Origin of the sequence: Streptomyces sp. NPDC005808 (assembly GCF_042871385.1) — a bacterium.
Classification (GTDB): domain Bacteria; phylum Actinomycetota; class Actinomycetes; order Streptomycetales; family Streptomycetaceae; genus Streptomyces.
Map to the genome: position 1 here is coordinate 1 of NZ_JBIAIK010000029.1, position 41,305 is coordinate 41,305.

Genomic DNA, 41,305 nt, shown 5'->3' on the forward strand with positions numbered 1-41,305 from the left:
GCCGTCGACTGGACGGCCGTCTTCCACGGCACCGGCGCCACCCGGACCGAACTCCCCACCTACGCCTTCCAGCGCACCCGCTACTGGCCCGAGCTGTCGGCCGATTCGGCCGCGGCCGGCACGGCCGCCCTCGACGCCCGGTTCTGGGAGGCCGTCGAGCGGAGGGACCTGGACGCGCTGTCGCAGGCGCTGGGCGGTGCCGACACCGAGCCGTTGCGGGCGGCCCTGCCGGCCCTCTTTGGCTGGCGGCAGCTCCAGCGCGAGCAGTCCGCCCTGGACACCTGGACCTACCGCGCCACCTGGAAGCCCGCCGAGTCCGCGGGAAGCGGCTCGCCGCTCCTGCCGGGCCGCTGGCTGCTTGCCGTCCCGGAGAGCTTCTCCGTCGACGACAAGCTCGTCGACGCGCTCGCCGCCGCACTGGCCGAACATGGCGCTGACGTCGCCCGGGTCGCGGTGGCCGAGCGTTCGGCGCTCGCCGCCACCCTCGCCGGCCTGGACCCCGAGGGCATCGACGGCGTCGTGTCGCTGCTTGCGCTCGCCGAGACCGCCGAGCCGGCGGGCCTGCTGGGCACGGTCGTGCTCCTCCAGGCCCTCGGCGACGCCGGTCTCCAGGCCCCCTTGTGGTGCCTGACCCGGGGTGCGGTCTCGGTCGGCGCCGCCGACCGCCTGGTCAGCCCCGCGCAGGCCGCCGTATGGGGTCTGGGCCGGGTCGCCGGGCTCGAACTGCCGCAGCGCTGGGGCGGTCTCCTCGACCTGCCGGCCGAACTCGACGAGCGGGCCACCGCCCGGCTGTGCGAGGTGCTGGCCACGGGCGACAAGGCCGAGGACCAGCTCGCACTGCGCGACCAGGGCGTGTTCGTACGGCGCCTCGTGCGCGCCCGCCTCGACGGCGGGCCGGGAGACTGGCAGCCCACCGGCACGGTCCTCGTCATCGGCGGTACCGGAGCCCTCGGCGGGTATGTCGCCCGCCTGCTGGCCGGACGGGGTGCCGAGCATCTCGTCCTGACCGGCCGCCGCGGCCTCGACGCCCCCGGCGCACCGGAGTTGCGCGACGAACTGCTCGCCCTGGGCACCCGGGTGACCGTGGAAGCCTGCGACGTCGCCGACCGCGACGCCCTGCGGGCGCTGTTCGACGGCCTGGACTCGGCCGGCATGCCCGTCACGGCGGTGGTGCACGCGGCCGGCGCCGCGGACGACGGCCTCATCGACACGCTGACCCCGGACCGGATCGCCGAGGCGCTGCGCGCCAAGGTGACCGGCGCCGCGTACCTGCACGAGCTCACCGAGGACCGGGAGCTGGACGCCTTCGTCCTGTTCTCCGCGTTCGCCGGCACCGTCGGCGGCGTGGGCCAGGGCGTCTACGCCGCGGCCAACGCCCATCTCGACGCCCTGGCGGGCCACCGCCGGGCGCTGGGCCTGACGGGTACGTCGATCGCATGGGGCCCGTGGGCCGACGGCGGCACGGCGCGCAACGACCCGGGCTTCGCCGACCGTATGCGTGACCGGGGCCTGCCCGTGCTGCCGACCGAGGCGGCCCTGGCCGCTCTCGGACGCGCCGTGGCGGGCACCGGAGCGGACGACCCGGCGGCCGTGCTGGTCGCCGACGTGGACTGGAGCTCCTTCCTGACCGCTTTCCTCGCCGCCCGCCCGGCGGCCTGGCTGGGGGACATCCCGGAGGTCCGGAAGTACATCGCGGACTCCGCGGCCGGCGACGGCGAGGCGCAGGGCGGTTCCGCCGCCTTCAAGGCATCTCTCGCCGGGCTGTCGGACGCCGAGGCGGCACGGAAGCTGCTGGAGCTGGTACGGACCGAGGCGGCAGCGGTACTGGGCTACGAATCGGCGGAGCCGATCGGCGCCAAACGGCCGTTCCGCGACCTCGGATTCGAGTCGCTCACCGCCGTCAACCTGCGGAACCAGCTGAGCACGAGGACGGGTCTAAGACTGCCCGTCACCCTGGTGTTCGACCACCCGACGCCCACCGCGCTGGCGGAATTCCTGCGCGGCGAGCTGGGGGGCGCGCAGGAGACGCCGGAAGTGGCGGTGCTGTCGGAGCTGGACCGGCTGGAGTCGGGCCTGTCCGTCCTCGACGGCGACGAGGGGGCCCGCCAGCGGGTCACCTCGCGCCTGCGGGCCCTGGTGTCCCGGCTGGACGGGGAGCAGGCGCCCGCGGAGGCGGGCGGCAGCGTCGTGGACCAGCTGGACGCGGCCAGTGCCGAAGAAGTCTTGGCCTTCATCGACAACGAGTTCGGAGAGGCCTGAAAAGCGTGTTTGCCGAGTGTGCGGAATTTTTGGAGGGGTTGGCGGGCCATGGCGAATGACAAGAAGGTCCTTGATTACCTGAAGCGGATGACCGCCGATCTCCACCAGACCCGGCAGCGCGTGCGCGAGCTGGAGGCAGGGGAACACGAGCCGATCGCCATCGTGTCGATGAGCTGCCGGTTCCCCGGAGGCGTGAGTTCGCCGGAAGACCTGTGGCGACTGGTGGCGGAGGGGAGGGACGCGATATCCGCGTTCCCCGAGGACCGCGGCTGGGACCTGGAGAAGCTGTACGACGCGGACCCCGACAAGCGGGGTTCCTCGTACGCCAGCTCGGGCGGATTCCTCGACGGGGTGGGCGACTTCGACCCCGCGCTGTTCGACATCAGCCCGCGTGAGGCGCTGGCGATGGACCCGCAGCAGCGGCTCCTGCTGGAGAGCACCTGGGAGCTGTTCGAGCGCGCGGGCATGGCCCCGTCCTCGGTGCGCGGCCGCCAGGTCGGTGTGTTCGCCGGCGCGTCCGGCGAGGACTACTCGACGATGCTGCAGTTCACCGAGGGCATCGAGGGTTACTACCTCACCGGCACGTCCGGCAGCGTGGTGTCCGGCCGTATCGCCTATGCCTTCGGTCTCGAAGGGCCCGCGGTCTCGGTCGACACGGCGTGCTCCTCCGCGCTCGTCTCCATCCACCTGGCCGCCCAGTCCCTGCGCCAGCGCGAGTGCACCCTCGCCGTCGCCGGCGGTGTGACGGTCATGTCCGCCCCCGGCATGTTCATCGAGTTCAGCCGTCAGCGCGGCCTCGCCTCCGACGGCCGCTGCAAGGCCTTCGCCGACTCCGCCGACGGCACCGGCTGGTCCGAGGGCGTCGGCCTGGTCCTGCTGGAGCGGCTGTCCGACGCCCGCCGCAACGGCCACGAGGTCCTCGCCGTCATCCGCGGCTCCGCCGTCAACCAGGACGGTGCCTCCAACGGTCTGACCGCCCCCAACGGCCCCTCGCAGCAGCGCGTCATCCGCCAGGCGCTGGCCAGCGCGGGTCTGTCCGCCGGGCAGGTCGACGCCGTCGAGGCGCACGGCACCGGCACGAAGCTGGGCGACCCGATCGAGGCCCAGGCCCTGATCAACACGTACGGCCAGGACCGCCCCGAGGACAAGCCGCTGTGGCTCGGGTCGCTGAAGTCCAACCTCGGCCACACCCAGGCCGCCGCCGGCGCCGCCGGCATCATCAAAATGGTCATGGCCCTGCGCCACGGCGTCCTCCCGCGGACCCTCCACGTCGACCAGCCCTCCTCGCACGTGGACTGGAGCGCGGGCAACGTCGAGCTGCTCACCGAGGCCCGTGAGTGGCCCGAGGCGGACGAGCCCCGCCGCTTCGGCATCTCCTCGTTCGGCATCAGCGGCACCAACGCGCACACGATCATCGAGGAGGCGCCCGCCGCCGAGGAAGCGCCCGCCTCCGCCACCACGGAGCCCGCGGGCCTCGCGTGGCTGCTCTCCGGCCGCAGCGAGCCGGCCGTGGCCGCCCAGGCGGCCCGTCTCCTGGACCGCATCGAAGGCGACCGCACCGCGGACCGTACCGCCGGCGCGACCACCGACCTTGCCGCCGACGCGACCGCCGAGCAGGCCGCGGGCGTGCTCGACATCGCCTGGTCGACCGCCGTCACCCGCTCCGCCCTCGACCACCGCGTCGCCGTCCTCGGCAAGAACCGCGAGGAACTCCTCGCGGGCCTGCGGTCCGTCGCCGACGGCACCCCCGACCCCGGCGTGCTCACCGGTACCGCACTCGAGAACGGCGGACTGGCGTTCCTGTTCTCCGGCCAGGGATCGCAGCGCGCCGAAATGGGCCGCGAACTGTACGAGGCCCAGCCGGAGTTCGCCGCGGCCTTCGACGCCGTGTGCGCGGAGCTCGACAAGCACCTCGACGAGCCCGTCAAGGAGATCGTCTTCGGCGGCTCCGAGCTGATCGACCAGACCGTCTACACGCAGGCCGGCCTGTTCGCCCTCGAAGTCGCGCTGTTCCGCCTGCTCGCGCACTGGGGTGTCACCCCCGACTACCTGCTCGGCCACTCCATCGGCGAGCTCTCGGCCGCGCACGTCGCCGGCCTCTGGACCCTGGAGGACGCCGCCGCCCTCGTCACCGCCCGCGGCCGCCTCATGCAGGCACTGCCGACCGGCGGCGCGATGGTCGCCGTCCAGGCCACCGAGGCCGAGGTCCTCCCGCTGCTCGACGACCGGGTCTCCGTCGCCGCCGTCAACGGCCCGGACTCCGTGGTCGTCTCCGGCGACGAGGACGCCGTACTGGCCCTCGCCGCCCGCTTCGAGAAGACGAAGCGCCTGCGGGTCAGCCACGCCTTCCACTCCCCGCACATGGACGGGATGCTCGACGACTTCGCCAAGGTCGCGGCGACCCTCACCTTCCACGAGCCGCGGCTGCCGATCGTCTCCAACCTCACCGGCGACATCGTCCCGGCCGACGAGCTGCGCACCCCCGAGCACTGGGTCCGCCACGTCCGCGAGGCCGTTCGCTTCGCCGACGGGCTGCGCGCCCTCGACGGCCTCGGCGTCACCACGTACCTCGAGATCGGCGCGGGCGGCGCCCTCGCCGCCCTCGGCAGCGACACCGTCCCGGCCTCCACCGCCGCGTTCGTACCCGCGCTGCGCAAGGACCGTCCGGAGACCGACGCGCTGACCACCGCCGTCGCCGAACTCCACGTACGCGGCGCCCACATCGACTGGGAGGCGTTCTACGCCGGCAGCGGCGCCCGCGCCGTCACCCTGCCCACGTACGCCTTCCAGCACGAGCGCTACTGGCCCAAGCTGCCCACCGGCTGGACCGGCGACATCGCCGCCATCGGCCAGCGTTCCGCCGGCCACCCTCTGCTCGGCGCCGCCGTCAGCCTCGCCGACGGCGACGGCATGCTGTTCACCGGCTGCCTGTCCCTGCAGACCCACCCGTGGCTCGCCGACCACGTCGTCCTCGGTACGACACTGCTGCCCGGCACCGCCTTCGTCGAGCTCGCGATCGCCGCCGGCGACGAGGTCGGCTGCGGCCAGGTCCGCGAACTCAACCTGGAAGCCCCGCTCGTCCTGCCCGAGCAGGGCGGTGTGGCCGTCCAGCTCTCCGTCGGACCCGCCGACGCGCAGGGCCTGCGCGGCGTGAGCGTGCACTCCCGCCCGGCCGCCGACACCGACGAGCCGTGGATCCGCCACGCCAGCGGCACCCTCGCCCCGGCCGGCCCCGCCGACACAGCCGCCGACGGCGACCTCACCGAGTGGCCGCCGCCCGGCGCCACCGCCCTGCCCCTCGACGGCTTCTACGAGAACCTCTCCGCGCAGAGCTACGACTACGGGCACGCCTTCCAGGGGCTGCGTGCCGCCTGGCGCCGCGGCGAGGAGCTCTTCGCCGAGGTCCGCCTCCCCGAGGACATCGCCACTGACGCCCGCTCCTTCGGCCTGCACCCGGCCCTGCTCGACATGGCCATGCACCTCAACGCCCTCAACGACTTCGACGGTGGCATGGGAGAGGGCCGCGGCCGCCTGCCGTTCTCCTGGAACGCGGTGACCCTGCACGCCGCGGGCGCCTCCGCGGTGCGCGTCCGGCTCGTCCGCACCGCCGGGAGCGACGGCGTCACCGTCCGGCTCGCCGACGAGACCGGCGCGCCCGTCGCCATCGTCGGCGAACTGATGTTCCGGCCCGTCTCGGCCGCACAGCTCGGCAGCGGCCAGGGCGGCCGTACCGAGTCCCTGTTCCGCGTCGACTGGACCGGCGTGCCGGCCACCGGCAGCCACGACGCCGACGACTGGGTGCTGCTCGGCGACAACCCCTTCAAGCTCCCCGCCGCGGCCCGGTTCGAGAGCCTCGCCTCCCTCGGCGCGGCCGTCGACGAGGGGATGCCGCTGCCCGGCACCATCGTCGCGCCGCTGCACACCCGCCCCGGGACCGAGCTCACGGCCGGCGCCCACGCCGCCGCGCACCGCGCGCTGGAACTCGCCCAGGCACTCCTGGCCGACGAGCGGTTCGAGCGGTGCCGGCTGGTCCTCGTGACCCGCGGGGCGGTCGCCGCCACCGCCGACGAGGACCTCGACGACCTCGCCCAGTCCGCCGCCTGGGGGCTGATCCGCTCGGCCCAGAACGAGAACCCCGGCCGCTTCGTCCTCGTCGACCTCGACGGGACGCAGCCCTCGCGCCGGGCGCTGCCCCAGGCCCTGGCCGCCGCGGAGCCGCAGCTCGCCGTCCGCGAGGGCGAGCTGTACGCGCCCCGGCTCGCCCGCGCGCCCCGCACCGACGACACCGACTCCGCCACCGGCAGCGCGCTGCTCGACCCCGAGGGCACCGTCCTGGTCACCGGCGCCACCGGCACCATCGGCACCCTCCTCGCCGAGCATCTCGTACGGACCCACGGCGCCCGCCACCTGCTGCTGCTCAGCCGCCGTGGCGCCGCCGCGCCCGGCGCCGACGAACTGACCGCCCGCCTCGAGGAGCTGGGCGCCGACGTCACCTTCGCCGCCTGCGACGTGGGCGACCGCGACAGCCTGGCGAAGACCCTCTGCGCCGTCCCGGCCGAGCACCCGCTCACCGCCGTCCTGCACGCCGCGGGCATCTCCGACGACGGCATCCTGACCGCGCTGACGCCCCGCCGGATCGACGGCGTCTTCACCCCCAAGCTCGACGCCGCCGTCCACCTGCACGAACTCACCCAGGACCTGGACCTCCGGTCGTTCGTCCTGTTCTCCTCCCTCGCCGCCACCTTCGGCGGCCCCGGGCAGGGCAACTACGCGGCCGCCAACCTGTTCCTCGACCAGCTCGCCCAGTGGCGCCGCCGGCGCGGCCTGGCCGCCGTCTCCCTCGCCTGGGGCCTGTGGGCCGAGCGCAGCGGACTCGCCGCCCATCTCGACGAGTCCCACCTCCAGCGCATCAACAGCTCCGGCGTCACGGCCATCGCCTCCGAGGACGGACTCGCCCTCTTCGACGCCGCGACCTCCCGCCCCGAGCCGATGGTCATCCCGGCGCACATCAACCTGCCGTCGCGGGCCGACAGCCCCGAGGCGGTGCCGCCGATCCTGCGCGGTCTGATCCGGGCCGCCGCTCGCCCGGCGGCCGCGACCGCCGGCGCCGCCGTGGTCTCCTCGCTCGTCCGGCAGCTCGTGGAGCTGCCCGAGGCGGACCGCACCGCCTTCGTTCTGGACGTCGTACGCGACGCAGCGGCCGCCGTGCTCGGCTACCGCTCCGCACACGAGATCCAGGCACAGCGGGCGTTCAGCGACCTCGGGTTCGACTCGCTGACGGCCGTCGAGATGCGCAACCGGCTGAGCCTGGCCACCGAACTGCGGCTGCCCGCCACCCTCGTCTTCGACTACCCGACCCCGGCTGCCCTCGCCGACCACCTGTGCGCCGAACTGCTCGGCAGCCCCGCCGCCGTCGCCGAGTTCGCGGCCGCCACCGGCGGTGACGACGACCCGATCGCCATCATCGGCATGAGCTGCCGCCTGCCCGGCGACGTCCGCTCGCCCGAGGACCTGTGGCAGCTGGTCCGTGACGGCGCCGACGCCATGGGCCCCGTACCGGCCGACCGCGGCTGGCGGATCAACGGCCTGCCCGGCGCCGAAAGCGGCCCGGACGGCGGCCCCTTCGAGCTGCGCGGCGGCTTCGTCGCCGACCCCGCCGGCTTCGACCCGGCCTTCTTCGGCATCTCACCGCGCGAGGCCACCACCATGGACCCGCAGCAGCGGCTCCTGCTGGAGACCTCCTGGGAGGCCTTCGAGCGGGCCGGCATCGACCCGGCCACCGTCAAGGGCACCAGCGTCGGCGTCTTCGCCGGCTCCAGCGGCCAGGACTACTCCGCCCTGCTCAACGCCTCCGAGGGCAACGAGGGCTACCTCCTCACCGGCACCACCGCCAGCGTCGTCTCCGGCCGCGTCTCGTACGCCTTCGGCTTCGAGGGCCCCGCGGTCACCGTCGACACGGCCTGCTCCTCCTCGCTGGTCGCCCTGCACCTGGCCACCCAGGCGCTGCGCCAGGGCGAGTGCACCATGGCCCTCGCCGGCGGCGTGATGGTGATGGCCACCCCGGCGGCCTTCGCCGGCCTCAGCGGACAGGGCGGCTTCGCCTCCGACGGCCGCTGCAAGGCCTTCGCCGACTCCGCCGACGGCACCGGCTGGTCGGAGGGCGTCGGCGTCCTGCTCGTCGAGCGGCTCTCCGACGCCCGCCGCAACGGCCACCAGGTCCTCGCGATCGTCCGCGGCTCCGCCATCAACCAGGACGGCGCCTCCAACGGCCTCACCGCCCCCAACGGCCCCTCGCAGCAGCGCGTCATCCGCCAGGCCCTCGCCAACGCCCGTCTGACCACCGCCGACGTCGACGTCGTCGAGGCGCACGGCACCGGTACGAAGCTGGGCGACCCGATCGAGGCCCAGGCCCTGCTCGCCACCTACGGCCAGGACCGCGCCGAGGGTCTCGCCCTGCGCCTCGGCTCGGTCAAGTCCAACATCGGCCACACCCAGGCCGCCGCCGGCGTCGCCGGCATCATCAAGATGGTCATGGCGATCCGCAACGGGATCCTGCCCAAGAGCCTCCACATCGACGAGCCCTCCACGCACGTCGACTGGACCGCCGGCGCCGTCGAGCTTCTCATCGCGGAGCAGACCTGGCCGGAGACCGGCCGGGCGCGCCGTGGCGCCGTGTCCTCCTTCGGCGTCTCGGGCACCAACGCCCACATCATCCTCGAACAGGCCCCCGAGACCGCGCCCGGAGACGAGCCGGCGACCACCGAGGGCCCGCTGCTCCACGCCCCCGGCGTTCCGGTCGTCCTGTCCGCCAAGAACGAACAGGCCCTCCAGGCCCAGGCCGAGCGCCTGCTCCAGCACCTCACCGACCACCCCGAACTGGCCCCCGCGGACGTCGCCTGGTCCCTGGCCGACACCCGCGCCCACTTCGACCACCGCGCCGCCCTGGTGACGCGCGACCGCGAGGAACTGCTGCGCGGCCTCGAGTCCTTCGTGGCCGGCCTGGCCGCACCCGGCACGGTGTCCGGTCAGGTACGGCCGTCGGGCCGCCCCGTGTTCGTGTTCCCGGGCCAGGGCGCGCAGTGGTTCGGCATGGCCGTCGGACTCCTCGAGACCTCGCCGGCGTTCGCGGCGCGGATGGCCGAGTGCGCCGCAGCCCTGCGGCCCCACGTCGGCTGGTCACTCCTCGACGTCGTCCGGGGGGTGGACGGCGCGCCCGGACTGGACCGTGTCGACGTCGTCCAGCCCGTCCTCTGGGCCGTCATGGTGTCCCTCGCCGAGACGTGGCGTTCGCTGGGCGTCCGCCCTGCGGCCGTGATCGGTCACTCGCAGGGCGAGATCGCGGCGGCCGCTGTCGCCGGGGTGCTGTCGCTTGAGGATGCGGCGAAGGTCGTGGCGCTGCGGAGCCGGGCGATCATCGCCCTGGCCGGGCGTGGTGGCATGGTGTCGGTGGCTCAGCCCGCCGCGTGGGTGCGGGAGAAGATCGAGGCGTGGGACGGTCGTATCTCGGTCGCCGCCGTCAACGGACCTGCCACGGCGGTGGTGTCCGGTGCCCCGGAGGCTTTGGACGAGCTGCTCGCCGACTGCCAGGCCGCCGACGTCCGTGCCCGCAGGATCGACGTGGACTACGCCTCGCACTCCGCGCACGTGGAGGAGATCGAGGCCGAACTCGCCCGACTGCTTGCCGGTATCGAGGCCGAGGCCGGTACGACCCCGCTGTACTCCTCCCTCACCGGCGAGCTGCTCGACGGCCGGGAGATGGGCTCCGGCTACTGGTACAACAACCTCCGCGAGACAGTGGAGTTCGAGCAGGCCACCCGCGCCGCCCTCGCCGACGGCCACTCCGTCTTCATCGAGGTCAGCCCCCACCCCGTCCTGACCATCGGCCTCCAGGGCACCATCGAGGACGCGGGCGCCGAGGCCGCCGCCCTGGGCACCCTGCGCCGCGACGAGGACGAGGCCCAGCGCCTGCTGACCTCACTCGCCGAAGCCCACTGCCACGGCGTCACCGTCGACTGGACCGCCGTCTTCGGCACCGGCGCCACCCGCGTCGACCTGCCCACCTACGCCTTCCAGCACGAGCGGTACTGGCTGCCGATGCCGGGCTCCGGCGCCGGCGACCTCGCCTCCGTCGGCCTCGGCGCCACCGAGCACCCCATGCTCAGCGCCGCCGTGCCCCTCGCCGACTCCGACGGTCACGTCTTCACCGGCCGGTTCTCCACGGAAAGCCACCCGTGGATGGCCGAGCACGTGGTCATGGGCACGATCATCGTCCCGGGCACCGGCTTCGTGGAGATGGCCACCCGCGCCGCCCACCGGACCGGCTGCGACACCGTCGAGGAACTCACCATCGAGGCCCCGCTGGTGCTGCCCGAGGGCGGCGCCCGCCAGATCCAGGTCACCGTCGGAGCCCCGGACGAGACCGGCCGCCGTACCCTCACCGTCCACTCCCGCCCCGCCGGGGCCACCGACGACACCGGCTTCGAGACGCCGTGGCTGCGCCACGCCACCGGCGTTCTCGCCACCGACGGGACCGGCGGCACGCCGGCGTACGACTTCACCGACTGGCCGCCCGCCGGCGCCGTCGAGCTGCCCCTGGAGGGCTTCTACGAGCAGGCCCTGCTGACCGGCTTCGACTACGGCCCCATGTTCCAGGGCATCACCCGCGCCTGGCAGCTCGGCGAGGACATCTACGCCGACCTCGCCCTCCCGCAGGACGGCCGCGCCGAGGCCGCCGACTACGGCCTCCACCCCGGCCTCCTCGACGCCGCCCTTCAGTCCATGGGTGTGGGCGACTTCAAGCCCGGCCACGGCCAGGGCGAGGACGCGAGCAAGCCCCGTCTCCCCTTCGCCTGGCGCGGCGTGACCGTGCACGCCACCGGCGCCTCGGTCCTGCGGGCCCGCCTGCTGCCCGTCGGCGCCAACGGCATCGGCTTCCAGATCGCCGACGCGACCGGCGCCCCGGTCATCACCGTCGACGAGCTCGCCATGCGGCCCGTCGACCCCGACCAGCTCAAGGCCGCGAGCCAGGGCGGCGGCAACGACGCCCTGTTCACCCTCGACTGGACCCCGGTGGCGGCCACCGCGCCCGCCCCGGCCGGCAGCTGGGCCTTCCTCGGCGCCGACCAGGCCCCGTTCACCGTCGCGGGCGGCGTCCCGTCCGCCCACGCCGACCTGGCCGCGCTCACCGCCGCCGTCGAGGCCGGCGCGCCGGTGCCCGACCACGTGGTCGCCGCGATCCGCGGCACTACCGGCGCCCCGCTCACCGCGGCGGCCCACGCCACCGCCCTCGCCGCCCTCGAACTGCTCCAGCGGTGGATCGGCGACGAACGCTTCGCAGGCACCCGCCTCGTCCTCGCCACCACCGGGGCCCTGGCCGCCGTGCCCGGCGAGCACGTCACCGACCTGGCCGCCGCGCCCGTCTGGGGCCTGGTCCGGTCCGCCCAGTCCGAGCACCCGGACCGCTTCACCCTCGTCGACACCGACGGCACCGACGCCTCCTGGACCGCGTTCCCCGAGGCCCTCGCCGTCGCCGAGACGCAACTGGCCCTGCGCGAGGGCGTCGTGCTCGCACCGCGCCTCGACCGGGCCCCGGTCGCCCCCGACGAGAACGCCGCCCCTGCCCTCGACCCCGAGGGCACCGTCCTGATCACCGGCGGCACCGGAGTCCTCGGCGGCCACATCGCCCGCCACCTCGCCACCGAGAAGGGCGCACGACGGCTCCTGCTCCTCAGCCGGCAGGGCGCCGAAGCCCCCGGCGCGGCCGAACTCGCCCGGGAACTGGCCGCCACGGGCGCCGAGGCGCAGATCGTGGCCTGCGACGCCGCCGACCGCGACGCGCTAGCCCGGGTAATCGACGCCATTCCCGCCGCGCACCCGCTGACCGCCGTCGTCCACACCGCCGGAACCCTCGACGACGGTGTCATCACCTCCCTCACTCCCGAGCGGCTGGCCGCCGTCCAGCGACCCAAGGTCGACGCGGCCGTCCACCTCCACGAGCTCACCCGGGACCGCGACCTCTCCGCGTTCGTGCTCTTCTCCTCCGCCGCCGGCACCCTCGGCAGCTCCGGACAGGGCAACTACGCGGCGGGCAACGCCTTCCTCGACGCGCTCGCCCAGCACCGCCGCGCCGCCGGCCTGCCCGCCACCGCCCTCGCCTGGGGCTTCTGGGCCCAGGCCAGCAGCATGACCGGGCACCTCGGTGACGCCGACGTCCGCCGCATGAGCGGCGCCGGTGTCGTCGGCCTCACCAACGAGCAGGGCCTGGCCCTCTTCGACCTGGCCATCGCACAGCCCGGCGCGCTGGTTCTGCCCATCCGGCTGGACTACGCGGCCCTGCGCGTCAGGGCCGCCGCCGGCGGCCTGCCGCCGATGATGCGCAAGCTCGTACGCGCCCAGGCGAAGCGGGCCGGAGACGCGGCCGGCGCCCCGGTCGTCCCGCTCGCACAGCGGCTGGCGGGCCTGTCCGAGGAGGAGCGCGACCGCGTCGTCCTCGACCTGATCCGCACTCACGCCGCCGCCGTGCTCGGCCACGCCACCCCCGACGCCATCGACCCGCAGGGGGCGTTCAAGAAGCTCGGCTTCGACTCGCTGATCGCCATCGACCTGCGCAACCGGCTCAACACCGTGACCGGGCTGCGGCTGCCCGCCACGCTCGTCTTCGACTACCCGACCCCCGTGGAACTCGCCGCCTACGTCCGCGGCGAGGTGATCCCGGACGCCGCGGGCAACGCCGCCACCCCGGTGCTCGCCGAGATCGACCGGCTCGCCGCACTCCTGGCGGGCATCGGCGACGCGGACGCCCGTACACAGATCACCGACCGGCTCAAGGGCGTGCTCGCGCAGTGGGACACCTCGCGCACCGCCGCCGGCGAGGACACCGCGGGCGACCTCGACGAGGCCAGCGACGACGAGATCTTCGACTTCCTCGGCCGGGAGTTCGGCATCTCATGAGCCGCCCCATGAGGAGCCGCAGCCGGCACCCCCGGACCGCACTGACACAGACCCGCTTCGAGGAGCGACCCCACCATGACTGACGAATCGAAGACCGACGAGCAGAAGCTTCGCTACTTCCTCAAGCGGGTGACGGCGGACCTCCAGGAGACCCGCGGCAAGCTGCAGGCCGCCGAGGCCAAGGAGCACGAGCCCATCGCCATCACGGCCATGAGCTGCCGCTTCCCCGGCAACGTCCGCTCTCCCGAGGACCTGTGGCAGGTCGTCCTCTCCGGCACCGACGCCCTGTCCGCCTTCCCCGAGGATCGCGGCTGGGACTTCGAGGGCCTGTTCTTCAAGGACCCCGACGAGCCGAACCAGTCGTATTCACTCGAAGGCGGATTCGTCTACGACGTCCCCAAGTTCGACGCCGAGTTCTTCGGTATCTCGCCCCGCGAGGCCCTCGCGATGGACCCGCAGCAGCGGATCGTCCTGGAGACCTCCTGGGAGGTCGTCGAGCGGGCCGGCATCGACATGGCGTCGCTGCGCGGCACCCAGACCGGCGTGTTCATCGGCACCAGCTTCCAGGGCTACGGTGCCTCCATCGAGAACCCGCCGGAGGGCACCGAGCTCTACCTGGGCATCGGCACCACCATCAGCGTGGCCTCCGGCCGCGTCGCCTACACCTTCGGGCTCAACGGCCCCGCCGTCACCGTCGACACCGCCTGCTCGTCCTCTCTGGTCGCCCTGCACATGGCCGCCCAGTCGCTGCGCAAGAACGAGTGCTCCATGGCCCTCGTCGGCGGCGTCACCATCATGGCCAACGCCGGTGCCTTCACCGAGTTCAGCCGCCAGCGCGGCCTTTCCACCAGCGGCCGCTGCAAGGCGTTCTCCGCCGAGGCCGACGGCACCGGATGGGGCGAGGGCATCGGCATGTTCCTCGTCGAGCGGCTCTCCGACGCCCAGGCCGCCGGGCGCCCCGTGCTGGCCGTCATCCGCGGCTCCGGCATCAACCAGGACGGCGCCTCCAACGGCCTCACCGCCCCCAACGGCCCCGCCCAGACCCGCGTCATCCGCGCGGCCCTCGACGACGCCGGCCTCTCGCCCGCACAGATCGACCTGGTCGAGGCGCACGGCACCGGCACCAAGCTGGGCGACCCGATCGAGGCCCAGGCCCTGCTCGCGGCGTACGGCAAGAGCCGCCCCGACGGCCGCCCGCTGATGCTCGGCTCGGTGAAGTCGAACATCGGCCACACCCAGGCCGCCGCCGGCGCCGCCGGCCTGATCAAGGCCGTGATGGCGATGCGCCACGGCGTCCTGCCGCCCACGCTCCACATCGACCGGCCCTCGGAGCACGTCGACTGGAACGCGGGCGAACTCGCCCTTGTCTCCGAGCCCACCGCGTGGCCCGAGACCGGCGCCCCGCGCCGGGCCGGCGTCTCCTCGTTCGGCGTCAGCGGCACCAACTCCCACGTCATCATCGAGCAGGCCCCGCCGGCCCCGGAGCAGACGGACGACCCGATCCAGACCCCGCCCACCCGGCTGCCCGCCGTGCCGTGGATCCTGTCCGCCAAGTCCGAGCAGGCGCTCCGCGCCCAGGCGGCCAACCTGCTGGCGCGGGTACGTGACGACGCGTCGGCCTCGCTCACGGACATCGGCTACTCGCTGGCCCTGACCCGCTCCCGCCTCGAGCACCGCACCGCCGTCGTGGCCGGTGAGCGCGAGGAGTTCCTCGCCGCCCTGGAGACCATCGCCGCCGGCGAGCCGGCCTCCTCGGTCGCCACCGGGTCCGCGGCCCGCGCCACCAAGCCGGTCTTCGTCTTCCCGGGCCAGGGCGCCCAGTGGGCCGGGATGGCCCTCGGCCTGCTCGATTCCTCGCCGGTGTTCGCGGAACGAATGGCCGAATGCGGGGCTGCGCTGGAGCCGTTCACCGGTTGGTCGTTGCTCGATGTCGTACGGGGCACGAGCGGCGCCCCGGGCCTGGACCGGGTCGACGTCGTCCAGCCGGTTCTGTGGGCCGTGATGGTGTCGCTGGCGGAGGTCTGGCGTTCGTACGGTGTGGAGCCCGCGGCTGTGATCGGTCACTCGCAGGGTGAGATCGCGGCGGCCGCCGTGGCGGGGATTCTCTCTCTTGAGGATGCGGCGAAGGTCGTGGCGCTGCGGAGCCGGGCGATCATTGCCCTGGCCGGGCGTGGTGGCATGGTGTCGGTGGCTCAGCCCGCCGCGTGGGTGCGGGAGAAGATCGCGGCGTGGGACGGTCGTATCTCGGTCGCCGCCGTCAACGGACCCTCTTCCGTGGTCGTCTCCGGTGACCCGCAGGCCCTGGACGAGCTGGTCGCCGAGTGCCTGGCGGCCGAGATCCGTGCCCGTAAGGTCGACGTGGACTACGCCTCGCACTCCGCCCACGTGGAGGAGATCGAGGCCGAACTGGCGAAGCTGCTCGCCGGGATCACCCCACGCAGTGGTGAGACCGCCCTGTACTCCTCCCTCACCGGCGAGCTCCTCGACGGCACGCGGATGGGCTCCGCGTACTGGTACCAGAACCTCCGCGAGACGGTCGAGTTCGAGCAGGCGACGCGCACCGCCCTCACCGCAGGCAACACGGTCTTCATCGAGGTCAGCCCGCACACCGTCCTCTCCCTCGGCCTCCAGGGCACCATCGACGACGCCGGCGCCGAAGCTGCGACGCTCGGCACCCTGCGCCGTGACGAAGGCGGCCTCGACCGCTTCCTGACCTCCCTCGCCGAAGCCCACGTTCACGGCGCGGCCGTGAACTGGAACACCGTCTTCGAAGGCACCGGCGCCACCCGGACCGAACTGCCGACCTATGCCTTCCAAGGCTCCCGCTACTGGATCGCGGACGAGATCGCCCCGCTTCTCGCGGCGGCCGCAGGACCCGCGGCCGACCCCGCCGAGACGGCCTTCTGGGAGGCCGTCGAGGAAGCCGACCTCGAGTCCCTCGCCGAGACGCTCCGCGTGGACGACGACACCGCCGAACACACCCTCGGCGCGCTCGTGCCGCTGCTGTCCTCCTGGCGCAAGCGGCTGCGCGACAAGTCCGCCACGGACGACTGGCGCTACGAGGTCACCTGGCGCGTCCACTCCCAGCCCTCGGCCGGCCGGCTGACCGGCACCTGGCTGGTCGCGGTCCCGGCGGCCCTCGCGGACGACCCGTACACCGCGGACATCCTCCAGGCCCTCGCGAGCCAGGGAGCCGAACCGGTCGTCCTCGCCGTCGGCGACGCCGAGACCACCGATCCGGAGCTGCTGGCCGACCGCATCGAGGCGGCCCTCGCGCCGGAGCGCGTCTCCCCGGCCACCGGAGTCCTGTCCCTGCTGGCGCTCGACGGCACCGCGCACCCCGAAGGCCTGGCCGTCCCGCGCGGCTACGCCGCCTCCGTCACGCTGCTCCAGGCGCTGGGCCGGGCCGGCGTCCGCGCCCCGCTGTGGACCGCCACGCGCGGCGCCGTGTCCGTCAACATCGCCGATCAGCTCGACGCCCCGCACCAGGCGGCAGTCTGGGGTCTGGGCCGCGTCGCCGCCCTCGAGCACCCCGACCGCTGGGGCGGCCTGATCGACCTGCCGGCAGCCTTCGACGAGCGCACCACCGCGCTCTTCGCCGGCGCCCTGGGCGACTCCGGCCCGGAGGACCAGCTCGCCGTCCGCCCCGCCGGTACGTTCGTCCGCCGACTGCGCCGCCTGCCCCTCAAGACGGCCACCGGCGACACCTCCTGGCGCACCCGGGGCACCGTCCTGATCACCGGCGGCACCGGCGCCCTCGGCGGCCAGGTCGCCCGCTGGCTGGCCGGCGGTGGCGCCGAGCACCTGCTGCTGGTCAGCCGGCGCGGCGCCGACGCCCTGGGCGCCGACGCCCTGTACGCCGAACTGACGGGCCTCGGCGCTCAGGTGACCATCGCTGCCTGCGACACCGGCGACCGGGACGCCCTGGCAGCCGTACTCGCCGATGTGCCGGCACACCAGCCGCTGACCGCCGTCGTCCACACCGCCGCGGTGCTCGACGACAGCGTCATCGACTCGCTCAGCCTGGACCAGATCGACCGCGCCCTGCACGCCAAGGCCCGCGCGGCGTTCAACCTCCACGAGCTGACCCGGGACCTGGACCTCAAGGCATTCGTCCTGTTCTCCTCCTTCGGAGGCACGGTCGGAACGCCCGGCCAGGGCAACTACGCCCCCGGCAACGCCGTGCTCGACGCCCTCGCCCTGCACCGCCGCGGCCAGGGCCTGCCCGCCACCTCCGTCGCCTGGGGCGCCTGGGGCGGCGGCGGCATGGCCGACGGCGACTTCGGCGACACGCTGAGCCGCCACGGCCTGCGCGAGATGCGGCCCGACCTCGCCACCGGTGCGCTCCAGCAGGCCGTGGAGCAGAACGAGAGCAACCTGCTCATCGCCGACATCGACTGGGAGCGCTTCTACGTCGCCTTCACCGCGATCCGCAGCAGCCCCCTGCTCGAGGACATCCCCGAGGTCCGGGACATCGCCCGGGCCATGGCCGAGGCGGGCAGCGGCGACGAGCCGTCCGAACTCGTCCAGCGCCTGGCCGGCCTGACCGAGCAGGAGCAGGAGAACGCCCTCGTCGAGCTGATCCGCGAATGCGTCTCCGCCGTCCTCGGCTTCTCCGGGAACGAGGCCGTCCCGGTCAAGAAGGCGTTCCGCGAGATGGGATTCGACTCCGTCACCGCCGTGGAACTGCGCAACAGGCTGTCCGCCCGCACCGGTCTCAAACTGCCCGTGACCACCGCGTTCGACTACCCCACGTCCAAGACTCTGGCCGCATTCATGCGCGAACAGCTACTCCAGGACGGTGAGGCCGCGGCAACCGCCGCCCTCGAGGAACTCGACCGGATCGAGGCCGCCATGGCGTCTGTGGGTGCCGACAACGTCGGCCGTACCCGCGTCCTCCTGCGGATGAAGGCGCTCGTCGCCGACTGGCAGGAGGAGCCGCGCGGTGACGCGCCGGCTTCGGCGGCGGCGGAGATCGACTCCGCCTCGGACGACGAGATGTTCCAGCTGCTCGGCAAGAAGTTCGGCATTTCGTAACCGCTGCCCAGCGCGGCAAGAACACGTCAAGGAAAGGACGTCAGGGTGGCGAACGAAGAAAAGCTCCGCTACTTCCTCAAGCGGGTCAGCACCGATCTCGACGCGGCGCAGGAGCGCCTGCGCGAGATGGAGGCCCGTGACACGGAGCCGATCGCGATCGTCGGCATGAGCTGCAGGTTCCCGGGAGGCGTACGCACTCCCGCGGACCTGTGGCGGCTCGTCTTCGACGGTACCGACGCCATGGCGCCCTTCCCGACAGACCGGGGCTGGGACCTCGGATCGATCATCGACACCGACTCCGACCAGTCGGGGACCTCCTACGTCGCCGACGGAGGATTCCTCGACGGAGTCGCCGAGTTCGATCCGGGGTTCTTCGGGATCTCGCCGCGCGAGGCGCTCGCCATGGACCCGCAACAGCGTCTCCTCCTGGAGACCTCCTGGGAGGCGTTCGAGCACGCGGGCATCGACCCCGAGACCGTACGGGGCAGCCAGGTCGGCGTGTTCGCCGGAACGAACGGCCAGGACTACCCGCTCCTCCTCGTCGGCAACCAGGCCGGCCTGGAGGGCTACCTCGGCACCGGCAGCGCGGCCGCCGTCGTCTCGGGCCGCATCTCGTACACGATGGGCCTGGAGGGGCCCGCCGTGACCGTCGACACGGCCTGCTCGTCGTCGCTGGTCGCCCTGCACCTCGCCGTGCAGTCGCTGCGCAACCGCGAGTGCTCCATGGCCCTGGCCGGCGGTGTGACCCTCATGGCCACCCCGGGCATGTTCATCGACTTCAGCCGCCAGCGCGGCCTCGCCACGAACGGCCGCTGCAAGGCGTTCGCCGACGCCGCCGACGGCACCGGGTTCTCCGAGGGCGTCGGGGTGATCCTCGTCGAGCGGCTGTCGGACGCCCGCCGCAACGGCCACCAGGTCCTCGCCGTGGTCCGCGGCTCCGCCGTCAACCAGGACGGCGCTTCCAACGGCCTCACCGCCCCCAACGGGCCCTCCCAGAAGCGCGTCATCCTCAAGGCCCTCGACAACGCGGGCGTGGCCACCGGCGACGTCGACGTCGTCGAGGCCCACGGCACCGGCACCACCCTCGGCGACCCGATCGAGGCCCAGGCCCTGCTCGCCACCTACGGGCAGAACAGGCCCGAGGACCGCCCCCTGTGGCTCGGCTCGCTCAAGTCCAACATCGGCCACACGCAGGCCGCGGCCGGTGTCGCGGGCGTCATGAAGATGGTCCTGGCGATGCGGAACGGGGTCCTGCCCCAGACGCTGCACATCGACAAGCCCTCCACCCATGTGGACTGGTCCGAGGGCGACGTACGACTGCTGTCGGAGCGCCGCCCCTGGCCGGAGACCGGCGCCCCGCGCCGGGCCGGCATCTCGGCCTTCGGCGTCAGCGGCACCAACGCACACGTCATCCTGGAGCAGGCCCCCGACGAGGAGGCCCCCGAGACCTCCCCGACCGAGGAGACCGCCCCCGCCGCCGCACCGGCGGCCGCGCTGCCGGCCGTCCCGTGGATCCTGTCCGCCAAGTCCCCGCAGGCCCTCGCCGACCAGGCCGCCCGCCTGCTGGCACACGTCCACGGGGACGCGTCGGCCTCGCTCACGGACATCGGCCACTCGCTGGCCCTCGCCCGGTCGCGCTTCGAGCACCGGGCCGCCGTGGTCGCCGGTGTGCGCGAGGAGTTCCTCGCGGCCCTGGAGGCGACAGCCGCCGGCACTCCCGTCCCGAACGTCGCACAGGGCGTCGCGGACGCCGACGTGCGGCCGGTGTTCGTGTTTCCGGGTCAGGGTGCGCAGTGGGTGGGGATGGCGGTGGGTCTGCTGGACTCGTCGCCGGTCTTCGCCGCCCGTATGGCCGAATGCGGGGCTGCGCTGGAGCCGTTCACGGACTGGTCGTTGCTCGATGTCGTGCGGGGGGTGGAGGGCGCGCCCGGCTTCGACCGCGTCGACGTCGTCCAGCCCGTCCTGTGGGCCGTCATGGTCTCCCTCGCCGAGGTCTGGCGTTCGTACGGTGTCGAGCCCGCGGCCGTCATCGGCCACTCGCAGGGCGAGATAGCCGCCGCCGCTGTCGCCGGCGTTCTGTCGCTGGAGGACGCGGCGAAGGTCGTGGCCCTGCGCAGCCAGGCGATCATCGCTCTGGCAGGCCGCGGTGGCATGGTGGCCGTCGCCCACTCGGCCGCCTGGGTGCGCGAGAAGATCGCCGCCTGGGACGGCCGTATCTCGGTCGCCGCCGTCAACGGACCCGCCACCGTGGTCGTCTCCGGCGACCCGGAGGCCCTGGACGAGCTGCTCGCCGAGTGCCGGAACACCACCGTCCGCGCCCGCAAGGTCGACGTGGACTACGCCTCGCACTCCGCGCACGTGGAGGAGATCGAGACCGAGCTGGCGAGACTCCTGGCCGGTATCGCCCCGCAGGCCGGCGCGACCGCCCTGTACTCCTCCCTCACCGGCGAGCTGCTCGACGGCCGGGAGATGGGCTCCGCCTACTGGTACAACAACCTCCGCGAGACCGTCGAGTTTGAGCAGGCCACCCGTACCGCCCTCGCCGACGGTCACACGGTCTTCATCGAGGTCAGCCCGCACCCCGTCCTCGCGATCGGCCTCCAGGGCACGATCGAGGCGGCCGAGGCCGAGGCGACGACGCTCGGCACTCTGCGCCGTGACGAAGGCGGTCTCGGCCGGTTCCTGACCTCCCTCGCCGAGGCCCATGTCCACGGCGCCACCGTCGACTGGGCAGCTGTCTTCGAAGGCACCGGCGCCGGCCGGACCGAACTGCCCACCTACGCTTTCCAGCGCTCCCGCTACTGGCCGGACTCGCCCGCCGCCGTTCTCGCCGAGGCGATCGACCCGGACGACGCCGCCTTCTGGGAGACCGTCGAGCGCCAGGACCTGGACGCTCTCGTCCAGACCCTGGGCGACGTCGACGACCCCACCGCGGCCTCGCTCGAGACCGTCCTGCCCGTCCTCGCCGCCTGGCGCCGCCAGCGCCGCGAGAAGTCGGCCTCCGGTTCCTGGCACTACCAGGTCACCTGGAAGCCGCTCCCGTCCTCCCTGGACGCCACCCTGACGGGCCGCTGGCTGCTCGCCGTACCCGAGCACCTCTCCGCCGACGACACCCTCGTCGTCGAGACCGTCGCCGAGGGCCTGGCCCGGCACGGCGCCGAGATCGCCCGGCTCACCGTCTCCGGCGGCGGCCCCGACCGCGCACGGCTCGCCGCGCTCCTCGCTGACGACTGGCACCTGTCCGGGGTGCTGTCCCTGCTCTCCCTGTCCGGCGGCACGCACGCCGACCACCCGGCGGTGCCCGCGGGGCTGGCCGCCGGTCTCACTCTCGTCCAGGCGCTCAACGACGCCGGTGTCGAGGCGCCCCTGTGGTGCGCCACGCGCGCCGCGGTCGCCACGGCCGCCGCCGACACCCTGCTCTCCCCGGCGCAGGCCGCCGTCTGGGGCCTCGGCCAGGTTGCGGCCATCGAACAGCCCGCCACATGGGGCGGCCTCGTCGACCTGCCCGTCGTGGTGGACGAGCGCGCCGCCGACCGGCTGGTGGGCCTCCTCGCCGGACGCGACGGCACCGAGGACGAGTTCGCCGTACGCACCTCCGGCGTCTACGCCCGCCGCCTGACCCGCGCGCCCTTCGCGGCCGACGCCGACGCGTGGTCGCCGCGCGGCACCGTCCTCGTCACCGGCGGCACCGGTGCCCTCGGCGGCCACGTCGCCCGGTGGCTGGCCCGCAGCGGCGCCGCCCACCTCGTGCTGGCCGGCCGCCGCGGCCTCGACGCCCCCGGCGCGCCGGAGCTGCGCGATGAACTCACCGCCCTGGGCGTCACGGTCACCATCGCCGCCTGCGACGTCGCGGACCGCGCAGCGCTGGCCGCCGTACTCGCCGATGTGCCGGCCGAGCACCCGCTGAGCGCGGTCGTCCACACCGCGGGAGTACTCGACGACGGCGTGCTGCCGTCCATGAACCCCGCCCGCTTCGCGGAGGTGCTCGACGCCAAGGCGACCGCCGCGGTCCACCTGCACGAGCTGACCCGCGACCTCGGCCTCGACGCGTTCGTCCTGTTCTCCTCGCTCGCCGGCACGTTCGGCAACGCCGGCCAGGCCAACTACGCCTCCGCCAACGCGCTGCTCGACGCCCTCGCACACCACCGCATCTCCCTCGGCCTCCCGGCCACCTCCATCGCCTGGGGAGCCTGGGGTGGCGGCGGCCTCGCCACCGACCCGCTGATCGCCCGGCGCATGGAGCGCGGCGGGATGCCCGCCATGGACCCCGAGGTCGCCGTCGCCGTCATGGCCAAGGCCGTCGCGGCAGGCGACGCCTGCTCCGTCGTCGCCGACGTCGACTGGGCCGTGCTCGCGCCGGGCCGGCTGGCCACCGGCCGCGCCGCGCTCATCGCCGACATCGACGACGTACGCCGGGTCGCCGCGACGTTCACCGTCCCGGCCGCCCCCGCCGCCGACCGCAGCGGCACCGGCGTCCTCGCCGCCCGCCTCGCCGAGATGTCGCCCGCCGACAGCACACGGATGCTGCTGGACCTCGTCCGCGGCCAGGCCGCCGCCGTGCTCGGCCACACGTCCGACGACAACGTGCAGCCGGGGAAGGCGTTCCGGGAGCTCGGCTTCGACTCGCTGACCGCCGTCGAACTGCGCAACCTGCTCGCCGCCACCACCGGGCTGCGGCTGCCGGCCACCCTGGTCTTCGACTACCCGACCCCCAACGAGCTGGCCGCCTTCCTGCACGCGGAGTTGGCCCCCGCCGCGGCGGCCCCTGCCGCCCGCGCCGCCGCGCCGGCCCGCGCCGCCGACGCCGACGACCCGGTGGTCATCGTGGGCATGGGCTGCCGCTTCCCGGCCGGCGTGTCCTCGCCCGAGCAGCTGTGGGACCTGCTGGCCGGCGGCACCGACGCGATCTCGCCGCTGCCCGGCGACCGCGGCTGGAGCCTGGAGCAGTACTACGACCCGGACCCGAACAAGCCCGGCGCGTCGCACGTCCGCGAAGGCGGATTCATCGACGCCATCAGCGAGTTCGACCCGGCCTTCTTCGGGATCGCGCCGCGCGAGGCGCTCGGCATGGACCCGCAGCAGCGGCTCCTCCTGGAGACCGCCTGGGACGCCTTCGAACGGGCCGGCATCGACCCGACCTCGCTCAAGGGCAGCCGTACGGGCGTGTTCGTCGGCACCAACGGCCAGGACTACGCCAACCTCCTGATCGGCTCCTCCGAGGGCGTCCAGGGCTACGTGGCCACCGGCAGCTCCGCCAGTGTGCTCTCCGGCCGCATTGCTTACACCCTCGGCCTCGAGGGCCCCGCGGTCTCCGTCGACACGGCATGCTCCTCCTCGCTCGTCGCGCTGCACTGGGCCGTCCAGGCGCTGCGGACCGGCGAATGCGAGATGGCACTGGCGGGCGGTGTCACCGTCATGTCCACCCCGGGCGTGTTCCTGGAGTTCAGCCAGCAGGGCGTGCTCGCAGCCGACGGCCGGGTGAAGGCCTTCGCGGACTCCGCCGACGGCACCGGCTGGGGCGAAGGCGTCGGCGTCCTGCTCGTCGAGAGGCTGTCCACGGCCCACCGCAACGGTCATCAGGTCCTCGCCGTCGTCGCCGGCTCCGCCGTCAACCAGGACGGGGCGTCCAACGGTCTGACGGCCCCCAACGGACCGTCCCAGCAGCGCGTCATCCGCCTGGCCCTCGCCGACGCGGGCCTGACCGGCGGCGACGTCGACGCGGTCGAGGCGCACGGCACGGGCACCACGCTCGGCGACCCGATCGAGGCCCAGGCCCTCCTCGCCACGTACGGCCGCGAGCGCGCCGAGGGCGGGCGGCCACTGCTGCTCGGCTCGGTGAAGTCCAACATCGGCCACACCCAGGCCGCCGCCGGTGTCGCGGGCGTCATCAAGATGGTGCTCGCGATGCGGCACGGAGTGCTGCCGCGGACCCTCCACGTCGACAGGCCCTCCACCCAGGTGGACTGGGAGTCCGGCGCGGTCGAGCTGCTCACCGAGCGCCGGGACTGGCCCGAGACGGGCGACCGTCCGCGCCGCTCCGCGGTCTCCTCCTTCGGTATCAGCGGCACCAACGCGCACGTCGTCCTTGCGCAGGCACCGGCCGAGCCGGACCTGCCCGCCGAGCCGGACGGGGCGCCGAGGGAACTGCCGCCGGTGGTGCCCTGGGTGTTGTCGGCCAAGTCGGACCGCGCGCTGGCCGGTCAGGCCGAGCGGCTTCTCGCCCGCGTCCGCGAGGACGGCGGCTCCTCCCTCGTCGACATCGGCTACTCGCTCGCCGTGCACCGCGCCCAGCTCGAGCGCAGGGCCGCCGTCGTGGCCGCGGACCGCGCCGAGTTCCTGCGCGGCCTGGAGGTCCTCGCCTCCGGGGCGACGGCCGCGGGCGTGCTGACGGGCCATGCCGCCGACGGCCGTACGGCGTTCCTGTTCTCGGGGCAGGGGTCGCAGCGGGCGGGGATGGGCCGGGAGCTGTACGAGGCGTATCCGGTGTTCGCTGATGCCTTCGACGCGGTGTGTGCGGAGCTGGACCGGCACTTGGACCAGTCGGTCAGGGAGATCGTCTTCGGTGGCTCGGAGCTGATCGACCAGACTGTTTACACGCAGGCGGGCCTGTTCGCGATCGAGGTGGCGCTCTTCCGTCTCCTCGCGCACTGGGGTGTCACCCCGGACTTCCTGCTCGGCCATTCGATCGGTGAGCTGGCGGCTGCGCATGTGGCGGGTGTCTGGTCGCTTCAGGACGCGGCCGCGCTGGTCGCGGCTCGCGGCCGTCTGATGCAGGCGTTGCCTACCGGTGGTGCGATGGTGGCCGTCCAGGCCAGCGAGGCCGAGGTACTGCCGCTGTTGGTCGACGGTGTGTCGATCGCCGCCGTCAACGGCCCCGACTCCGTCGTCATCTCCGGCGACGAAGACGCCGTACTCGCCATCGCCTCCCGCTTCGAGAAGACGAAGCGGCTCCGGGTCAGCCACGCCTTCCACTCGCCGCGCATGGAGTCCGTGCTCGCCGAGTTCAAGGCGATCGCCGAGGGCCTCACCTTCCACCCGCCGAAGATCCCGGTCGTCTCCAACGTCACCGGCGGCCTCGCGGGCGAGGACCTGCTGACGGCGGACTACTGGGTGAACCACGTCCGCGACGCCGTCCGCTTCCTCGACGGCATGCGCCATCTCGAGAGCCAGGGCGTCACGACGTACCTGGAGCTCGGCCCCGGCGGCGCCCTCGCCGCCATGGGCCAGGACTGCCTCGCCGACCCGCGCAAGAAGGCCCTGATCCCCGCCCTGCGCAAGGCCCTCGCCGAGCCGCGCAGCGTCATCGGCGCGATCACCGACGCCCACGTGCACGGCGCGGCCGTGGACTGGACCCGCTTCTACGCCGCGACCGGCGCCGCCCGGACCGATCTGCCGACGTACGCCTTCGACCGGCAGCGGTACTGGCCGCAGGCCCCCGAACACCCGGTGCTCCAGGCCCCGGCCGCCCCGCCGGCCGAGCACGCCGCCGACACCGAACTGTGGGAGGCCGTCGAATCCGGCGACGTCAGCGCCCTCCTGGCCGGACTCGGCCTCACCGGCGACATCCCGCTCAAGGACGCCCTCCCGGCCTTGTCCACCTGGCGCCGCCGCCGGCGCCGGCAGGACGTGGTCGACAACTGGCGCTACGAAGCGGCCTGGCGGCCCCTCACCGACCCCGCCTCCGCCTCCGCCCTGTCCGGCCGCTGGCTGCTGGCCGTCCCCGCGTCCCTCGCCACCGGCGAGCTCGCCGAGTGGGCGGCCCAGGGCCTGAAGTCGGCCGGCGCCGAGGTCGTACGCCTGGAGGCAGGCGCCACCGACCTCACCGCGTACACCGGCGCCGCCGGCGTCCTGTCCCTGCTGGGCCTCGACGACGCGACCCTCGACCAGGGCGTGGCCCCCGGCCTGGCCGCCACCCTCACCCTCGTCCAGCAGCTCGGCGCGGCCGGCATCGACGCCCCCCTCTGGGCCCTCACCCGCGGAGCCGTCTCCACGGGTCCGGCCGACGCCCTGCGCAGCCCTGCCCAGACCCAGGTCTGGGGCGTGGGCCGGGTCGTCGCACTGGAACACCCCAAGCGCTGGGGCGGTCTCGTCGACCTGCCCCCGACGCTCGACGCCGCCGCCTGGGACCGCACCGCCGCTGTCCTCGCCGGGACCGACGGAGAGGACCAGGCCGCGATCCGCGCCGAAGGCACCTTCGTACGCCGCGTCGTGCGCGCCCGGACCGGACCGGACTCCGGCTGGAACGTCCGTGGCACTGTCCTGATCACCGGCGGCACCGGCGGACTCGGGGCCCGGGTCGCCCGCTGGGCCGCCGCCGGCGGCGCCGACCGCGTCGTCCTCACCAGCAGGCGCGGAGCGGACGCCCCGGGAGCGGCCGAACTCTGCGAGCGGATCGGGGAGCTGGGCGCCCGCGCCACCGTCGTCGCCTGCGACGCGACCGACCGGGCGGCGCTCACCGCACTGGCCCGTTCGCTCGAGGCCGAGGGCACCCCCGTCCGCTCCGTGGTCCACACCGCGGGCGTCGGCCAGGCCACCGCACTCGCCGCCATCACCCCAGAGGAACTGGCCGGCGTCCTGGACGCCAAGGTGACCGGCGCGGCCAACCTCGACGCTGTCTTCGCGGACGCCGACCTGGACGCGTTCGTCCTCTTCTCCTCCATCTCGGCCACATGGGGCAGCGGTTGGCAGGGCGGCTACGCCGCGGCCAACGCCCACCTCGACGGCCTCGCCGAGGAGCGCCGGGCCCGCGGCCAGGCCGCCACCTCCCTCGCCTGGGGCCCCTGGGCCGGCGGCGGCCTCGCCCAGGGCGAGGCCGTGGAGCAGCTGGAGCGGCGCGGGCTGACTCTGATGGACCCGGATACCGCCATCGCGGCCATGGACCGCGCACTCGCCCTGGGCGAAGCCTGCGTCACCGTGGCCGACGTGGCATGGGACAAGTTCGCGCCCTCGTTCACGGCGCTGCGCCCCAGCCGCCTCCTGAGCGAGCTGTACGACCCGCGGCCCGGCCGGGCCCGGGCCGCCGACCAGGCCCCCGGCGGGGCCGAGGAGGCATCCGGGGCACTGCGCGCACGGCTGGAGTCCGCACCGGCCGACGAGCAGCGGCGGATCCTCGAGGAGCTGGTCCGCGCCGAGGCCGCCCAGGTCCTGGGCTACGCCTCCGCCCACGCCGTGGAACCCAACCGGGCCTTCCGCGACCTGGGATTCGACTCGGTGATGGGCATCGAACTACGCAACCGCCTCAACGACGCGACCGGTCTCGACCTCGAGTCGACGATCGTCTTCGACGAGCCGTCGCCCGAGACGCTCGCCGCCCGCATCCGCCACGAACTGCTGCCCGGAACACGGGACGCGGACACCGAGGAAGACGGCCCGGACGGCGTCGCACCCGCCGAGGAGACCGACGGCGACCGCACCGACCGCAGCGACGAGATCAAGGCCATGGACGTCCAGGAGCTGATCCGCATGGCAATGGAGACGAAGAGCGCATGACGGCGCGAACGCACAGGGGGAACAGCTGATGGATTCAGGTGCCGATCAGATCGTCGAGGCGCTCCGCTCCGCCCTCGTGGACAACGAGCGGCTGCGGCAGCAGAACCAGCGGATGTCCGACGCCTCCACCGAGCCCGTCGCCATCGTCGCGATGAGCTGCCGGTTGCCCGGGGGCGCCGTCTCCCCGGAGGCGCTGTGGCAGCTCGTGCTCGACGGCGAGGACGCCGTCACGGCCGTCCCCACCGACCGGGGCTGGGACCCGGCATGGCTGCGCGGCGCCGACGAGCCGCAGGACGCCCCGCTCTCACTGGAGGGCGGCTTCGTCCACGACGCCCCGTGCTTCGACCCGGCCCCGTTCGGGATCAGCCCGCGCGAGGCCCTCGCCATGGACCCGCAGCAGCGCCTGCTGCTCGAGGCCACCTGGGAGGCGTTCGAGCGGGGCGGCTTCGACCCGACCGCGCTGAAGGGCACACCCACCGGCGTGTTCGTCGGCTGCTCCGCCTCCGGGTACAGCGCGACCATGTACGGAGACGCCCGGGGAAGCGAGTCGTACCTCCTCACCGGCACCGCCGGCGGCGTGCTGTCCGGCCGCATCTCCTACACCTTCGGCCTGGAGGGACCGGCCGTCACTGTGGACACGGCCTGCTCCTCCTCGTCCGTGGCGCTTCACCTGGCCGTCCAGTCGCTGCGCAGGGGCGAGTGCACGCTCGCCGTCGCGGGCGGCGCCGCCGTCATCGCCACCCCGGGCGTCTTCGCCGAGTTCAGCAAGCAGGGCGGCCTGGCCGCCGACGGCCGCTGCAAGGCGTTCGGCGAGGGCGCCGACGGCACGGGCTGGGCCGAGGGCAGCGGAATGCTGCTCCTGGAGCGTCTGTCGGACGCCCGCCGCAACGGCCACGAGGTCCTCGCGGTCATCCGCGGCTCGGCCGTCAACCAGGACGGTGCCAGCAACGGACTGACGGCCCCCAGCGGTCCGGCGCAGCGCCGGGTCATCCGCCAGGCCCTCGCCGACGCCCGCCTGACCACCGCCGACGTCGACGCGGTCGAGGCGCACGGCACGGGCACCACGCTCGGCGACCCGATCGAGGCGCGTGCGCTGCTCGCCACGTACGGCCAAGGCCGCCCCGAGGACCGGCCGCTGTGGCTCGGCTCCCTCAAGTCGAACATGGGCCACCCGCAGGCCACCGCCGGAGTCGCCGGCGTCATCAAGATGGTCATGGCCATCCGTAACGGCGTGCTGCCCAGGACCCTCCACGCCGAAGAGCCCTCGTCACACGTCAACTGGTCGGCGGGCGCGGTCCGGCTGCTCAGCGAGCAGCAGCCGTGGCCCGAGACCGGCCGGGCGCGCCGCGCGGGCGTCTCCTCCTTCGGTATGAGCGGTACGAACGTCCACCTCATCTTGGAGGAGGCGCCACAGGAGGAGCCCGCCGAGCCGGAGACGGGCGCGGCCGGGACCGGCCTCGCCGTCGTCCCCTGGGTGCTCTCCGCCAAGACGGAGAACGCCCTGCGCGCCCAGGCCGAGCGGCTGCTCGACCGGGTCCGCGAGGACGGGGAGGCATCCCTCGCGGACGTCGGCTACTCCCTCGCGCTGACCCGGACGTCGTTCAACCACCGGGCCGCCGTGGTGGCCGGTGAGCGCGGGGACTTCCTCGCCGCCCTGGAGGCGATAGCGGCGGGATCCCCTTCCGCCGCAGTGGTGCACGGGAGCGCCGGCCGGGGTTCCCGTCCGGTGTTCGTGTTTCCGGGTCAGGGTGCGCAGTGGGTGGGGATGGCGGTGGGTCTGCTCGACTCGTCGGCGGTGTTCGCGGAGCGGATGGCGCAGTGCGGGGCTGCGCTGGAGCCGTTCACCGGTTGGTCGTTGCTCGATGTCGTGCGGGGGGTGGAGGGCGCGCCCGGCTTCGACCGGGTGGATGTCGTCCAGCCCGTCCTGTGGGCCGTGATGGTGTCGCTGGCGGAGGTCTGGCGTTCGTACGGTGTGGAGCCCGCGGCTGTGATCGGTCACTCGCAGGGTGAGATCGCGGCGGCCGCGGTCGCCGGGGTGCTGTCGCTTGAGGATGCGGCGAAGGTCGTGGCGCTGCGGAGCCGGGCGATCATTGCCCTGGCCGGGCGTGGTGGCATGGTGTCGGTGGCTCAGCCCGCCGCGTGGGTGCGGGAGAAGATCGCGGCGTGGGACGGTCGTATCTCGGTCGCCGCCGTCAACGGACCCTCTTCCGTGGTCGTCTCCGGTGACCCGCAGGCCCTGGACGAGCTGGTCGCCGAGTGCCTGGCGGCCGAGATCCGTGCCCGTAAGGTCGATGTGGACTACGCCTCGCACTCCGCCCACGTGGAGGAGATCGAGGCCGAACTGGCGAAGCTGCTCGCCGGGATCACCCCACGCAGTGGTGAGACCGCCCTGTACTCCTCCCTCACCGGCGAGCTCCTCGACGGCCGGGAGATGGGCTCCGGCTACTGGTACAACAACCTCCGCGAGACCGTCGAGTTCGAGCAGGCCACCCGCGCCGCCCTCGCCGACGGCCACTCCGTCTTCATCGAGGTCAGCCCCCACCCCGTCCTGTCGATGGGCCTCCAGGGCACCGTCGAGGACGTAGGCGCCGACGCCGCCGTGCTCGGCACCCTGCGCCGTGACGAAGGCGGCCTCGATCGGTTCCTCACCTCCCTCGCCGAAGCCCATTGCCATGGTGTGGCCGTCGACTGGGCCGGAGTCTTCGCGGGCACCGGAGCCCGGCCCGTGGCCCTGCCCACGTACGCCTTCCAGCGCGCCTACTACTGGCCCGACCCGCCGGCGCCCGGCAGCTTCCTCGCGACACCCGCGGCCTCGGGCGAGCCTGCCGAGACCCTCGACGACGACGAGGTCGCCCGGACGAGCGGGGAGTTCGCGGCGCAGCTGCGGGACGCACCGGCCGCCGAGCGACACTGGCTGCTCGTCGGCCTCGTGACACAGCACGCGGCCGCCGGCCTCGGCCACGACTCGGCCGAGGCCATCGAGAAGGACACCAACTTCCTGGAGCAGGGCTTCGACTCCCTGACCGCGCTCAAGATGCGCAACAACCTCCAGAAGGTCCTCGGCGTCCGCCTCTCGCCGACGCTGCTCTTCGACCACCCCACCCCGGTCCGGCTCGCCCGTCACCTCGCCGAGCGCCTGCTCGGCTCCGAGGCAGTGGACGAGGCTCCGCAGCCGGGCGCCAACGGTCTGCTCGGACAGCTCTTCCGGCACAGCCGGGACATCGGCAAGCCCGTGGAGTACACCGAACTGCTGATCAACCTGGCCTCCTTCCGGCCGACCTACGAGGACCACGCGAGCCTCCAGACGCCCCACCGCGCGGTCCCGCTGGCCCGGGCCGGCACGGAGGACGCCCGCCCGGCCCTGATCAGCTGCTGCACCATGTCGATGCTGTCCGGCGCCCACGAGTACGCGCGCCTGGCGGCCGGCTTCCGCGGCGTCCGGGACGTCTACGCCCTGCCGCACCCCGGGTTCGGGGCCGGCCAGGACCTGCCCGCGAGCCGCGACACGCTGCTGCGCACCCACGCGGACACGGTCCTGCGGACTGTCGGGGACAGCCCGTTCGTCCTGACCGGGCACTCCGGCGGCGCGATGGTCGCCAGCGTCCTCTCCCTGGAGCTGGCCCGCCAGGGCAGGGCCCCGGAGGCGGTGGTCCTCATGGACAGCTACCCCGTCGACAGCCCGGTGCTCGTCAACTGGATCCCGCAGATGCTCGACGGCATGGTCGAACGGGACAGCGCCTACACGCCGATGGACGACTACCGCACCACGGCCTGGGCGGCGTACCTCCAGTTCTTCTTCGACTGGAAGGCCCAGCCGCTCGACATCCCGACCCTCCTGGTCCGTGCGGCCGACCCGCTCGGCACCATCCCCGAGGACGCCGACTGGCGTGCCCATTGGCCGTACCGCCACGACGTGGTCGACGTTCCCGGCGACCACTTCACGATGCTGGGCGACCACTCGGAGGACGTCGCCAAGCGCATCCAGGGGTGGCTGACCGACCAGGGTCTGTGACCCCCGCACGCCCGGGATGACAACGGGAGAGGAGCGGGGCCCCCCCGGGGGGGGCGCGCCCCGCCCCGTGGCGGGGGGGGGGGGGGGGGGCCGGGCCCCCCCCCCCCGGCCCCCCCGGGGCCCCCCCCCCCGCCCCCGCGCCCCCCGGTGGGGGGCGGGCCCCCCCGCGGGGGGGCCCCCCCCCCCCCCCGCCCCCCCCCCGGGGGGGGCCCCCCCCCCCCGGGGGGGGCCCCCGCTCCTCTCCCGTTCGCGGCGGCTGGTCCCGCGCGCGGCGCACAGCGCGCGGGACCAGCGCGTCAGCTCAAGCGCTCCGCGACCTCCGCGATGTGGCTCAGTGTCGGGCGGGCGATGAACGGCGCCAGGTGGGACATGAACTCCTTCTCCCGCTCCGGCGCCACGACCGTCGAGGCCACCCGCGCCAGCATGGTCAGCATGCTCACCGAGTCGCCGCCCAGCGCGTGGAAGTCCGGGTCCTGGCCCAGCCTGTCCGCCGGAAGACCCAGCGTGTCGGCCCAGATCCCGGCCATGACGGCCTCGACGCCCGCACGCTCCCCGGCCGCATCCTCCGGCTCCTCCGCCGAGTCGAAGGGCTTCGGCAGAGCGGAGACGTCGACCTTGCCGTTGGGGGTCAGCGGCAGCTCCGGGATCACCAGCGTCGTGCCCGGGACCATGTAGCGCGGCAGGCGCTCGGCGACGAACGAGGCGAGCGCGTCCGTCGCCACCTCCTCGTCCAGCACGACCCACGCGTACAGCGCCTTGTCGGTCGTACCCGGACGCGGCAGGCCGGCGACGAAGGCACTGGCCACCGCCGGGTGCTCCTCGAGGGTGCGGGCGATCTCCGCCGGCTCCACCCGGTGGCCGTGCACCTTGACCTGCTCGTCCGTCCGGCCCGCCGACTCCAGCTCGCCGGACGGCAGCAGCCGCGCCAGGTCACCGCTGCGGTAGACGCGCGTGCCGTCGGCGAGGTGCACGAACCGCTCGGCGTTCAGATCGGGGCGGCCCCGGTAGCCGCGGGCGAGCTGGTCCCCGGCCAGGAACATCTCGCCGACCTCGCCCGGCTCCACGAAGCAGCCGCGCGCGTCCAGCAGATGGATCCGGGTGTTGGGGGTCGGCACACCGATCGGCACCGACGGCAGCTCTGTGTCCCGCGCCGGGTCGAACAGCCGGGACATGCAGCCGATCGTCGTCTCCGTCGGACCGTACTCGTTGAAGATGCGGCACTCCGGACCGAAGATCTCCTGCGCCCGGGCGGCGACCGCGCCGCGCAGCAGCTCGCCGCCCGCGATGACCGTACGGAAGCCCACCGGACGCAGTCCCAGCCGGCTGATCAGGTCCAGATGGGTCGGGGTCAGCTTGAGCGCGTTGGCCCCCGACGAGGTCAGGATGGACCGCAGCACCACATGGTCGATGTCGTCCGGGACCAGGGCGATGGAACCGCCGACCAGCAGCGGCAGGAACAGCGCCGTGTTGGAGAGGTCGAACGCCAGCGAGGTGAAGAGCGGGAAGCAGGTGGTGTCGTCCACCCCGTACGTACGCAGCGCCCAGTCGGCGAAGACCGTCAGCTGGGCGTGCTCGACCTCGACTCCCTTCGGGCGGCCCGTCGAACCGGACGTGTAGATGATGTACGCGAGATCGCCGGGCCGTACGCCGGCGGCGGCGGGCCGGCCGCCGCGGTCGGCGAGGTCCTCCAGGACCGCCGCCTCGCAGCCCACCGGCACCAGGTCGCGCTTGGCGAGCGCCCGGTCGACCAGGCACACGCTCGCCCGGGCGTCCCGCAGCAGGCCGGACAGGCGCTGGTCGGGGTGGGCAGGGTCCAGCGGCAGATAGGCGGCGCCGGCCTTGAGGACTCCCCAGATGCCGGCCATCGCCGCGACCGTGCGGCCGGCCGCGAGACCCACCACCGAGCCGCGGCCCACTCCTCGGTCCTGCAGCTCCGCGGCTATCGCGTCGGCCCTGCGGTTCAGCTCAGCGTAACCGACCGGACCCTCCGGGCCGTTCAGCGCGATCGCGTCCGGGGTGCGGGCGGCCTGCGCCTCGAACTGCTCCACCACGGTCGCGGACCGCGCCAACGGCCGGGCGGTGTCGTTGCCCGCCCACTCCTTGCGGTGCGAGGGCGACAGCTCCTCCTCGATCGCGTCGAGGAGAGCTTCGGCCCGCTGGGCGGCCCCGGGGCCGTCGTGCCAGCCGATGGTGATCTCCGTACGGCCGGCGAACTCCAGCAGGTCCACCTCCGGCGGACCGACCGGGCCCGAGTTCGGCAGGGCGAAGACGTCGGTGGCCCGGAACCCGACGGTGCTCAGCGCGTCCGGGCTGATCTTGCCCATGTTGGAGAGCGTCGCCAGGGCGGAGTATTTGTTCCGCGCGGCCGAGTACGCGTCGAGTTCGGCGATCTGGCCGCGCAGGATGTCCAGCGGCACGGTCGTCATGACGGTGTCGGCGCGGGCCGCCAGGTCGTGGCCCTCGGCCAGCAGCGTCAGCATCTGCTCGTGCGCGTCCTCCCACCCGGCGTCGGCATCCACCTCGAACAGCGGATTGTGCGTGAGGTTGCCCGTCGAACGCAGGTCGGGGGCGTAGCGGCGCAGGTCCACCGGAACCATGAAGCGCCCGGTCCGCACACCGCGGGACCGGGCGATGGCGAGCGCCACCTTGGCGACCGCACCGGGGTGCGAGCCGTCGACAGTGCGCCGGCGCCAGAAGAAGCCGCGGTTCTCGGCCCCGGCGGCCCGGGGACCCAGCGCGGACGGCCAGTTCAGGTCCGCCTGGACACCGGGGGAGGACGGCACGCCCTCCGCGTCGAGCCGGTCGAGGAGCTGCGCCTCGCTCACCGGGTCGGGCGCCCCGAGCAGCGGCTCACCGCGGAGCGCCCGGAACACCTCCTCGGCCCAGAACATCAGGCCCTTGCCGTCGAGGGCGCCGTGGAAGGCGCGGAAGACGATGTGCGTACCGCCGGGGTGCCCCGCCAGCAGCACCTCGCACGTGGGACCGCCGTCCCCCATCAGGGGGCGGTGGAGGTCCGGCGCGTCGGCGGCCGGGTCCAGGCTGCCCGCGGGCAGCTCCCGTACCACCGGCGTCGTACCGCTGTCCCGCCACGTCATGCCCTCGCGGGTGAGCCGGGTACCGGGGCAGGAGACCGCGGCCTCCTCGACCGCGGCGGCCAGCTCGGGCCGGGTGATCACCCCGGTGCCCTGCACGAACAGATGCATGACACCGGGCACCGAGTCCGGATAGACAAGGAACCAGGCCTCCATGGGGGAGACCGGCCGACTGTAGGTGGTGGGGTCCGCCCCGATGGGCATGGCGTGCTACCTCTCCGTGGTGTTCAGCAGGTTCGGCCCAGCGCTCTGCAGCACCTGGCCGCCGTCCGGGCGCGACGCGCGCGACCGCCGGTGGTCGATGTGTACGAAAATCCGCTGGAGCCAGCGGTCAGCGCCGTCGTAGCGCGGCTGGAACGCGTTCCGGCCGTGCAGCGCCATGCGGTTGTCGACCAGGGCCAGGTCGCCCGGCGCGAGCAGCAGCTCCCGGTAGGTTTGCTCGACCGCCTTCTCGAGCAGCTGCAGCGCGTCGGCGGCGGTGTCGTCCAGCGCCGTCGTACTGCTGAAGTCGACCGTCAGGTCCGGGTCGTCGGGGCTGCCGGTCAGCACACCGCGCGGCTTTTCACTGCCCGGCGGCATGTCGAACGAGGCCGGCGCGGCGATCGTGAAGCGCGGCTTGTGCAGCACAGCCCGGACCGGCTCCGGGAGCAGCGGCACTATGCGGCGGACCGACGCCACCCGCAGCTTCGCCACGTTCTCGTGGTCGTTGCGCACACACATCAGGCCGACGAAGTCGGGGCGCAGCGGATGGAAGGCGTTCTCCGTGTGCATGTTCAGCTTGGCGGAGCCCGCGTTGCCCTGGAACTTCTCCATGCCGGGCACCGGCACCACGTCCTGCACCAGGGCGCCGGACTTCTCCTTGTCGAAGGCGACCACCTCGCCCAGCGCCATGCCGATCAGGGTGAGCGCCGCGGCCGGCACCGTCGCGGTGCGCTGCACCGAGCCGGCGACGGTCGGCGTGGTCGGCTCCTCGCCGGACGCGTGCTGCGGCAGATTGCGCAGCAGCAGCATCGCGTCGGTACCCGCGTCCCAGGTGAACCTCCGCAGCCGGGCCCGCAGCCTGGGCGGCAGCTCACTCGACAGCGTGCGGGCGGCGTCCACCCAGCGGGGGTCGTCGATCAGATGGGGGGCCGTACCGGCCAGGGTCACGGCCGAGGCGGCGAGTTCGGCCTTCTCCGCATCGTCCAGCCGAAAGACCGGATCGGCGATGCTTGCCACCTCCGTATGGGCAGACATAAGTCTCCATTCGTTGACGAGATGTCATGAGCGAATGCCATGTGCTTTTTTCGAGCAGGCTACGAGTGGCCGGAAACCTCGACAACCCTTATCGGTAGGGGTTGTCCCCCTATCGATGAAGGACACTTGCTGCAAGGCCACTTGATGCCACTCGCGAAGCCGGATTCGGCCCGCGGGCCACGCTACGGTGGCTGCAATCACAGCTCTTGGCGGCGGCCGATGAATGCGCCAACATGGTCCGGCAGCCTGGCGGCCACGGTCAGGGCCTCGGAATTCGAGCACTCGGAAGCGTGGATACCCTTGAGCGCACAGACGACGGAAATCAGCCCCTCACATCTATCCGCCGCACTCGATTACGCGGACGGAGCATTCGGACGGCCGGGACGCGGAGAATTCGGGAGAGCGGCGGCCTTCAAACGCAACCGCCCCCGCGTCGGCCACATTTCCTTCCTGAACTGCCTGCCCCTGTACTGGGGCCTCGCGAAGACCGGCAGCCTGCTGGACTTCGATGTCACCAAGGCCAGCCCCGAAATCCTCAACACCGCCCTGGTCGAGGGCCGGCTGGACATCGGCCCGATCAGCGTCCTCGAGTACCTCAAGCACGCCGAGGACCTGGTCGTCCTGCCGGACATCGCGATCGGCAGCGACGGCGACGTCCAGTCCTGCCTGATCATCAGCAAGGTGCCCCTCGAGGAGCTCGACGGTGCGAAGGTCGCCCTCGGCTCCACCAGCCGCACCTCCGTCCGCCTCGCCCAGCTGCTGCTCGGCGAGCGCATCGGCGTCCACCCCCGCTACCACGTCAGCGAGCCCGACCTCGGCGTGATGATGCGCGACGCCCAGGCCGGCGTGGTCATCGGCGACGCCGCCCTGTGCGCCGCCCTCTACGAGGCGCCCCGCCTCGGCCTCCAGGTGCACGACCTCGGCGGCATGTGGCAGGACTGGACCGGCCTCCCCTTCGTGTTCGCCGTGATGGCGGCCCGGCGCGAATTCCTGGACCGCGAACCCGGAATCGTCCACCGCGTCCACAACGACCTCCTGCACGCACGGGACATTTCCCTGCAGGAGATCGATCTGATCTGCGAACAGGCCGCCGAATGGGAGACGTTCGCCCCGGAGACACTGAAGGACTATTACCTCAACGGACTCGACTTCGATTTCGGCCCGCGACAGCTCGCAGCCGTCACCGAGTTCGCGCGAAAGGTGGGCGGCCCGGACGCCGGATTCTCCCCGAACGTACGGATCGACGTACTCGGACTGCGCCCGTAGGGGCAACGCAGGGGGCGGCAGGGGTTCAGTCACGTAAGCCGGTCGAACACACTGGCCGCAACACTCTCGGCCGGAGTCCGCCGCTCGGCGTGTGAGAGCCGGGAGGGGCCGACTCGAGAGACGGATATGGTGACATGCTGCGTGCCGAGCTGATCCGCCCATTCCCTGAAATCCTGCAGGGGCACGCCGAACGGTACGCCGGGAAAACGGCATTCCGCGACGCGCGCAGGGCCGTCACGTACGCCGACCTGGACCAGCGCACCCGGCGGCTCGCCGGACATCTCGCGGAACTCGGACTGAACCCCGGGGACCGCGTCGTCATCCTGCTCGGCAACCGCGTCGAGACCGTCGAGAGCTACCTCGCGGCGATCCGCGCCGCGGCCGTCGGCGTCTCCGTCAACCCGCACTCCGCCGACGCCGAACTCGCCCACATCCTCACCGACAGCGGCGCCCGCCTCGTCATCACCGACCCTGCACACGCCGCCCAGGTCCGGCGCGCCCAGAGCCCCGACCACCCGGCGCCCGCACTCGTCGTCGTACCGGACACCACCGGCCCGACACCGCCCGAGCCCGGCACGGCCTGCTACGAGACCCTCGCCACCACCGAACCCGGCACCCCCGCCCGGGACTCCCTCGGCCTCGACGACATCACCTGGCAGCTGTACACCTCCGGCACCACCGGCAAGCCCAAGGGCGTGCTGTCCACCCAGCGCAACGCCCTCTGGGCGGTCGCCGCAGCCTACGCGCCGGTCGCCGGGCTCTCCGCCGACGACCGCGTCGTCTGGCCGCTGCCACTCTTCCACAGCTTCTCCCACGTCGCCTGCGTCGTCGGCGTGACCGCCGTCGGCGCCACCGCCCGCATCGTCGACGGCTTCTCCGCCGAGGACATCGCCGCCGCCGTCCGCGAGGAGTCCGCCACCTTCCTCGCCGGCGTCCCCGCCCTGTACCAGCACCTCGTCGACGCCGCTGACGGACACGGCTTCCAGAGCACCGAGCTGCGCACCTGCCTGGTCGCCGGCGCGATCACGACCGCCACCCTCCAGACCGCCTTCGAAGCCGCGTACGGCGTCCCGCTGCTCAACCTCTACGGCAGCACCGAAGCCTGCGGCGCCATCACCATGAACACCGCCACCGGCCCCCGCGTCGAAGGCTCCTGCGGCCTGCCCGTCCCCGGCCTCGACGTACGCCTCGTCGACCCCGCCACCGGAGCCGACAGCGCGCCCGGCGCCGAAGGCGAGATCTGGGTCAAGGGCCCCAACGTGATGGCCGGCTACCACAACCGGCCCGACGCCACCGCCGAGGTCCTCGCCGACGGCTGGTACCGCACCGGCGACCTGGCCCGCCGCGCCCCCTCCGGGTACTTCACCATCACCGGCCGCCTGAAGGAACTCATCATCCGCGGCGGCGAGAATATCCACCCCACCGAGATCGAGGACGTCCTGCGCGCCCTGCCCGGCGTCGCCGACGTCGCCGTCACCGGGGCGCCGGACCCCGTCCTCGGCGAAGTTCCGGTGGCCTTCCTCGTCCCCGGGCCCGACGGCCTGCCCGCCCCCGCCGAACTCCTCGCCGCCTGCCGTACACACCTGTCGTACTTCAAGGTCCCGCACGCGTTCCACGCCGTCGCCCGCATCCCCCGTACGGCCTCCGGCAAGATCACCCGCCCCGCCCTCCTCACCTGCCCCTCCCGCCTCCTGGCCGCGCCCGCCCCCGGCCACACCCTCCACCACCCCCGGTGGTCCCCCCTGCCGGCCACGACCGGCGACGCGGCCGCCGACCGGACCACCGCACCCGGGGACTGGGTGGTCCTGGGAACGGCCGCTTCCCGCCTGACCGGCGCACTGCGGGACGCCGGCGCCACCGTCCACACCCACCCCGACGCGGCCTCGCTCACCGCCGCCCTGGCCGCCGGCGCCCCGGCACCCGAACGGGTCCTGCTCGTACCCGCCGAGCACACCGACCCGGCCACCGCCGCCGAGGACCTGGCCGACACCGTCGGTGAACTCCTCGCGGACAGCGCCCTCCAGGCCACCCACTGCGTCGTGGCCACCCGCGGCGCCGTGTCGACCGGCCTCGGCGACCCGGTCGTCGATCCGGCCCATGCCGCCGTACGCGGCGCCCTGCGCGCCCTCGACGACCGCCACCCCGGCCGCTGCGCGCGCATCGACATGGACCCCGCCACCGACGCGACCACCCCCGCCGACCTGCACGCCCTCCTCCACGCCCTCGACACAGGCGTCCGCGAAGGCGCCGTCCGCCGCGGCCGGATCCTCGTACCTGGACTGCGCGGCGCGGCACACATCGGCTCCGGGGCGTCCTCCGCCGGCCCCCTCGAACCCCACGGCACGGTCCTGATCACCGGCGCCGAGGATCCGGCCACGGCCGACCTCGCCCGCCACCTCGTCACGTCCCACGGAGTGCGCGACCTCCTGCTGCCGTACTCCACCGACAAGGACGCGGTAGAGGCCCTGAGCGCCGAACTGGCCGACGCGGGCGCTGAGATCACCACCCTCGCCCTCGACCCGGCCGCCGTCCTCGCCGCCGCCCCGGCCCCGCTCACCATCGTGGTGCACACCCTCCCCACCGGGCTTCGCACCGCCGTCGACACCACCCTGGCCCTCCAGCGGATCGCCGGGCCCGCCCGCCTGCTGCTGATCGCCCCGCCCGGCACGGCCCCCGCCGCCGAGGCATTCGCCCACGCCCTCGCCGCCCAGCGCCACGCCCAGGGCCTACCCGCCCTCGCCCTCACCACCGGCAACGAGCTGGCGGGCCGCGAACGCACGGCGGCACTCGACGCCGCCCTGCTGCTCCTCGGCGACGAGCCCAGTCTCGTCGCGGACCCCGCCGTCACCGCGACGGCCGAGCCCGCACCGCACCCCGCCGCACCGGAGCCCGCGACGGCCCGGCGACTGCGGGAGGAACTCGCCCCTCACACCGAGCAGGAACAGATACGGATTCTCCTCGAGCTCGTCCGCACCGAGGCCGCCGAGGTGGCCCAACTGCGGGCGGCCCACGAGGTCGAGCCCGACCGGGCGTTCAGGGACCACGGCTTCACCTCCCAGGCGGCCGTCCGTCTTCGCGGCCGCCTGACCACGGCCACCGGCCTCGCGCTCCCGGCCACCCTGGTCTTCGACCACCCCACCCCCGCCGCCGTCGCCCGCCACCTCCACCTGCTCCTGACCGGAGCCGGCACCGCTACCGGCACGGGCGTCCCGGACCCGTCGGCGGAACGCACCGGCACCCTCCACGATCCCATCGCGATCGTCGCGATGGCCTGCCGGCTCCCCGGCGGCATCGCCTCACCGGACGACCTCTGGCGGATGGTCGCCGCCGGCGGCCACGGCATCACCCCCCTCCCCGACGACCGGGGCTGGGACCTGGCCGCCCTCTACCACCCCGACCCGGACCACCCGGGCACCATGTACGTCCGCGACGGCGGCTTCCTGCACGACGCGGCCGGGTTCGACGCCGCGTTCTTCGGCATCAAGCCGCGCGAGGCTCTCGCCATGGACCCGCAGCAGCGACTCGTGCTCGAGACCTCCTGGGAGGCCCTGGAGCGCGCGGGCATCCCGCCGCTCTCCCTGCACGGCACCCGGACCGGCGTCTACGTCGGCCTCATGTACCACGACTATGCGGCCGACAGCGGAGCCGCCCTCGGCGCGGCCGAAGGCTACGTCTGCACCGGCACCGCCGGCAGCGTCGCCTCCGGCCGCGTGTCCTACGCCCTCGGCCTGGAGGGCCCGGCGGTCACGGTCGACACCGCCTGCTCGTCCTCGCTGGTCGCGCTGCATCTGGCGGCGCAGGCGCTGCGGGCGGGGGAGTGCGACCTCGCCCTTGCGGGCGGTGTGAGCGTGATGGCAGGACCCGGCTCGTTCGTCGAGTTCAGCCGGCAGGGCGGCCTGGCCGCCGACGGCCGCTGCAAGTCCTTCGCGGAGGGCGCGGACGGCACGGGCTGGTCCGAGGGCGT

The 41,305-nt window shown here is 73.7% G+C and carries 9 protein-coding genes; 7 read left to right on the forward strand and 2 right to left on the reverse strand.

Annotation, left to right across the window (positions count from 1 at the left end; genetic code table 11):
* The 5 genes from ACFYPC_RS36180 to ACFYPC_RS36200 all read left to right on the forward strand — a co-directional run.
* A partial coding sequence (locus ACFYPC_RS36180; RefSeq protein ID WP_391891589.1) for an SDR family NAD(P)-dependent oxidoreductase occupies nucleotides 1-2,259 on the forward strand: 2,259 nt, incomplete at its 5' end.
* A 48-nt stretch (nucleotides 2,260-2,307) separates the two neighbouring features.
* Complete coding sequence (locus ACFYPC_RS36185; protein WP_391891590.1) at nucleotides 2,308-13,209, forward strand: SDR family NAD(P)-dependent oxidoreductase; 10,902 nt, start codon at nucleotides 2,308-2,310, stop codon at nucleotides 13,207-13,209.
* A 75-nt stretch (nucleotides 13,210-13,284) separates the two neighbouring features.
* The gene (locus ACFYPC_RS36190) at nucleotides 13,285-18,246 is read left to right on the forward strand and encodes a type I polyketide synthase (RefSeq protein WP_391891591.1); all 4,962 of its coding nucleotides are present in this window, start codon (nucleotides 13,285-13,287) and stop codon (nucleotides 18,244-18,246) included.
* Nucleotides 18,247-18,291: 45 nt separating this feature from the next.
* Nucleotides 18,292-27,735 carry a type I polyketide synthase gene (locus ACFYPC_RS36195; RefSeq protein ID WP_391891592.1) on the forward strand — a complete coding sequence of 3,148 codons (9,444 nt, stop codon included), beginning with the start codon at nucleotides 18,292-18,294 and terminating at the stop codon, nucleotides 27,733-27,735.
* 28 nt (nucleotides 27,736-27,763) lie between these two features.
* The gene (locus ACFYPC_RS36200) at nucleotides 27,764-31,747 is read left to right on the forward strand and encodes a type I polyketide synthase (RefSeq protein WP_391891593.1); all 3,984 of its coding nucleotides are present in this window, start codon (nucleotides 27,764-27,766) and stop codon (nucleotides 31,745-31,747) included.
* A 296-nt stretch (nucleotides 31,748-32,043) separates the two neighbouring features.
* On the opposite strand, the gene ACFYPC_RS36205 is transcribed toward ACFYPC_RS36200, so the two are convergent.
* On the reverse strand, nucleotides 32,044-35,043 hold the full coding sequence (locus ACFYPC_RS36205) for an amino acid adenylation domain-containing protein (protein ID WP_391891594.1): 3,000 nt from the start codon (nucleotides 35,041-35,043) through the stop codon (nucleotides 32,044-32,046).
* Between the two features lie 6 nt (nucleotides 35,044-35,049).
* Nucleotides 35,050-36,075 (reverse strand): TauD/TfdA family dioxygenase, encoded by a 1,026-nt coding sequence (locus ACFYPC_RS36210; RefSeq protein ID WP_391891595.1) that lies wholly within the window; start codon nucleotides 36,073-36,075, stop codon nucleotides 35,050-35,052.
* 441 nt (nucleotides 36,076-36,516) lie between these two features.
* Here ACFYPC_RS36210 and ACFYPC_RS36215 point away from each other — a divergent pair, with 441 nt between their 5' ends.
* Nucleotides 36,517-37,341 (forward strand): menaquinone biosynthetic enzyme MqnA/MqnD family protein, encoded by an 825-nt coding sequence (locus tag ACFYPC_RS36215; RefSeq protein WP_391891597.1) that lies wholly within the window; start codon nucleotides 36,517-36,519, stop codon nucleotides 37,339-37,341.
* A 134-nt stretch (nucleotides 37,342-37,475) separates the two neighbouring features.
* A partial coding sequence (locus ACFYPC_RS36220; RefSeq protein ID WP_391891596.1) for an AMP-binding protein occupies nucleotides 37,476-41,305 on the forward strand: 3,830 nt, incomplete at its 3' end.

Coding starts and splice junctions, on each gene's coding strand:
- ACFYPC_RS36210 (WP_391891595.1), bottom strand. CDS start 36,075: ATGTCTGCCCATACGGAGGTGGCAAGCATCGCCGATCCGGTCTTTCGG.
- ACFYPC_RS36185 (WP_391891590.1), top strand. CDS start 2,308: ATGGCGAATGACAAGAAGGTCCTTGATTACCTGAAGCGGATGACCGCC.
- ACFYPC_RS36205 (WP_391891594.1), bottom strand. CDS start 35,043: ATGCCCATCGGGGCGGACCCCACCACCTACAGTCGGCCGGTCTCCCCC.
- ACFYPC_RS36200 (WP_391891593.1), top strand. CDS start 27,764: ATGGATTCAGGTGCCGATCAGATCGTCGAGGCGCTCCGCTCCGCCCTC.
- ACFYPC_RS36190 (WP_391891591.1), top strand. CDS start 13,285: ATGACTGACGAATCGAAGACCGACGAGCAGAAGCTTCGCTACTTCCTC.